This window comes from Vulcanisaeta sp. JCM 16159, from assembly GCF_001316265.1.
Lineage (GTDB): Archaea > Thermoproteota > Thermoprotei > Thermoproteales > Thermocladiaceae > Vulcanisaeta.
This window is the reverse complement of sequence record NZ_BBDN01000002.1, coordinates 110,725-165,828: the sequence shown is the minus strand read 5'-3', so window position 1 is coordinate 165,828 and position 55,104 is coordinate 110,725. Positions and strand designations below refer to the sequence as shown.

71 protein-coding genes, 2 tRNA genes, 11 pseudogenes and 1 CRISPR repeat array (2 of these 85 cut by a window edge) are annotated in these 55,104 nt (G+C 45.2%); of the genes and pseudogenes, 47 read left to right on the top strand and 37 right to left on the bottom strand.

Annotation, left to right across the window (positions count from 1 at the left end; translation table 11 throughout):
- The 8 genes from cas7a to JCM16159_RS02360 form a co-directional block, all read left to right on the top strand.
- Positions 1–34, top strand: the end of a protein-coding gene (cas7a, locus tag JCM16159_RS02390) for a type I-A CRISPR-associated protein Cas7/Csa2 (RefSeq protein ID WP_054856835.1). It extends 1,004 nt beyond the left edge of the window; 34 of the gene's 1,038 nt are visible here — the last part of the coding sequence; its start codon lies off the left edge, out of view; it ends in the stop codon at positions 32–34.
- A gap of 9 nt (positions 35–43) precedes the next feature.
- Positions 44–190, top strand: a complete 147-nt coding sequence (gene cas5 / locus JCM16159_RS18310; protein ID WP_367834215.1) for a CRISPR-associated protein Cas5 — start codon at positions 44–46, stop codon at positions 188–190.
- The gene (gene cas5a / locus JCM16159_RS02385) at positions 144–794 is read left to right on the top strand and encodes a type I-A CRISPR-associated protein Cas5a (protein ID WP_367834231.1); all 651 of its coding nucleotides are present in this window, start codon (positions 144–146) and stop codon (positions 792–794) included. Before cas5 ends, cas5a begins: the two co-directional genes overlap by 47 nt.
- Positions 791–1,090, top strand: a complete 300-nt coding sequence (locus JCM16159_RS02380) for a hypothetical protein (RefSeq protein WP_243665635.1) — start codon at positions 791–793, stop codon at positions 1,088–1,090. The genes cas5a and JCM16159_RS02380 overlap by 4 nt, the downstream gene beginning before the upstream one ends.
- Positions 1,075–1,644 carry a hypothetical protein gene (locus JCM16159_RS02375; RefSeq protein WP_243665634.1) on the top strand — a complete coding sequence of 190 codons (570 nt, stop codon included), beginning with the start codon at positions 1,075–1,077 and terminating at the stop codon, positions 1,642–1,644. Before JCM16159_RS02380 ends, JCM16159_RS02375 begins: the two co-directional genes overlap by 16 nt.
- Positions 1,578–2,534, top strand: coding sequence for a helicase-related protein (locus tag JCM16159_RS02370; protein ID WP_054856831.1), 957 nt, complete (start codon positions 1,578–1,580; stop codon positions 2,532–2,534). Before JCM16159_RS02375 ends, JCM16159_RS02370 begins: the two co-directional genes overlap by 67 nt.
- A 187-nt stretch (positions 2,535–2,721) precedes the next feature.
- The gene (locus tag JCM16159_RS02365; protein ID WP_243665633.1) at positions 2,722–3,540 is read left to right on the top strand and encodes a hypothetical protein; all 819 of its coding nucleotides are present in this window, start codon (positions 2,722–2,724) and stop codon (positions 3,538–3,540) included.
- Positions 3,530–4,648, top strand: a complete 1,119-nt coding sequence (locus JCM16159_RS02360) for a hypothetical protein (RefSeq protein ID WP_054856829.1) — start codon at positions 3,530–3,532, stop codon at positions 4,646–4,648. The genes JCM16159_RS02365 and JCM16159_RS02360 overlap by 11 nt, the downstream gene beginning before the upstream one ends.
- A gap of 660 nt (positions 4,649–5,308) precedes the next feature.
- Here JCM16159_RS02360 and JCM16159_RS02350 read toward each other — a convergent pair.
- Together JCM16159_RS02350 and JCM16159_RS02345 are read right to left on the bottom strand one after the other, a co-directional pair.
- Positions 5,309–5,737, bottom strand: a complete 429-nt coding sequence (locus tag JCM16159_RS02350; RefSeq protein WP_054856827.1) for an ATP-binding protein — start codon at positions 5,735–5,737, stop codon at positions 5,309–5,311.
- A 185-nt stretch (positions 5,738–5,922) separates the two neighbouring features.
- Entirely contained in the window at positions 5,923–6,264 is a 342-nt protein-coding gene (locus JCM16159_RS02345; protein ID WP_054856826.1) for a hypothetical protein, read from the bottom strand.
- Between the two features lie 9 nt (positions 6,265–6,273).
- Here JCM16159_RS02345 and JCM16159_RS13760 point away from each other — a divergent pair, with 9 nt between their 5' ends.
- The 3 genes from JCM16159_RS13760 to JCM16159_RS13750 all read left to right on the top strand — a co-directional run bounded on the left by JCM16159_RS13760 (position 6,274) and on the right by JCM16159_RS13750 (position 7,921).
- Positions 6,274–6,750, top strand: coding sequence for a hypothetical protein (locus JCM16159_RS13760; RefSeq protein WP_243665632.1), 477 nt, complete (start codon positions 6,274–6,276; stop codon positions 6,748–6,750).
- Positions 6,751–6,752: 2 nt separating this feature from the next.
- A complete protein-coding gene (gene cas6, locus JCM16159_RS13755) occupies positions 6,753–7,103 on the top strand; it encodes a CRISPR system precrRNA processing endoribonuclease RAMP protein Cas6 (RefSeq protein ID WP_243665631.1) in 351 nt (116 codons plus the stop codon).
- Between the two features lie 182 nt (positions 7,104–7,285).
- Positions 7,286–7,672: direct repeats of the CRISPR family, unit length 25 nt; unit sequence GATAATCTCTAAAGAGAATAGAAAG.
- A gap of 105 nt (positions 7,673–7,777) precedes the next feature.
- A complete protein-coding gene (locus JCM16159_RS13750) occupies positions 7,778–7,921 on the top strand; it encodes a hypothetical protein (protein WP_243665630.1) in 144 nt (47 codons plus the stop codon).
- 13 nt (positions 7,922–7,934) lie between these two features.
- On the opposite strand, the gene JCM16159_RS02335 is transcribed toward JCM16159_RS13750, so the two are convergent.
- Complete coding sequence (locus JCM16159_RS02335) at positions 7,935–8,417, bottom strand: hypothetical protein (RefSeq protein WP_243665629.1); 483 nt, start codon at positions 8,415–8,417, stop codon at positions 7,935–7,937.
- A gap of 152 nt (positions 8,418–8,569) precedes the next feature.
- Here JCM16159_RS02335 and JCM16159_RS02330 point away from each other — a divergent pair, with 152 nt between their 5' ends.
- From JCM16159_RS02330 to JCM16159_RS02310, 5 genes and pseudogenes are all read left to right on the top strand, one after another.
- Entirely contained in the window at positions 8,570–9,076 is a 507-nt protein-coding gene (locus tag JCM16159_RS02330; protein WP_243665628.1) for a hypothetical protein, read from the top strand.
- 67 nt (positions 9,077–9,143) lie between these two features.
- Positions 9,144–9,560: a hypothetical protein gene (locus tag JCM16159_RS02325; RefSeq protein WP_243665627.1), complete on the top strand. Its 417-nt coding sequence runs from the start codon at positions 9,144–9,146 to the stop codon at positions 9,558–9,560.
- A gap of 234 nt (positions 9,561–9,794) precedes the next feature.
- Positions 9,795–10,507, top strand: a pseudogene (locus JCM16159_RS18305) (ABC transporter ATP-binding protein).
- On the top strand, positions 10,504–11,019 hold the full coding sequence (locus JCM16159_RS02315; protein WP_054856823.1) for a hypothetical protein: 516 nt from the start codon (positions 10,504–10,506) through the stop codon (positions 11,017–11,019). The pseudogene JCM16159_RS18305 and the gene JCM16159_RS02315 overlap by 4 nt, the downstream one beginning before the upstream one ends.
- A 125-nt stretch (positions 11,020–11,144) precedes the next feature.
- On the top strand, positions 11,145–11,945 hold the full coding sequence (locus JCM16159_RS02310) for a hypothetical protein (protein WP_243665625.1): 801 nt from the start codon (positions 11,145–11,147) through the stop codon (positions 11,943–11,945).
- On the opposite strand, the gene JCM16159_RS02305 is transcribed toward JCM16159_RS02310, so the two are convergent.
- A complete protein-coding gene (locus JCM16159_RS02305) occupies positions 11,946–12,743 on the bottom strand; it encodes an SDR family NAD(P)-dependent oxidoreductase (protein ID WP_054856902.1) in 798 nt (265 codons plus the stop codon).
- A 118-nt stretch (positions 12,744–12,861) separates the two neighbouring features.
- On the opposite strand from JCM16159_RS02305, the gene JCM16159_RS18300 reads away from it, so the two are divergent.
- The 3 genes from JCM16159_RS18300 to JCM16159_RS02295 all read left to right on the top strand — a co-directional run bounded on the left by JCM16159_RS18300 (position 12,862) and on the right by JCM16159_RS02295 (position 14,242).
- Complete coding sequence (locus JCM16159_RS18300; RefSeq protein ID WP_367834214.1) at positions 12,862–12,984, top strand: hypothetical protein; 123 nt, start codon at positions 12,862–12,864, stop codon at positions 12,982–12,984.
- A complete protein-coding gene (locus JCM16159_RS02300) occupies positions 12,981–13,844 on the top strand; it encodes an aromatic ring-hydroxylating dioxygenase subunit alpha (protein WP_243665624.1) in 864 nt (287 codons plus the stop codon). The genes JCM16159_RS18300 and JCM16159_RS02300 overlap by 4 nt, the downstream gene beginning before the upstream one ends.
- 143 nt (positions 13,845–13,987) lie before the next feature.
- Positions 13,988–14,242 carry a retropepsin-like domain-containing protein gene (locus JCM16159_RS02295; protein WP_243665623.1) on the top strand — a complete coding sequence of 85 codons (255 nt, stop codon included), beginning with the start codon at positions 13,988–13,990 and terminating at the stop codon, positions 14,240–14,242.
- 127 nt (positions 14,243–14,369) lie between these two features.
- Here JCM16159_RS02295 and JCM16159_RS02290 read toward each other — a convergent pair.
- Positions 14,370–14,493, bottom strand: a tRNA-Pro gene (locus JCM16159_RS02290).
- 174 nt (positions 14,494–14,667) lie between these two features.
- Here JCM16159_RS02290 and JCM16159_RS13735 point away from each other — a divergent pair.
- The 3 genes from JCM16159_RS13735 (at position 14,668) to JCM16159_RS18295 (ending at position 15,466) form a co-directional block, all read left to right on the top strand.
- The gene (locus JCM16159_RS13735; protein ID WP_243665622.1) at positions 14,668–14,823 is read left to right on the top strand and encodes a hypothetical protein; all 156 of its coding nucleotides are present in this window, start codon (positions 14,668–14,670) and stop codon (positions 14,821–14,823) included.
- A gap of 208 nt (positions 14,824–15,031) precedes the next feature.
- Positions 15,032–15,277 (top strand): hypothetical protein, encoded by a 246-nt coding sequence (locus tag JCM16159_RS02285; protein ID WP_054856821.1) that lies wholly within the window; start codon positions 15,032–15,034, stop codon positions 15,275–15,277.
- 60 nt (positions 15,278–15,337) lie between these two features.
- Positions 15,338–15,466 (top strand): hypothetical protein, encoded by a 129-nt coding sequence (locus JCM16159_RS18295; RefSeq protein ID WP_367834213.1) that lies wholly within the window; start codon positions 15,338–15,340, stop codon positions 15,464–15,466.
- 148 nt (positions 15,467–15,614) lie between these two features.
- On the opposite strand, the gene JCM16159_RS02280 is transcribed toward JCM16159_RS18295, so the two are convergent.
- On the bottom strand, positions 15,615–16,460 hold the full coding sequence (locus JCM16159_RS02280) for a dienelactone hydrolase family protein (RefSeq protein ID WP_243665621.1): 846 nt from the start codon (positions 16,458–16,460) through the stop codon (positions 15,615–15,617).
- A gap of 85 nt (positions 16,461–16,545) precedes the next feature.
- On the opposite strand from JCM16159_RS02280, the pseudogene JCM16159_RS02275 reads away from it, so the two are divergent.
- Positions 16,546–18,475 (top strand): annotated as a pseudogene (locus tag JCM16159_RS02275) (beta-CASP ribonuclease aCPSF1).
- On the opposite strand, the gene JCM16159_RS13730 reads toward JCM16159_RS02275, so the two are convergent.
- The 4 genes from JCM16159_RS13730 to JCM16159_RS13715 are packed head-to-tail and all read right to left on the bottom strand — an operon-like array spanning position 18,462 to position 20,347.
- Positions 18,462–18,935, bottom strand: coding sequence for a hypothetical protein (locus JCM16159_RS13730; RefSeq protein ID WP_243665620.1), 474 nt, complete (start codon positions 18,933–18,935; stop codon positions 18,462–18,464). The pseudogene JCM16159_RS02275 and the gene JCM16159_RS13730 sit on opposite strands and share 14 nt — an antisense overlap.
- A 12-nt stretch (positions 18,936–18,947) precedes the next feature.
- Positions 18,948–19,121: a hypothetical protein gene (locus tag JCM16159_RS13725; protein WP_243665619.1), complete on the bottom strand. Its 174-nt coding sequence runs from the start codon at positions 19,119–19,121 to the stop codon at positions 18,948–18,950.
- A gap of 32 nt (positions 19,122–19,153) precedes the next feature.
- Positions 19,154–19,477, bottom strand: a complete 324-nt coding sequence (locus JCM16159_RS13720; RefSeq protein ID WP_243665618.1) for a hypothetical protein — start codon at positions 19,475–19,477, stop codon at positions 19,154–19,156.
- Between the two features lie 54 nt (positions 19,478–19,531).
- Positions 19,532–20,347, bottom strand: a complete 816-nt coding sequence (locus JCM16159_RS13715) for a hypothetical protein (protein ID WP_243665617.1) — start codon at positions 20,345–20,347, stop codon at positions 19,532–19,534.
- Between the two features lie 113 nt (positions 20,348–20,460).
- On the opposite strand from JCM16159_RS13715, the gene JCM16159_RS13710 reads away from it, so the two are divergent.
- A complete protein-coding gene (locus JCM16159_RS13710) occupies positions 20,461–20,976 on the top strand; it encodes an EamA family transporter (protein WP_243665616.1) in 516 nt (171 codons plus the stop codon).
- 23 nt (positions 20,977–20,999) lie between these two features.
- A complete protein-coding gene (locus JCM16159_RS13705; protein WP_243665615.1) occupies positions 21,000–21,287 on the top strand; it encodes an EamA family transporter in 288 nt (95 codons plus the stop codon).
- A gap of 177 nt (positions 21,288–21,464) precedes the next feature.
- Here the strand turns inward: JCM16159_RS13705 and JCM16159_RS02260 are convergent, their stop codons facing one another.
- A complete protein-coding gene (locus JCM16159_RS02260) occupies positions 21,465–21,980 on the bottom strand; it encodes a hypothetical protein (protein ID WP_243665614.1) in 516 nt (171 codons plus the stop codon).
- Positions 21,981–22,110: 130 nt separating this feature from the next.
- Between JCM16159_RS02260 and JCM16159_RS02255 the strand changes: the two genes are divergently transcribed.
- The 6 genes and pseudogenes from JCM16159_RS02255 (at position 22,111) to JCM16159_RS02245 (ending at position 25,264) form a co-directional block, all read left to right on the top strand.
- Positions 22,111–23,532: an acyl-CoA synthetase gene (locus JCM16159_RS02255; RefSeq protein WP_243665613.1), complete on the top strand. Its 1,422-nt coding sequence runs from the start codon at positions 22,111–22,113 to the stop codon at positions 23,530–23,532.
- Positions 23,533–23,557: 25 nt separating this feature from the next.
- A pseudogene (locus JCM16159_RS18290) lies at positions 23,558–23,638 on the top strand (hypothetical protein); the annotation flags it as partial.
- Between the two features lie 74 nt (positions 23,639–23,712).
- Complete coding sequence (locus JCM16159_RS13700) at positions 23,713–23,859, top strand: hypothetical protein (RefSeq protein ID WP_243665612.1); 147 nt, start codon at positions 23,713–23,715, stop codon at positions 23,857–23,859.
- Between the two features lie 76 nt (positions 23,860–23,935).
- Positions 23,936–24,463 (top strand): RAD55 family ATPase, encoded by a 528-nt coding sequence (locus tag JCM16159_RS13695; protein ID WP_243665611.1) that lies wholly within the window; start codon positions 23,936–23,938, stop codon positions 24,461–24,463.
- Complete coding sequence (locus JCM16159_RS13690) at positions 24,433–24,798, top strand: ATPase domain-containing protein (RefSeq protein ID WP_243665610.1); 366 nt, start codon at positions 24,433–24,435, stop codon at positions 24,796–24,798. The genes JCM16159_RS13695 and JCM16159_RS13690 overlap by 31 nt, the downstream gene beginning before the upstream one ends.
- Positions 24,758–25,264 carry a hypothetical protein gene (locus JCM16159_RS02245; RefSeq protein ID WP_243665609.1) on the top strand — a complete coding sequence of 169 codons (507 nt, stop codon included), beginning with the start codon at positions 24,758–24,760 and terminating at the stop codon, positions 25,262–25,264. The genes JCM16159_RS13690 and JCM16159_RS02245 overlap by 41 nt, the downstream gene beginning before the upstream one ends.
- On the opposite strand, the gene JCM16159_RS02240 is transcribed toward JCM16159_RS02245, so the two are convergent.
- Genes JCM16159_RS02240 through JCM16159_RS13685 form a run of 3 tightly spaced genes read right to left on the bottom strand, consistent with a single transcriptional unit; the run spans position 25,251 to position 26,818 of the window.
- Positions 25,251–25,661: a Zn-ribbon domain-containing OB-fold protein gene (locus JCM16159_RS02240; protein WP_054856817.1), complete on the bottom strand. Its 411-nt coding sequence runs from the start codon at positions 25,659–25,661 to the stop codon at positions 25,251–25,253. The two genes, JCM16159_RS02245 and JCM16159_RS02240, sit on opposite strands and share 14 nt — an antisense overlap.
- Position 25,662: 1 nt before the next feature.
- Positions 25,663–26,466 (bottom strand): thiolase family protein, encoded by an 804-nt coding sequence (locus tag JCM16159_RS02235; protein ID WP_243665608.1) that lies wholly within the window; start codon positions 26,464–26,466, stop codon positions 25,663–25,665.
- Positions 26,467–26,494: 28 nt separating this feature from the next.
- Positions 26,495–26,818, bottom strand: a complete 324-nt coding sequence (locus JCM16159_RS13685; protein WP_243665607.1) for a hypothetical protein — start codon at positions 26,816–26,818, stop codon at positions 26,495–26,497.
- Positions 26,819–26,873: 55 nt separating this feature from the next.
- On the opposite strand from JCM16159_RS13685, the pseudogene hmgA reads away from it, so the two are divergent.
- From hmgA to JCM16159_RS02215, 4 genes and pseudogenes are all read left to right on the top strand, one after another.
- Positions 26,874–28,123, top strand: a pseudogene (hmgA, locus tag JCM16159_RS02230) (hydroxymethylglutaryl-CoA reductase (NADPH)).
- Positions 28,124–28,225: 102 nt separating this feature from the next.
- A complete protein-coding gene (locus JCM16159_RS02225; RefSeq protein WP_054856816.1) occupies positions 28,226–28,645 on the top strand; it encodes a hypothetical protein in 420 nt (139 codons plus the stop codon).
- Between the two features lie 69 nt (positions 28,646–28,714).
- Positions 28,715–29,325, top strand: a pseudogene (locus JCM16159_RS02220) (cysteine hydrolase family protein).
- 108 nt (positions 29,326–29,433) lie between these two features.
- Complete coding sequence (locus JCM16159_RS02215) at positions 29,434–30,273, top strand: lysylphosphatidylglycerol synthase domain-containing protein (RefSeq protein WP_054856815.1); 840 nt, start codon at positions 29,434–29,436, stop codon at positions 30,271–30,273.
- 149 nt (positions 30,274–30,422) lie between these two features.
- Here the strand turns inward: JCM16159_RS02215 and JCM16159_RS13680 are convergent, their stop codons facing one another.
- From JCM16159_RS13680 to JCM16159_RS02195, 5 genes are all read right to left on the bottom strand, one after another.
- A complete protein-coding gene (locus JCM16159_RS13680; protein WP_243665606.1) occupies positions 30,423–30,761 on the bottom strand; it encodes a Zn-binding domain-containing protein in 339 nt (112 codons plus the stop codon).
- Positions 30,761–32,539: a DEAD/DEAH box helicase gene (locus JCM16159_RS02205; RefSeq protein WP_243665605.1), complete on the bottom strand. Its 1,779-nt coding sequence runs from the start codon at positions 32,537–32,539 to the stop codon at positions 30,761–30,763. The genes JCM16159_RS13680 and JCM16159_RS02205 overlap by 1 nt, the downstream gene beginning before the upstream one ends.
- 185 nt (positions 32,540–32,724) lie before the next feature.
- Positions 32,725–33,600: a hypothetical protein gene (locus tag JCM16159_RS02200; protein ID WP_243665604.1), complete on the bottom strand. Its 876-nt coding sequence runs from the start codon at positions 33,598–33,600 to the stop codon at positions 32,725–32,727.
- Positions 33,601–33,699: 99 nt separating this feature from the next.
- Entirely contained in the window at positions 33,700–33,906 is a 207-nt protein-coding gene (locus JCM16159_RS13675; protein WP_243665603.1) for a hypothetical protein, read from the bottom strand.
- A 38-nt stretch (positions 33,907–33,944) separates the two neighbouring features.
- Entirely contained in the window at positions 33,945–35,072 is a 1,128-nt protein-coding gene (locus tag JCM16159_RS02195; protein WP_243665602.1) for a phosphoglucomutase/phosphomannomutase family protein, read from the bottom strand.
- Positions 35,073–35,124: 52 nt separating this feature from the next.
- On the opposite strand from JCM16159_RS02195, the gene udp reads away from it, so the two are divergent.
- Complete coding sequence (gene udp / locus JCM16159_RS02190; RefSeq protein WP_054856813.1) at positions 35,125–35,958, top strand: uridine phosphorylase; 834 nt, start codon at positions 35,125–35,127, stop codon at positions 35,956–35,958.
- Between the two features lie 13 nt (positions 35,959–35,971).
- Here udp and JCM16159_RS13670 read toward each other — a convergent pair whose 3' ends face one another.
- The 8 genes and pseudogenes from JCM16159_RS13670 to JCM16159_RS02160 all read right to left on the bottom strand — a co-directional run bounded on the left by JCM16159_RS13670 (position 35,972) and on the right by JCM16159_RS02160 (position 41,592).
- On the bottom strand, positions 35,972–36,346 hold the full coding sequence (locus JCM16159_RS13670) for a hypothetical protein (protein ID WP_243665601.1): 375 nt from the start codon (positions 36,344–36,346) through the stop codon (positions 35,972–35,974).
- Positions 36,346–36,756: an MFS transporter gene (locus tag JCM16159_RS13665; RefSeq protein ID WP_243665600.1), complete on the bottom strand. Its 411-nt coding sequence runs from the start codon at positions 36,754–36,756 to the stop codon at positions 36,346–36,348. The genes JCM16159_RS13670 and JCM16159_RS13665 overlap by 1 nt, the downstream gene beginning before the upstream one ends.
- Entirely contained in the window at positions 36,726–37,376 is a 651-nt protein-coding gene (locus tag JCM16159_RS13660; RefSeq protein ID WP_243665599.1) for an MFS transporter, read from the bottom strand. The genes JCM16159_RS13665 and JCM16159_RS13660 overlap by 31 nt, the downstream gene beginning before the upstream one ends.
- A gap of 33 nt (positions 37,377–37,409) precedes the next feature.
- Positions 37,410–38,057: a protein-L-isoaspartate O-methyltransferase gene (pcm, locus tag JCM16159_RS02180; RefSeq protein WP_054856812.1), complete on the bottom strand. Its 648-nt coding sequence runs from the start codon at positions 38,055–38,057 to the stop codon at positions 37,410–37,412.
- A 62-nt stretch (positions 38,058–38,119) separates the two neighbouring features.
- Positions 38,120–38,500, bottom strand: coding sequence for a DUF779 domain-containing protein (locus JCM16159_RS02175; protein ID WP_054856811.1), 381 nt, complete (start codon positions 38,498–38,500; stop codon positions 38,120–38,122).
- 132 nt (positions 38,501–38,632) lie between these two features.
- A pseudogene (locus JCM16159_RS02170) lies at positions 38,633–40,171 on the bottom strand (aldehyde dehydrogenase).
- Positions 40,172–40,292: 121 nt separating this feature from the next.
- Complete coding sequence (locus JCM16159_RS02165) at positions 40,293–40,628, bottom strand: hypothetical protein (protein WP_054856810.1); 336 nt, start codon at positions 40,626–40,628, stop codon at positions 40,293–40,295.
- Positions 40,629–40,659: 31 nt separating this feature from the next.
- Complete coding sequence (locus JCM16159_RS02160) at positions 40,660–41,592, bottom strand: hypothetical protein (RefSeq protein ID WP_054856809.1); 933 nt, start codon at positions 41,590–41,592, stop codon at positions 40,660–40,662.
- Positions 41,593–41,801: 209 nt separating this feature from the next.
- Here JCM16159_RS02160 and JCM16159_RS13655 point away from each other — a divergent pair, with 209 nt between their 5' ends.
- Complete coding sequence (locus JCM16159_RS13655) at positions 41,802–41,993, top strand: hypothetical protein (RefSeq protein ID WP_243665598.1); 192 nt, start codon at positions 41,802–41,804, stop codon at positions 41,991–41,993.
- Complete coding sequence (locus JCM16159_RS02155; protein ID WP_243665597.1) at positions 41,918–42,619, top strand: ABC transporter substrate-binding protein; 702 nt, start codon at positions 41,918–41,920, stop codon at positions 42,617–42,619. Before JCM16159_RS13655 ends, JCM16159_RS02155 begins: the two co-directional genes overlap by 76 nt.
- Here JCM16159_RS02155 and JCM16159_RS18285 read toward each other — a convergent pair.
- Both JCM16159_RS18285 and JCM16159_RS18280 read right to left on the bottom strand, forming a co-directional pair.
- Positions 42,614–43,008, bottom strand: a pseudogene (locus JCM16159_RS18285) (hypothetical protein). The gene JCM16159_RS02155 and the pseudogene JCM16159_RS18285 overlap by 6 nt on opposite strands.
- Before the next feature lie 46 nt (positions 43,009–43,054).
- Positions 43,055–44,249, bottom strand: a pseudogene (locus tag JCM16159_RS18280) (enolase C-terminal domain-like protein).
- An 81-nt stretch (positions 44,250–44,330) separates the two neighbouring features.
- On the opposite strand from JCM16159_RS18280, the gene JCM16159_RS02140 reads away from it, so the two are divergent.
- The 4 genes from JCM16159_RS02140 to JCM16159_RS02130 all read left to right on the top strand — a co-directional run bounded on the left by JCM16159_RS02140 (position 44,331) and on the right by JCM16159_RS02130 (position 46,456).
- Positions 44,331–45,365, top strand: a complete 1,035-nt coding sequence (locus JCM16159_RS02140) for an MFS transporter (protein ID WP_243665593.1) — start codon at positions 44,331–44,333, stop codon at positions 45,363–45,365.
- A 2-nt stretch (positions 45,366–45,367) separates the two neighbouring features.
- Positions 45,368–45,685, top strand: a complete 318-nt coding sequence (locus tag JCM16159_RS13635; RefSeq protein WP_243665592.1) for a hypothetical protein — start codon at positions 45,368–45,370, stop codon at positions 45,683–45,685.
- A 146-nt stretch (positions 45,686–45,831) separates the two neighbouring features.
- Positions 45,832–46,314, top strand: a complete 483-nt coding sequence (locus JCM16159_RS02135; RefSeq protein WP_054856900.1) for a PaREP1 family protein — start codon at positions 45,832–45,834, stop codon at positions 46,312–46,314.
- A 43-nt stretch (positions 46,315–46,357) separates the two neighbouring features.
- Positions 46,358–46,456: transfer RNA gene (locus JCM16159_RS02130), tRNA-Thr, on the top strand.
- Positions 46,457–46,494: 38 nt separating this feature from the next.
- On the opposite strand, the gene JCM16159_RS13630 is transcribed toward JCM16159_RS02130, so the two are convergent.
- The 3 genes from JCM16159_RS13630 to JCM16159_RS02115 all read right to left on the bottom strand — a co-directional run bounded on the left by JCM16159_RS13630 (position 46,495) and on the right by JCM16159_RS02115 (position 48,476).
- Positions 46,495–46,788, bottom strand: a complete 294-nt coding sequence (locus JCM16159_RS13630; protein ID WP_243665591.1) for a hypothetical protein — start codon at positions 46,786–46,788, stop codon at positions 46,495–46,497.
- Positions 46,779–47,813 carry a hypothetical protein gene (locus JCM16159_RS13625; protein ID WP_243665590.1) on the bottom strand — a complete coding sequence of 345 codons (1,035 nt, stop codon included), beginning with the start codon at positions 47,811–47,813 and terminating at the stop codon, positions 46,779–46,781. The genes JCM16159_RS13630 and JCM16159_RS13625 overlap by 10 nt, the downstream gene beginning before the upstream one ends.
- A gap of 81 nt (positions 47,814–47,894) precedes the next feature.
- Positions 47,895–48,476, bottom strand: coding sequence for an alpha/beta fold hydrolase (locus JCM16159_RS02115; RefSeq protein ID WP_054856808.1), 582 nt, complete (start codon positions 48,474–48,476; stop codon positions 47,895–47,897).
- A 135-nt stretch (positions 48,477–48,611) separates the two neighbouring features.
- Between JCM16159_RS02115 and JCM16159_RS02110 the strand changes: the two genes are divergently transcribed.
- From JCM16159_RS02110 to fbp, 3 genes and pseudogenes are all read left to right on the top strand, one after another.
- Complete coding sequence (locus tag JCM16159_RS02110) at positions 48,612–48,890, top strand: DNA-directed RNA polymerase subunit M (RefSeq protein ID WP_367834212.1); 279 nt, start codon at positions 48,612–48,614, stop codon at positions 48,888–48,890.
- A gap of 46 nt (positions 48,891–48,936) precedes the next feature.
- A pseudogene (locus JCM16159_RS02105) lies at positions 48,937–49,897 on the top strand (DNA cytosine methyltransferase).
- Between the two features lie 128 nt (positions 49,898–50,025).
- A pseudogene (gene fbp, locus JCM16159_RS02100) lies at positions 50,026–51,233 on the top strand (fructose-1,6-bisphosphate aldolase/phosphatase).
- 30 nt (positions 51,234–51,263) lie between these two features.
- Here fbp and JCM16159_RS02095 read toward each other — a convergent pair.
- From JCM16159_RS02095 to JCM16159_RS13615, 4 genes and pseudogenes are all read right to left on the bottom strand, one after another.
- Positions 51,264–52,286, bottom strand: a complete 1,023-nt coding sequence (locus JCM16159_RS02095; protein WP_054856807.1) for a dipeptidase — start codon at positions 52,284–52,286, stop codon at positions 51,264–51,266.
- Positions 52,287–52,321: 35 nt separating this feature from the next.
- Positions 52,322–53,445, bottom strand: a pseudogene (locus JCM16159_RS02090) (tryptophan--tRNA ligase).
- Between the two features lie 54 nt (positions 53,446–53,499).
- Positions 53,500–53,700: a PUA domain-containing protein gene (locus JCM16159_RS13620; RefSeq protein ID WP_243665589.1), complete on the bottom strand. Its 201-nt coding sequence runs from the start codon at positions 53,698–53,700 to the stop codon at positions 53,500–53,502.
- Positions 53,697–53,945, bottom strand: coding sequence for a hypothetical protein (locus JCM16159_RS13615; protein WP_243665588.1), 249 nt, complete (start codon positions 53,943–53,945; stop codon positions 53,697–53,699). Before JCM16159_RS13615 ends, JCM16159_RS13620 begins: the two co-directional genes overlap by 4 nt.
- Before the next feature lie 51 nt (positions 53,946–53,996).
- On the opposite strand from JCM16159_RS13615, the gene JCM16159_RS18275 reads away from it, so the two are divergent.
- Together JCM16159_RS18275 and JCM16159_RS18270 are read left to right on the top strand one after the other, a co-directional pair.
- On the top strand, positions 53,997–54,329 hold the full coding sequence (locus JCM16159_RS18275; protein WP_367834211.1) for a uracil-DNA glycosylase family protein: 333 nt from the start codon (positions 53,997–53,999) through the stop codon (positions 54,327–54,329).
- A complete protein-coding gene (locus tag JCM16159_RS18270) occupies positions 54,320–54,649 on the top strand; it encodes a uracil-DNA glycosylase family protein (RefSeq protein ID WP_367834210.1) in 330 nt (109 codons plus the stop codon). The genes JCM16159_RS18275 and JCM16159_RS18270 overlap by 10 nt, the downstream gene beginning before the upstream one ends.
- Here the strand turns inward: JCM16159_RS18270 and JCM16159_RS18265 are convergent, their stop codons facing one another.
- A protein-coding gene (locus JCM16159_RS18265; protein WP_367834230.1) for an acyl-CoA dehydrogenase family protein crosses the window boundary here: on the bottom strand, positions 54,650–55,104 show its 3' portion. 94 nt of this gene lie beyond the right edge of the window; only the last 455 of its 549 coding nucleotides appear in the window; the start codon falls outside the window, past its right edge; its stop codon occupies positions 54,650–54,652. It lies immediately after the preceding gene.

The window sequence follows — 55,104 nt, the reverse complement described above, 5'->3', positions numbered from 1 at the left end:
GGAGGTTGAGGATATGATTATGAAATATAAGTAGGCGGTTTTGATGAAGGTTTTACTTGTTAAAATAATACCTATATACTCCATAAGGATACCCGAAACCTACCAAGTCGCCATTTCTTACCCATTAATTCCGCCATCAACTAATAGGCTCCATATCCTACGCATTCTCTGTATTAGGCTATTGCGGTAAGTCGGGGCAGGTATGGCGTGACCGTGTTAAGGAGTGCCTCGATTTTACGAGGAACCATGTCCTTAAAGCGCGCGATACATCGATAATAGAGGGTGGGTTGCCCATAATTAAGTGGGGTTTGGTGTTGCGCGTGATTAGGGGTGTGCTCGAGGAGAATAGGATGCCATCAAGTATTGAGGAGTTTAAGGGCTTCTTAGATGCGATGGTTAGGGAATTCGCAATATCGCGCTCAAGAACTGTATTGGTAATACCTAGAGGTGGAGATTCCATCGACTTATTAAAGCGTGCATTATGGCTCATGGGTAGGTTTGGCAATAGTGAGTCTTGGGCGTCCACGATTTCGGTAACCGTTACTGACGCGGAAAGGTGCGATGATAGGAATGTTAATGTGATTGTTAAGTATGACCAAAGCCGTATTAGTGGTGGGTTCACAGTAGTTAAGGCCACCGACGAGGTGGGTAATGAATACATGTTTGCTCTACCTGTCACATCCGGTAGTAGGGGTGATGTCTATTACCCATCAGTAATGAGTTATGGCGGCGATACACTATGTGCTAGGCTTAATGGTGTGAATATAGTGTTTCCTAGCGGTGATGATTGGTGAATGCCAATTTTGAAGAGTTAATTAGGGACTTCATAATTGAGTGGTGTGCAACAAGACGTGATAGAAAGTGTACAGTGAATGAGGAATACCTAAAGAGGCAGGCTAAGGTGGCCGAGGACATATATAGTGAACTAAACAATGCCAATAGGAGCAGGCTAGTGATTCTTAAGGCACCGACGGGTAGCGGTAAGACGGAGATCCTGGCCTCCGTATTCCTAATGCAGTGGCGTACGAAGGACTGGTTTGCAGGTAGCTTTACTGGGTTGAGCCAATGCATGCGTTGCTTAGGCAGATGAGGGATAGGCTGGAAATCTACGCTAAATTAGTCAATAAATCGCTGAGGATTAATGAGGATCACGGGGAGGTAATTAACAAGACGTTCCTGTACACGGCACCCATAACTCTAACTACTGTAGATACACTGGTCTATGGTTATGTAGCCAAAAGGGTTCAAACCTGGAGGGAGCATGGAGTCGAGACAGGTAGGTATACATTACCTGCTGGGTTAATAATGAATTCATTGGCGATATTTGATGAGACGCATTTAATACAGGATGAGGTGTTCCTGGGGCCTAGGGTGCTTGCCAGGGTTATTTGTAGTATTGTTAAGGCTGGTGGGTTAGTTATTTTCGCCATCGCAACATTACCAAAGTCCGTCAAGGAGGAGTTCGCTAAACTATGTGGCGATAATGGCATAAGGGAAGTAACGGTTAACGGACCTATGCGTCAAGTAACCGTCAATATTGTGAATTCATCGTTAATCGAGAATATAGATACGATACCATGCAACGACTTCTCAATAGTGATAGTGAATACCGTGGACAGGCTCGTGATGCATATATTAGGCTAAGGGAGAGGTGTGATAAGGATAATGAGGGTAAAGTTGCCCTCATACACTCATTAATGACGAGAAGCGATAGGGAAGAGGTATATGAGAAGATACGTAATGCTGAGAATCTACGTAATAGCGGAAAAGGCACGGGCTTCATACTGGTTGGAACCCAGGCCGTCGAGGTAGGTATCGACTTCTCCTTCAATAGGCTATATACGGAATTATCGCCAATGGATAGCTTAATCCAGAGAATAGGCAGGGTAGGTAGGAGAGGCGTGAAAGGCGAGGCCACGATTTTTACGGAACTTGAAAGCCCAGCGCCTTACAATGATGAGACAATCAATGTGACTCACAACCAGGTTAATAGGCTAAAAACCGTTGATCTTAGCGACGTTAATGCCATATCGAACCTATTAGACGGAGTATACACAAGTGACCTAGTGGAGAGAATATCTAGTAAAGGTGATGAACTTTTCTATAAATCCATAGACTACTTAGAAAACCTACACCTTTTCGCCTATCCTCCTGATGAGGAAACATCTGAATTTCTGATAAGGCCATCCTACTATGTGGATGTCGTTATACTTGATGTTGATAAATTAAAACATTACGACAATAATATGAATGCAGATGAGGCCTTAACGCAATTAATGAGTGGTAACTGTGTTGAAATGGGAAATAAGGTAAGGATATTATGTAGTGAGGACACTATACGTATGAACATGTTTAAACTGTCAATCTCCGAATTACGTGAGGGGCCACTTAATAAGTACCAGAACCTAGTGAGTAATTTAGGAAATGCTACCTCCCTGGGCATATACTTGTTGTCATTCAACATAAAAGATGGATTAACCGCCGATCTTATTAATAAGGCTAAGGAAATACGCATCAACTTTTTTCGCGTTTGAAAGAGTTAATGAAAATAAAATAAATTACTTATTATGGAACCCACCACCATTAATAGCAATACTTAGTGAAGTTAATAATTTGCCAATATATCAACATTATATAGATTAAATACCGAGTTGATTAAACCAAGCCAACAAGCTACATCTAAGAAAAGGGGCAGAAAGGGCCGTAAGAGGTGATGACTTAATGGGCGCCTGCTATTCATACAATAAAGAAGGGAAGGTGGAGAGGTATGAAGATCATATAAAGGCGGCCGTGGCAGTCTGGAGAATTATTAAGCCTTATTACGGGAAGGTATTGGATAGAGTATTAGGGAAGCTAAAGTTTGACCCAATAGCCGTATCTTTGGCTGTTCATGACCTTGGGAAACTCACAAATGCGTATGAGAAAAGTCCCAGAGACTTTAGGCATGAAATATTTAGCGGCTACGCCATGTATAAAATTCTCGAGAAGACACCTGAGGATGTAAGGATGGCTCTTTCATTGGCCGTAACCCTTCATCATGAAAATATCCTAATAGGAGTATACGTGGGCAAACTAGGTGAGAGGTACCTAACGATAAGTAACATCAAAAGAATTCTTAATATATTTAAGGATGAACTCAAGCCTAATTGTGACGTTAAACAAACATTTAATGAGTTATTAAAGAACTTCCTAGTAAGAGAGGGGTTTGTAAATGATGAACTTACTAATTACGTTATGGGGTTTATAGACCATTGGATGAATGATGGTGTTAAAATCGACGACATTATATACTCTATTAAAGATGTGATTGCATGGGCAAGCGTAGGGCCTTTAGAGGATCTGCTCATACGTAGAGCCAAGGTTGCTTCAGTGATTCATTTAATAACGTTAACTGATTCCATAGCTGCTAATGTGCTTAGGGGTGGAGGTATGGAGGATGAGGGTAATTGGATAGTTGAAAGAGTATCTAGTGGCGCTGAACCAGTAAGTATTGATGAGGTTAAGAATGCAATAAATAAGGTGGTGGGTAATGCCCCTTGAACTTTACACACCAGGGCATAACTTGGTCACGGATTCGTTAATTATGCATGGCATTGTTAGGTACTTGATTTGGGCAGGGGCTAGGCATGGATCAGTGGAGAGGATTGGTGAGAGATTCAAAATAATCATTAATGATGACATAAATGAGGATAAGGCAATAAGCGAACTCGTTAGGTTACAGAGACAGTGCATCAGCACCGTTAATCTAGGTGAGCCTGTTGGTCTATTTCTCAGGAAGGTTTGGGCATCAAATGTTAATGAACAAAAACAAATATTTTCTGCATGGGTTAACTCATTAAGTCAATCAATAACTACCTTCAAATCAATAAAAATAAATATTTATAAAGATGTAAACCATATAGTAAAGAATAATGAGGGTAGAAAACCATCTAAAGCGAAATCACGTAGAAAATCATCTAGAGTAGATTCAGTAGATTTACCGGTATATCTACCGTTAGGCCCTATTTACGGTAAATACCTAAGTAAGGATTATGTAGCTAAGGAAAATATACAGTACAGAGTATGCCCCGCATGCTTCCTGATGGCTAACATGGGTCTCGTCTATGGTACATTCATATTGAGAGTCAACAAAGTTAACAAAGTCAGTTCAATAATGGTTACCTTAATTCCGTCAAGCAAGGCTGATTTAATTGATATTATGTTAATTCAAAGAGCATTTGAATATAATTATAGGGAATTTAACATAGATATTCCGATTCTTGCAGCGCCATTAATAGCATTATCCTTTGGAGAAACCCTCTACGCATTTGAAAATATGGACGCATTAATATGGATCTATGAAAGAAGCGGAATCTTCATGAGAATACCAAATTATATCCAAGTTAATATAGAGGAATTATTAAAGGCAATTTCAGGTATTAAGTATTATATACCACAGTGGCCAAAAATTCTAAATGATTGCTTACTTGAGAATGAAGACGGGTCAATCATTCTCGCCGAGTTAAGTGAAATCATAATTAATAACATGGTAAAGGATAATATATACAGTATTACTAGAGAAATTACAAAGTTCTTAAAGGATAAGAAGACATGTGTAATGTATTTAAATGTCATAAAAAGCTTAGTCAATGCTCTGGCAGAATTATGATTTAATTAATACTATAGTCTAATTGTCATTATTATGCATACCTGATCGCTTTTTGAAATAAATCTATAACATTATTAATGACATTATTATTGCATAAATTTCTTAAAATTAATTCCCCGCAAAATCTTGCATCTAATATTATTACTTTTTAAGCATTTTATTATTTTTCGAATGGCAGTAGCATATGTATCAAAGATTATAAAGACTTTAGCTTTATCATTACTAGTACAGTGTTTCTTCCACAGTTCATAGCATTGCACATTAAGTCCATTGGTGAATTCAAACGTTACTATATCATTATTATACTTCATAACACAATCGACGGCATGATCATGTTCAGGATAACATAGTTTACTATTTAATAATTCGGATGCTAATGATATATCATAGAAAAAGTATTATTATCATTAATTGCCTTATAAACATCATCAATGATTCTTTTAAAATGATAGTATTCATTCTTATCATACAGATATAAGCATGGTATCCTTAAGTAAAGTGTTTTATATTTTTCTTCCCCAGCCCTTACACCAATACGCGTTAGACATGAGATACATCCATAATTCATATCATTAATCGTCATGCCGTTTCTTCGTATAAACTATAAACATCATAAGTTTCAACATCACTGGTTAAAGGTGATTGTATACTGCAACCCTGTCAAGGCTTAGGTACTATTATCGTCATTTTACTCCAATCTATATTTACATTAGCATTATAATCCTTAACCTTTATATGCCTGAGTGTGTCCAGGAATATTAAATCATGTGTTGATAACATCACTATTATGCCATTATTAACCATGGCCCAGAGTATGAGCGCTAACTTGTCTTGACCCATTGCTGGGTGTAAGTATGAGTCAATATTGTCAATCAATACTAAGGAGTTCTCACGTATGTATTCATTTAACATAAGTGCCTCTAGCATTAATAGTGTGTTTACGTAGCTCGAGGAGTACGTAATATCTATCTCTGCACCAGCTATTTTCTCGATAATCGTTAATCTTGATCTATCTACTCCTAATTGATCCACTACTTCACTGAAGAATGGCAGCTGCTTAAGTATTTTTTTCATTACGTTGTATACCATGTAAAATTAAGTCGTTTAAGTATCTTCCTAATTCTATATAAGGCTCCGACCTAATCGGTATAAGCCTATACTTTATTACGGCCTCTACATCAGTCGGTATTAGAATTACGTTGCTAAATGGGTTAAGCCCCCGTTCAACGCTACACCCAAGCTCCTCAATAGCCGAGCATTCGAGGAATATTCCTCTATCCTTCCACGTGTCTTTCCACTCCTTCCAAGTATCTATTTTTTTCTTCATTCAACTCCTCCTTAAACTTATTTAATTCATCCTCATCTGCATTAATTATGGCTAGCTTAATCCAACCGTCCCTTAACCTGCCAGATAGGTAATTGCTGGCCATTGCTATTAAGTCGTTTGTTGCCGGTAATCCGTTTAATGATGCATAAACCGTGTTAAATACTAACCTTAACAATGTAGATTTACCGCTTCTGGGCGGCCCCATGATTACAGTGAGTGGCTTTAATTCGAAGTCGCAGTTTAGGAATGTTCCTTCTCTGCCTGAAATGTTTATTACCAGGTATAGCATAGTTGTGTAGTGATTGGTTTGCTTATTAAGGTTGCTTTTACCGTTGATTGGGAGGTTACGTTTAATACGTGGTGTGGTCGTTTTGCTAATCGCTTGGTTAGTGAGGTATTAGGCGGTGCGGGTTTCAATGTGCCCCACACCGCTAGGGAGAAGCCGTTCACGGTATCTCCAATATTTGATTTTAGGGGTAGGGTGGTCAATAGGCTTATACCTGGTGAGCCCTATAATGTCAGGGTTTCCCTAATATGTTCTGAAATTGATTGTTCAACTATACCTAGCTTATTTGCTAAGGATGAGCTTAAGTTAGGTAATGGCGAGGTTATTAAGGTAATTGGCGTTGAGGTTAATGAGGTTAAGCCGGAAGTGCGTGATGATTATAGGGCTGTTTTTCGTTGGCGTGTTAGGTTTTGGCCTACTTCGTTCATTTTTAGGAGTAGTTACATTACTTGGCCTAGCCTGCCAGGTTTTTCTCGTCGGCTGGCTTGACCTTGGCTAGGGTTTTGAGGGGTAGTGATTTGTTGATTAGTAGGGGTGGTGAGGCCTTGTTGGGTGCTGTTGGTGATGTTGATTTTAAGGGCTTTGTTAAGGACCTTGTCTTTAATACGGAGGTTCTTAGCATGAGGTTTAGGAGGGTGGTTCTTAACCTCGGTAGGGGTAGGAGGGCGCCTGCCTTTGAGGGCTTTGCTGAGTACGTCACGTACACGGACAGGCCCGGCTTGTTTAGGCTCCTTCTTGATGTTGCTAATGCCTATGGTGTTGGTAAGAGTAGGGCTTTGGGGCTTGGCTATGTTATTGCCGATGTTGTGGAGGAGAGTAGGTTGTCGATAAATCGGCAGTGATTGTCGTGGGAACACCCACGGTGTTGGGTAATTGAATGTTGAGGAGAGAACAATTATTGGGCATTGAATTCATACCGCTGGAACAGGCACGTACCGTGAACGGTCATGGGGATAATTGTTCCAATGATTAATGAGTATTTATGGAGAAGGGCTTATAAGTAAGTTTATATAGTAACGCCTTGGATAATCTCTAAAGAGAATAGAAAGGGTATTAGCCAGATATGCCAGGCAATACAGCAATTAGAGCAGTCAGTAAGATAATCTCTAAAGAGAATAGAAAGATTATTGTCCTTCTGCTAATTACAAATGAGTACACATGGCCAATGCATGATAATCTCTAAAGAGAATAGAAAGCAATTACACGTTGATTGGCTGGTCAATTCAAGCAGTACACGTGATAATCTCTAAAGAGAATAGAAAGCTTAAACTTTCATCATCTGGCACATCTATCATTACCAGGGGCTCTTTGATAATCTCTAAAGAGAATAGAAAGTTGTTAATCGTCTACGGCCTGCTCTACCTCAATAATTACTGGCGCGAGGACGATAATCTCTAAAGAGAATAGAAAGAATGTTAAGTTAAGGCTCGAGTTTGATAGAGCCTTTATTAATGAGTATTTAAGTCATCTACAGAATATTCTTAATCGTGATTCTCGAATTGAGGTCTCTGACGCTATGATATTATCTATGGCGCTGGTAGATGCAGGTGCTGACGGGTTTATAACCGTTGAGGGAAAGATTGTGAATTCTGAAGGAATAAGGCAGTACCTGGTTGAGTTAAGGAGGTATGGCCGTAAATTTAGGATTGAGAGTATTTAGATCGTGCTGGAGCTTAGTTCTTAAGTAGGCCCAGTGTTTTTAGTAATTTGAGTGCTTCATTTATGTAGTCCCCATCTTCTATCCAGGGTTTTAGCCAGGCTGCGTGCTCTATTGCGTCTTTTATTGTGTACTTTGGTTTGTTGTAGTCGTAGATGTCGTATATTGTTGTTGCTGTTTCGAGTACCTTAAGTCCGTGCTCGATATTGTTGTAATTGCCTATGTATTCCATGATTAATTGTACGATGCTCTCCTCATCCTCTCTGGGTTTATATTGGCTTGCTAATCTTTTAATTACTTCGTCTCCCTCCCTGGCTAGTTCCATGTATATGTCTGCCAATTCTGATGAGTATGGTCCGTGTATGTGTAGGTTGAATTCCATGTCCAGTAGTTCCTTGGTTTTCATTATGTAGGCAACTTTCTGTATTAATAATCTTGCACTGAAGTCGCTTAGTATATCGCCTGCCGTAAGCCTAAGTCTCCATATAATCCATGCCACACGTCTTCTGAGGAGTAATGTATTCATACTATTTTTATTAGTTAAAATAGATATCATCTCGTAAATTTAGCCCTTTTCGCTTAAAGTTCTGTATGTTCTTGCTTATTCGTTTTAGTTAGTTGAGTGAATTTAATTTTTATACTTGGTTGTGTTTGGTTTTTTTGATGGGTAGGTCTAGGTTTGTTGTTGCCCTTGGTGATTTCATTATTGATGCTCCGATTGGTAGGAGGCAGGCTGGGGCTTTGTTGAGTTTGTTGAGGGTTTTGTATGTTGATTACTTGGGTGCTTACCGTAATTATCGTGGTGTTGTTCTTAACGTTGGTAGGTTTGTTCGTAGGTTGGCCCTTGGGATTGTTAGGGAGTTTGGTATTGAGTGTGGGGAGGGTTCACTTCTTCATGATCCTTGCCTTATTATTTATGATGTTGGCCTTGACATACCGCCCATGGTCTTTAGGGTAGGCAGTGATGCTTCCTTTGAGGATATACTGCGTGAGGTTCTTAGGAGGGGTTTTATTGATGTTGTTGGTGATTTGCACGTGGAGGTCACATATGTGTATAGGGATGGTGGTAGGTTGAGGGTTGGTGATGATTACTTAAAGGTCGTTGTCAATGGTCCTAACGACATATACATTGAGTATAGGGACTTTGACGATGAATGAGCTGTGCACGTAAATACTCCTTGTGCGCCTGCCCTGGGTTTATGGTGTATTTTATGTGTAATTGAGCGTGAAAAGGCAACATTTATATAACCGGACTATAGCCAGTATCAATGAGTATCAGTACTGGATTGAGGCTGGCGGTGAATTCCCTGGTAAGGAACCGTTCTACTTCAAGTCCTTTGATAGGGTCATTAGCGTGGCTCACAACGTCAATGAGTTGAGGAGTGAGTTTGGGAGACTTCTTAATGTTGATCCAAAGGCCCTTGAGTATCATCTTAGGGAGGGCCATATTGTTCAGTGGCTTGAGTACATCGGTGAGGTTGAATTGGCTAGGAGACTTATTGGTATTAGTGATCCAGGTAGAGCCTATGAAATAATAAATAACTACCTCACAGGTAGTAGGGATACCACGACTGAGGAGGAGCCCTCCACAAGACAGGGCAGAAAACCCAGTAGAAGGTCTAGGAATTCGAGGAAGACCTAATCATAATCAACCACTACCCTTAAAATAACTAGGGCCTTGATAAGGTACTTGGCATTCCCACGCCTTGTTTAGGCGCTCCTGGATTCCCATGGCTATTAATGCCAATTCCACTCTTGCTGTTTCCCTTGATAGTTACGATTTACATATGCGTTATTTGCCGTGAATTATGTTTAAAACGTTACCGGTGTCTCACGTGCGTAAAGTTTATTAGTGTTGCCGTGGCGATGAAAATACATGTGCATTACCGTAAATGGGCTTGTTAAGAGGTTTGGCAGCATCGCTGCTTTGAATGGTGTTAGTTTTGAGGTGAAGTGCGGTGAATCCGTAGCCCTGCTTGGCCCTAACGGTGCTGGTAAGTCAACAACCCTCAGGATACTGGCTGGGTTGCTTAGGCCCGGACTCGGGAAGTGCCTATGTCTGTGGTTTTGATGTTCAGAGGCAGCCTAGGGAGGCTAAGGCGTGTCTTGGTTACTTGCCCGAGGATGCAGTGCCCTTCCTAAACCTCACGGTTAGGGAGAACCTGGAATACATGGCTGTGCTTAGGGGGTTGAGTGACTCCGTGGTTGACGAAACCATTAAAACTGCTTGGCCTTGAGGACTTGGCCGATAAGTTAGCTGGATCTCTATCCAGGGGTAATAGGCAGAGACTTGCGATTGCCCTCACAATCATGCATAGGCCCAGGGTGTTACTACTTGATGAACCGCTTAATTACCTGGACATACCGACCCAGGAGGCTGTGATTAAGCTATTCAGGGAATTAAATGCTTCTGGTTCCACATTGCTTGTGTCGACACATATAATGTCAATTGCCGAGAGACTGACGAGTAGGGTCATCGTGATTAATAAGGGCGTCATTGTTTGGCAGGGCACAATGAGCGAGCTTAAGGAAATCGCGGCAAGCGCCGGTGAGCGTATTGAGGAGGTTGTGGCGAGGTTGATGAGATGAGGGTGTTGAAAATAGCGTATTTTGAGATTAAGCAGATGTATAGGAGATGGTACTCTATCTTACCCTCATTGTTTATTGCCATTATCGGTTCATTCTCGATCGTCATTACTGGTAATCCTAAGATAATACTGGACTACTTAAGCTTCTTAATCATAGTAATGATCCTAACTTCCTATGTGCCATTAAGGTACTACTCAATTACGAAATCGGTGATTGACTTCGTCTTCACAACGCAGATAGACCCCGTGGAGTACTACATAGCTAATGCCATTGCCGCCGGCCTATTGTATCCTATCTTCCTCATCGCATTCACGGTATTTACGGTAAGGCTTAACCCTACCATCATTTACTGCTTGCTGAATGCATTGATACTTTCTGGGTTCTTTGTGTTATTTACGAGTAATGTTCGAATGGGCTCATGGAGAAGTAAGTTGTTGTTGTCAGCCCCAATACTCACAGTCATATGCCTAGGCTTCCTCAAACCTGAGATATCGCCATTGTACGGCTCATAGAGCCCAAGCCCATTTACATAGCTTACTCCCTGGCTCTCTTAGTCCTTGCCATACTCACTATACCGAAGAATAACATTAGGGGATTGGCCGTAAATGCCTACGAAATATTGAGCGTGCGAACGCCAATGCCGCGCTCAATGGGCGGTGCCGGTGTTGCTGGCTCTATTGAGTTTCCGAGGACTGTCTGGGGCGTTATTTGGGCAACGTCGACGCATAATAGAAATTTACGTAGTGGCGCTAGATACAACGTCTTTAGAGGATTGGCGATAGCATCAACTTCATTAGCCATTGTTTACACGGTGTTGGCCCTACTTATTCGAGGCACTATCTCCCAGGTTTTTCTTTCAGCCTTCTCCTTCTACATGGTATATTTCTATCTCTACATATTTGCGTCGTCGACGATTAGTAATGAAAGGCTTTGGTTGAACCTATCCATAGAGCCAACCCGTTACTTCAGGTATAGGATGTTGGCACGAACATTGATAATGACAGTAGCCCTACTGCCCTGGATCGCCGCCTATTCAATACAGGGCATCTACTTTAGGCCGGCTATATACCTAGCGATAGCGTTAATACCCATAATAATGTCAGCACCCTCACTCAGTTGGTTAGCAGCAGCGTACGTAGGCGTACCGCAGAGGAGGGAACTCCAGCTGGTGCAGAGGCCAGTAACGCACTCACTAAGAATCTACCTAATATTTTTGGTGCTATTTATTACGTTGGCAATATACATGACGCCCTACTCCTTAGCCTTGGTGACTATTTACTACCCAAGATTATCCATATTAGGTTTAATAGGTGATGCATTTACGGCATTAATACTCGCGGCATCAACAGTCTTCTTCTACTACGCAGTGGTTTCTGAGAGGGGTCGAGGAATGTGGGCTTGGCTTGTAAATAGATTGTCGGAGTTTGGTTATGTTTAGTTACGCAGAGAGGAAGCCGCCGTCTACCGGTATTGCCGCTCCATGTACATAACTTGCCATGTCTGAGGCAAGGAATAGCGCTACCCTGGCAACCTCGTCTGGGTCACCAAGCCTCTTTAGTGGTATTCTCATGAAGTACTCAATACCGGTCCTTATTACGTCAATCCTCAACTTCAGTATGGCCTCCTGCCTCAGTCTCTGGACCCCTGGTGTGTTTATTCCACCGGCGATTATTACATTTATCCTGAAGCCCATTGGCCCGTATTCCTTGGCGAGGGCCCTGGTTAGGGCTATGATACCCATCTTACTCATGTCGTAGTGCACCAGGTTCCTTGCGAAGGGTAGTATTGACTCTATGGACCCAATGTTTATTATTACGCCGCCCCTATTACCCCTGCCCCTAATCATGTGCTGGCACATGTAGAAGACCGACTTTAGGTTCACGGCAAGCGTCCTCTCCAGGGTCTCCTCATCAACCTCCAGGAAATCCATGAACTCGTAAATACCCGCGTTATTAACAAGTATGTCGGGCTCCTTACCCTTAATGGAGTCCCACAGGGCATCTATCTCCCTCTTCCTGGATAGGTCGACGCGGTAAGCACTAACGTCAACGCTGAATCTACTCCTAACTTCATTAGTCGTCTCATTAAGCCCAGCCTCATTGATGTCAACGAGGTATAGGGACGCCCCTGCCTCGGCAAACCTGAGGGCCATTGCCCTGCCTATCCCAGAGGCGGCGCCGGTGATAAGGGCCCTCCTTCCCCTGAGGGATATTAACTCGTTAATTGGTCTACTCATAACACTGGCGCCACTACCACGCTCCCTATTAAGCCTTAGTCTGGATAAGGCAATACTACTTATACGCACGTATATCTCGCACCACATCATTAAACTTATTAACTGAATCCCAAAATAGATGTTTGCATACATTATGTGGATTGCAGTACTTTCATCAAGTGAGGTGAAAAGGGATGAGGCCCTTGGCGTTAAGAGACTGAACATGAACCTGGTATTCTGGCGGGACAAGTCGGAAGAGTGAATACATTGCTCGATGACTGCCCACACAGGCATGCCAAACTCTCGCTGGGTAAGGTAGTTAATGGCAATATTCGATGCCCGTACCACGGCTTCGAATTCGACGGCTTGGGAAAGGCTGTTAAGGTACCTGCCCTAGGCAGGGCATCTGAAGCACCGAAGTACCTAAGGGCTATTTCCATCCCGGTATACGAGGCCCACGACATTGTCTGGCTCTGGTACGGCAGTGGCGATCCGAGTAAACCACCGAGGTTCTTCGATGACCTGGATGGGTTAAGCGCGTACTCAGAGTACAGTGAGGTGTGGGGTGTGTCCCTGCCGAGGGCCGTTGAGAATCAATTGGATGTGTTCCACCTGCCCTTTGTTCATTATAACACCATTGGTAGGGGTGGTAAGACCCTGGTTCATGGTCCACTGGTCAAGGTTCTCGACGACTACTCCTTCATCATATACCCATTTAATGAAGTAGACAGAGGTCAAAGGCCACTGAGAAGCAATGAAATAGACGCTGGTAGGTTGAGGAATTACCTCTGGTTCATTTACCCAAACGTTTGGGAGAACTACATATCCAGGAACATGAGGATTATAGCCTTCTTCGCACCCATTGACTCGGGTAGCACAAGGATTTACATAAGGCTTTACATGAGGGTGACCGGCATTAAGGCAATAGATAGGGCAATAACCAAGCTACTAATGCCCTTCAACACCTACGTACTCCATCAAGACCGCAGGGTAGTACTCACGCAACCCAATGATATTACCCACGACAAGTTAATCCACGCAGACTACCCAATAGCACTATACAGGAGGATGTACCTAAGGGACAAGGAACTAAACAAACTACTGAGTAATACATCGCAATAACTTAAGGCCTTGTCATGAACCAAGTAATGAAATACTCTTATAAACTTCCGGGGGCGGAAGTAACTTCTGGGAGTAGAAGTGCTCTTTGGCTTGAGACCCAAGGATAGCAAGTCCTATTAACTTCCCTAGCAACATAATCATTAATGGGCGACATAACGGCCAGGGTCAGGCTCTGCAACCCAAGGGACTCGAGCAGGTGCCTAGAGCTTGATTTACTCGTCGACACGGGCAGCACATACACATGGATTAAGGCCTCGAGACTCAGGGAGTTGGGAATAGAGCCGATGAGAAGGTGGAGGTTCAGGACGATCGAGGGCAGGATAATCGAGAGGGACCTTGGCGAGGCAATCATCGAGTGCATGGGCAAGAGGGCAACAACAATCGTAGTCTTCGCCTAGGAAAACGACGCAGAGGTACTAGGCGCATACTCACTAGAAGGCCTAAGACTAGAGGTAGACCCAACAACAAAACAACTAAAGAAAACCGAGGCACTACTCGCCATATAACCAAAGAACAAGGACTCCGTGGTGGGGCCGCCGGGATTTGAACCCGGGATCACTCGGGCATACCCCGCCACCACCGGTTCTAAACAATGTCCCGGTGGTGGACATCCAAGCCGAGCATCCTAGCCAGGCTAGACTACGGCCCCGCTCTTCATAAACTTAATGTAGTTTTTTTAAGCTTTTACTGATGGTTCGCCTTATGGATAAGTAATGCTTTATTCCTTAAGCAATAACATATTTTCTTAATGCTTAATGCTTACTAATATCAGGGGTATTCACGCATATCGCCAAGGCTGTTTGACAATAATGTATTAAGAGCCATGCAATATGGGTTGTTGACGGATGGTAATGTTGATAGGGATGGATATCCTGAAATAGGCACGACTCACCTTTGGCAGGGTATTATTTGGCCATTGGTATTTCTAGGCAAGAATAATATGTACGTGAAGAGCATTAATATAAATAAAAGGATATAACCATTACATGGTTTTTAACATCCATTGATTGTAAATTTAAAGGTGGAAGTGCGGTTGATGTTGAGCGTGGTTTTGTTGTTTGCTGTGTTTGGTGATGGTGATATTCAGGATGAGTATGATGTGAGGGGGATTAGGTTGTTCATGGGTGGTAAGTATGGGCCGTGAGTGCCGATATTGAGAGGTTGGGTTTTAGGGGTGGTGGGTATGGGTGGAGTGGGGTGTTAGGGTTAGGTCTTCGAGGGCCGCTAAGCTGGCTGGGGAGTGGTTGGGTGATCCTGTGTTTGGGGTTGTCATTGGGGATTTGGCTCGATTGAGTGATGCGGTTAAGCTTAGGCTGTTGATTGATTTGGCCGGCATGGGCTATAGGCCGAAGGGTAGGTCTTCCGTGTTTATTGATGGTGTGAAGATGATGGTGAGGGCTTGCGATGGTTATGTGAAGTTGGTCGCTGATTAAGTGCCGTACGTGTATGGCAGGGTGAAGTGATGAGACATGACTGGGTTAGGGCAGTAGTACGTGAGACTTTCCGAGATATTAAAGGAGGCTATGGGTAGTGGTAATGATGGGAGATCGCAAAGTATTGATGACGCCATGGCTAGGCTTGGCTGTCAAACCGCTGCACAGGACCTAGTGGGAATTCGGTAAGTGAGTGGGGGTTACAATTAATTATCATCGCCTTTATTCTCGGTCCGGCCCTCCCTTTCCCTTCGCTCCAGTATTTCCACCCATGTTAAGAAGCAGTCAGTGATGGTGTTCCCAGTCCACCTTTGTTCCTTTTCATCACCCATGCCCATCAACCCAGGTACTTCCTGAAGAAGTTAACCGTCCTCTCCCAGGCGTCCTTCGCGGCTGTCTCATTATATACAGGCCCACCCTCGGTGGCGAAGGCATGATACGTGCCTGGGTAGAAGGCCATCTCAAACCTCGGTTTGTAGGTTAGTACAGCCCTTATTAGGTCTGGTATTCCCTGGTTTATGGCTGGGTCCTCGCTGGCGTAAATAGCCAGTATTGCCCCCTTGATCTTGGCTATGTCGTTTATATTCTTCGGGTTCCTACCGTAGTAAATCACCGACGCGTCAAAGGGCACCCTAGTGGATGCCTCAAAGGCCAGGCCGCCGCCCATGCAAAAGCCTATTATGCCCACCCTCTCTGCACTGTACGTACTCTTTACGTAGTTGTACGTGTCCACTATGTCTCTGACCATCCTCTCCTCAGTGGCCTCCCTATTAATGACCAGCTCCTGCACTATCTCCCTCTCCGTCGGCGATAATGAGCTCATTAACTCACTGATCGCCTTTGGATCAGCCCTCCTCTCCTGCGGTAGAGACCAAAACCTCCTCATTACGCCTGCTATGTTCTGCTCAGTAAATACGTCAGCCCTCCTAGAGTATAGGTTTGGCGCAATGGCTAGGTAACCAAGGCCTGCCAACCTCCTGGTTACATTCCTTATGAATTCCGTGATGCCAAATATTTCGTGTATCACAATCACGGCTGACCTATACGTCGTGTCCGGCGTTACCTGGAAGGCTGTTAATTCGCTACCGTCGCTTGCCCTATACCTTGTGTATTCCTCCCTCGGCATGTCCTTAGGCTTTGCCTGCTGTCTTATTAGGTTTTCGTTATCGGATTTCCGAAACACATTGCTTGTTATTTCCCATGCTTCTTTAGAGATAATTTTTTTAAGTGCCTGCGGTACTCGTTCCCCAGTTCTTGAGGTTTTGAGTATGGCATCCTTAAAGGAGGAGATGGAGAAGAAGATTATGGAGATTCTACCGCCCGAAGCCAAGTTTTCTAAGGTGGATTTTGAGGGGCCCAACGTAATTATTTACGTGATGAACCCAAGGTACGTGATGGAACACAGCGAGTACATAAAGACCCTGGCTAAGGAGTTGAAGAAGTACATAATCATTAGGGGTGATCCGAAGGTTAGGATTAGGGAGGTTGATAAGTTGAAGAGGACCATCACCGACATGGTAACTAAGAGCGTGGGCTCGAACATAATCGATGATATTGTGGTTGATGAACCGACCGGTGAGGTCTACGTCTACCTGAAGAAGCCCGTTAGGGAGAGGAGTAAGTTGGAGAAGGAGATACTGGCTGAGACTGGTTGGAAGCCCTGGATAATACCCACGGCCCTAGAAATGGGCGCTGGGCTACCCAGGTCGGACATAGATGCCGTTAAGCAAATACAATTGGCCACGGCAAAGGATAGGCTCGAGTTCCTTAGGAGGCTCGGCATGAGGATTCATAGGGAGCCCATTTACAGGGATGCCAGGATAACCGTTACCGGCCTAGGCGCTCAGATGGAGGTTGGTAGGAGCGCCATACTCGTCAGGACGAAGGAAAGCTCAATACTCCTGGACTGCGGCGTTAAGCCATCAAGCTCGGGAGATGAGGCGCCATTACTTGATGAGCTCGACCTGGACACGCTAGACGCCGTTGTCATAACCCACGCACACATGGACCACATCGGCTATGTACCATACCTATTCAAGTATGGCTATAAGGGCCCGGTCTACATGACGGAACCCACTAAGTACCTAATGGAGGTGCTACTCACTGACTATATCGAGCAGGCGGAGTCAGAGGGTAGGGTTCCACCGTATAGTAGGCAGGACCTCGCCCAAGCCTCTATCACACGATAACCCTTAACTACGCTGATCATCCGACGGACATATCTCCAGACACGAAGTTAATGCTCTTTGACGCGGGTCATGAGGTTGGCTCAGCGTGGTGCACCTACACATTGGTAATGGCCTTTACAACATCATCTACACGGGCGACATGAAATACGGACCAACGAGACTCCTGAACCCAGCCCATAACAAGTTCAAGAGGGCTGAGTTGCTGATTATGGAGAGTACCTACGGTGGTAAGGATGATGTTCAACCGCCAAGGCAGGAAAGTGAGCAGAGGCTTGTTGAGTTGGTTAAGCACACCGTTGAGCATGAGGGTAAGGTTTTGATACCTGTGTTCAGTACGGGTAGGGCCCAGGAAATACTCCTGGTGCTTAATGAAGCCATTAACAATAAGCAGTTGCCAAAGATCCCGATCTATGTCGATGGGATGGTGCTGGAGACACTAAACGTACACCTAATGTTCCCCGATTACTTGAATAGGACCCTCAGGGAGATGATATACGACGGCATAAACCCATTCCTGAGTGAGTACGTTAAGCCAATCGAGAGGGCCAGGGACCCTGAGAAGCGTAAGGAGCAGGTCATGGAGATACTCCAGGGACCACCAGCAGTCATACTGGCCCCGCACGGCATGCTCAATGGAGGGCCGATAATGGACTACTTCGTGCACGCTGCCGAGGATGAGAAGAACATGTTATTGTTTGTCTCGTATCAGGCGGAGAACACGATTGGCAGGAGGATCCAACAGGGCGAGAGGAAATTAACCGTTAGGTACTACTCAGACAGAGTGACGCTTGATATTAAGATGAAGGTTGAGTCAATACCAGGCTTCTCGGGGCATAGTGATAGGAGGCAATTGATTAATTACGCTAGGAACATGGAGCCGAAGCCTCATAAGATAATGCTTGTCCACGGCGAGCCAAGCAAGATAATGAACCTAGCCCTAACCCTGGAGCTCCAGCTGAAGATACCAACAATATTCATGAATAATGGGGAAACCATTAGGCTCGTTTAGACCCTCTTCTTCCATAAACTATGGACATAACCATTGCCAATAAAATGATGATGATCATAGTAAGTATTAGTATTATAACCACGGGTTTTTGTGACGGGATATAATTAACTGCCGTAATTACATACATAGCGGCCGACCAGGTTAATGGAGACGTCGTCTGTAATGGATATCCAAGCCTTGGGTCAATGGCCTCGGGCAATAGGCCATGCTGCGAATGCTCAACACACCATGCTAATATATTGTGCACGCCCGTGTAGTTTCCAATGTCCTCGTAGTACATTGCCAGGAATAACGTGGTTATTAACCAGGGTGGGTCTGGCGCCGTGCTGTCGTAAAGGCTTGAATCGTAGTGGTAATCATCGCCGGGGAACCTCGCTAACCCTCCATTAACCGTTAATACATGTGTTATGGTTTCGACAGTGCTTAATGCCTCAGCGCTACGTGGGTTCACCAGCCCCATGGCTATGTAGAATTACTGACGAGTCAGGTATTCTATTGGTACATACGTGACTTGAGAGCCATTGCTCGTGTAAACAACGGTGCTCGTAATGGACTGCGAGTAGAACTTGCCGGTGTAGAAGTATCTCTGTATCGTGGCGTTTAGTTCATCGGCGGCCCTGAGTATCTCCGTGTTGTTGAGGCCCAATGCCCTGTATATCTGTGCTGAGGCGTATAGGCCTAGGTCATCAATTGCCTGGTCCAGAAGTTATAGGCGTAGTTGCTCTCCCAAATGCTTAAGTCCTTGGGTATCAAGCCATTATCCTCACTAATACTCTTCAACTCCCAGTTAAGGGACTTGTTAATGCAGGGTAGCACCGCCAGTAGGAATGATTTATTGTGGGTGTACTCATAGAATTGCCAAACACCTATTTGGAATAGACCAACACTATCATACTCAGGTATGCCAAATGAGGTATCCGGCTCCCCACTCCAGAAGTCATAGCGTGTATACCAGGTGCCGCTTGAGTTTTGTACACTACACATCCACAGCCAGTACTTCATTGCTGGTCCATAATAACCGGCGGTCTGAAGGCCATTGCCGCGAATGATGAGTCCCTAACCAGGTGTAGAAGTATAAGGCTCCGGTGATGCGACGAATCCCCCAGTGACTGGATTCTGATCATCCATCAACAGGAGGAGACTCAAGTAATACTCAGTAAGCAATGCACCGCTCAACCTAGGTTTTCTAGCTAATCCAAGCCAATTGCTAACCTCATTATTATTGATACTAGCTAATTCATTAATTGAAATAATCGATCCACTGCCGAGATTGAGCACTATGTATGTGTAATTACCATGGATACTAAGTACCGTCCAATAGCCCACACTCCTTACTGTGATCCCGCAATTCGAGTAAATGCTGAGGGGAAATGGTGACTTAACCATAACATAAGTATTATTAATTATCTCATAAACGTATGACCCAGGTATGAAAACCTCAATCGTCAATGACTCATTGGACTCGCCTATCATGGCTATCGCTGTGTAATTTGGCGGTGTGAATATTGATACTTCGCCATTGCTACCTTTTATAATGACCGTGTTATTAAGCGCAAGATATGCCTCGCTGATATTTCCTAAGCCCATAATCGTGACGTTGACGTTAAGTAACCCATACTTTCCATAAAATACCTGAAGGATTGATGGTGGCCTTGAGTATTCACCATTTAGTATTGGTTTTGGTATTGGATAGCCTGTGGATATGTATATGCTCAGGTTTTTCCAATTACTTAGTAATAGGTATGCCGGTGATGATACGTTTACCGGCATCCGTATGGTGACTTGATGCTGAGTTAGTGATAACGTGATTATTAATATACCGATTATTAATAATACAAGCCCAATAACTAGAAAAATAACTCTTTTATTCATTAATCATTGATTTCATAGGGTCCTTTAATGCTTTATCCCGAACTAACATTCAATTAAGCAACCTAAGATATTACTTTAATGCCGAAGATCTAAGACTACATTGTGGAGGTACCATGTTGATGTACGTACTCGGTATTATACTTGCCATAGCCGCGTCATTTACCTGGGCAGTGTCACCAATACTCTACAGGGTAGGCGCAACGGACAGCGTGCTCGATGACTTAATATCAAACTCGCTGGGCGCCTTCACGTTAGCAGTACCATTCGTACTACTTAAACCATCACTAAATGGCGGCGCCTGGCTTTACGGTACCCTCTTCGCAGTGCTCGGGCCTGTCTTCGGCACCTACGTATTCCTGATCTCGTTAAGGTATGCCGATGTTGGTATTGCAAACGTGATTTCCTACGCCTACGTAGTCCTACTCCCAATAATACTACTCGTGATTAGCCCATCATACCTGACATACGCGTGGCCCGCCGCACTAATAATGATCGGCCTCTACCTAATAATGGGTTCCGGCAAAGGCACCCTTTACGGGTACTTCATGGCGCTTCTCTCGGCAATACTCTACGCCTTCTCCTTCCTAGCCTATATAAAGCCTATGAGTACACAAGTCCCTGGGGCATAATATTCATTAGGGGCATCGCCCTAATGATAGGTGCATTAATACTAAAGATTGCAGTTGAGGGCTTCAAGGTTAAAATCAGTGGTAAGGTCTTCCTTGCCGGATTAATCAGCTACGGCATTGGGGGTCCCCTCTACGTATTGTCCGTGGATTATGCAGGAATCGCCGTACCAACGCTAATAACAGCATTATCGCCTGTGATTACCGAGGTACTGGCAATAGTTAAGCTTAAAGAGAAGCTGAACCTAAAATCAACGCTTGGATTTATAGCCGTAATAACGGGCATAATAATAGCATCAATAATCGGTATTTAGATTTAAAATCTAGGCGCAATAATTTACTCCGGTGATGATGGGTCGATGATATGGATGATAAGGTGATTTAGGAAGAGACGAGCTGAAATATCTACATAATATTCCCATGGATTAGATAATACATAGATAAAAGATAGAACGGTAATGTTTTTAACAAGAACGAAGCCGGACAATAAATCAGGGTAGTACTATGCCGGCTGCACCTGCAAAGGCTAGTACGAAGAAGGCGAAGCCATCAATTATAGAAATTACGCCGGCTACCTTGCCTATTGATGGCTTATTAAGGTAGTGGACTATGGATAGTAATATCGTTATTATTGGAAGCAGACCTATGGCGAATGAGAGCATGACGGTACCCATCCTAATGAGTTCCACTGTTATCAATGCAAAGAATAATCCCGTGAACCACAATGCGTGATTCATAGCCATCAAGTTCTTACCCATGATTAGGCCTATACCCAACATCCATAACAGCAATACAAAGGCTGCAGCAACGGTAGCGCCAAAAATGTCACCCTCCACAATCACAAAAGCCATGGCTATAGTCTCCATTAAAGCACCTGAGAGAAGCACAATACCGAAGTCCCGAGGTTCGTTCTTACCCACACCCATATTAACAAAGCCTATTACAAGGAGCATTACGGCGGCTTCCCAAAACAACGTATTAAGTGCTGTTTGTGCTATAGAGACCATACTACATTAGTCGTATTTGGCTTATTTTTAAATATTACCTTATTTTTATGTAAGTAAAATGATAATTAATAAAATATATCATTAAGGAAAAACTTATAAAACTATATGATTACTGTATAATAGTGAGCATATGAGTGGCTCAACTTTTGACGAGTTCTTAAGGCAAAGAAGTATGCTCCTAAATGCGGGTAGCTATGAGGATGCTAAGGCGAACTTTCGGTGGCCGCCACCTGGTGAGTTTAATTGGGCTGTGGATTATTTTGATAAGTATCTTGCCGAGACCGCCACCAATCCCGCCCTCGTATACATAAATGATGAGCTATACAGGGCCGGTGATTCTAGGGTCTTCAGTTATCCAGAGCTTAGGGCCAGGTCTAATAGGCTAGCCCATGCACTCAGTGATTTGGGTATTGGACGTGGGGACGTCGTCATGGTAATGCTCAATAACAGGCCTGAGCTCTTTGAGACATTCCTGGCGCTAATGAAGATGGGCGCGGTGATAGCGCCGGCCACTACATTGCTGTTACCGGCGGACATTGAGGATAGGGCCGCGAGGGCTCACTTCAAGGCCATAATCGCCGATCCAGAGATCGTCAGCAGAATCAATCAAATTAGGGATAGGCTTGAGAAGCTTGGTGTTAAGTACTTTATAACCCTCGGTAAGCCAAGCCCCAGCTGGCTCGACTATTATGAATTAATAAGTGGTAAGTCAGAGAACTTCCAGGGAGTTAGGACTAGGACTGACGAGTTACTATTGATATACTTCACGTCTGGAACAACGGCAAAGCCAAAGATGGTCATGCACACCCACTCAAGCTACCCAATTGGCCACTTAACAACCATGTACTGGGTGGGCGCCAAACCTGGCTATAGGCACATGAACATCTCAAGCCCCGGCTGGGCAAAGTGGGCTTGGTCAACATTCTTCGCCGCATTTAATGCAGGCGCGACCACGGTCGTATACGACTACAGCGGCAGGTTCAGCGCGGCGAACCACTTAAAGGTCCTCGAGAATTACGGCGTTGATACGCTGTGTGCACCGCCAACTGTTTGGCGTATGATAATACTCGAGGACTTAACAAAGTATAACCTAGAGAAGATTAAGAGCTTCGTAAGTGCCGGCGAGCCCCTAAATCCAGAGGTAATTGAGCGTGTTTATAAAGCCACGGGTAAGTACATACGTGATGGTTATGGACAGACAGAGACCACGCTCATGGTTGGAAACTTCCCAGGTATGAGGATTAAGCCTGGCTCAATGGGTAAGCCAGCCCCTGGCTATGACGTAGTCCTTGTCGATGAGGATGGGAACCCCGTGGGCACTAATAAGGATGGTCACATAACTGTTAGGACAAGCCCGAGGCCCATTGGCTTAATGGTTGGTTATGATGATGAGAATAAGAATAAGGAGGTGTTTAGGCTCGGTCTTTACTTCACGGGTGATGTTGCCTTCATGGATGAGGAGGCTACCTATACTTCGTTGGTCGTGCAGATGACGTCTTCAAGTCAAGTGACTATAGGATTAGCCCGTTTGAACTGGAAAGTGACTTGTTGAAGCACCCGGCCGTTGCTGAGGCTGCGTGGTCCCAAGCCCAGACCCAATAAGGGGCTTCATACCGAAGGCATACATAGTGTTAAAGCCCGGCTACACACCGAGTAGGGACTTGGCTTATGACATCTTTAAGTTCATTAGGCTTAACATAGCGCCGTATAAGAGGCTAGGGCCATTGAGTTCGTGCCTGAGTTACCCAAGACCATTAGTGGCAAGATTAGGCGTGTTGAGCTTAGGGGCCTTGAGCGTGAGAAGAGGAATAAGGGCATTAGGGGTGAGCATGAGTACTTTGAGGATGACTTCCCAGACATAAGGCAGTTGAAGGTATAATACACATAAAGTTCCCTTAAAATGGCTTTTAAATAAATTCATACTTTATTTTCCTTGAAGCAAAATGTCCAGCGGAGTGAGGAGGATTAGCCTTGGTATTGACTGGCTTGATTACGCAATGCTTGGTGGGGTGCCGAGGGGTAATTGGCTACTCATTACTGGCGAGCCCGGCGTTGGTAAGTCAATACTCACGATACAGGCGGCTGGGGCTAATGTGGATGCCATGCCAGTGGTCTACGTGAGCACGGAGACCAGGTTCTTCGATGTTGTTAGGCAAGCTAAGCAATTCCATATTGACCTAAGCGATGCGGTCAGCCTTGCCGATGTATTGGCTGGTAAGGTCAAGGATGTTAAGACGAACCTGGTGGTTATCGACCTCTTTGGGTTGGCTAGGGAGTACAGGGAGTTGCTTAGGGCAGGTGAGGAAGAGGAGGGTAAATCCAAGGCTAGGTCACCATTGAGTATGGAGGTTGTGATGGCTAGTATCGAGAGGGCTTACGAGGTACTCGGCGTAGGTGAGGAGGGTAAGGTGACGAAGGATGTCCTAGTCATCATCGACTCCCTGGCACCAATGTGGCCCATGCGCCAGCGATGGCCAGGTTAATCACGTATAGGCTCAGGCAGAGGCTATATAGGAGTAATGTGACTGTGATTATGACTAACCAATTCGCACCAACCACAGGCATGACCTTCGGCTTTGGCGCCGAGCACATCGCCGACGCCATAATACACATGTGGATTGAACAGCCCGAGAAGAAGAAGGAGATTGAGAGGTGGCTCATCATTAAGAAGGCTAGGCTCACTAATCATTATAGGAAGGCCATAAAGTACGAGATAGAGCCCGGCAGGGGATTAACACTTATAGAACCCTCGATTGATGAGTTAAAGAAGTGGTTTGATGAGTATGCAAAGGAACGGGAGCCAAACGGAGATGAATGATTGTAGCTCTCGAATAATTAGGGCCATGGAGGAATTTCTATGGATCCTGGCGGTTGGTGGCAATAAGGAGGATGTAATAAACGAACTTATGAAGTGCGGTGATACCGCTAGGCCGTACTTAAATGTTGTCAATGGCGGCGAACCAAGTAATACCATATCAGCCGCAGTATCGTATTATCAATACGTTAAGTTAGCCAGAGGTGAATTACGTATCGATGGGGATTATCTAGTGGGCATTGATGGAGATCTTACGAAGCCGGACATTACGTACTCACTCATTGTTGATAATATGACCCGCGCATTGAAGGCTCAGGACTACGTAACAGCGGGTTTTCTAGCTGATCTGGCGTTCATTGCTAGGTCGTACATACTATGCGTAAGTAATAATGGTAAAGGTAATTGTGATTGGATTAAGAGGGCATTTAATGCGAGGGTTTTAATACTTAGGAGATTTAGCAATTATTGACTGGTCTGAATTTATAGCCGTAGTTTATCAGGCCGTATGTGCCATCCATCTTAACCATCCTAAACACAACCTCAACATCAATGCCGGGGCTTAGTTTCTCAGGGTTCATGCAATCCACTATCTGACCAACAACTTTAACACCGTCAAGATCCACTATGCCTATTATCAGAGGCTTCATCTTCTCAAACTCGACAGGCACCGAGTAGAGCACCGTGAAGTTTACAAGCTTGCCAGTGCTCGGCAATGGGTATGGCTTAAACTCCCTGGAACCGCACTCACACACAGCCCTTGGCGGGAAGTAAACCCTGCCACACTTAACGCATTGAACACCCTCAAGCCTATAGTACTGAGGCATCCTTCTCCAGTACCTTGGTATGGATAGTCTCTGGTCCACCATGTCAGCTCACCCTCCTGAGGACTATCGATGTTGATACTAAGTCGAAGCCAGCCATGTCTTGAACAATACCCAACTCAGCCCTGCCCAGCGATTCAAAGGGCTTCACATTCATTAGCTCCATAACCATTAACGCCAATTCATACATACCCGAGGCACCACCTGGAAATCCCATTGACTTAAGCCCACCACCTGCATTAACGACTAACTTATTACCCGCGTCTAAGGCGCCCGTGGAGAGAAGCCTCGGCGTTTCGCCAGGTCTCACGAGACCCATGGACTCCAGCGCTAGCATGCCGAGTATGCTGTATGTATCATGAACCTCCACAAGCTTTACATCATTAGTCGTTGCATGGGCCATCCTGAGCGCCATGTTCGTGGCATCCCTAACCGAGTATAGCTCAGTCAATGAATCCCTCTGTCCCATGTATGTTCCATATGCCCCAACACCAATACCGTCAACCCTTATTACTGCATCGTTCTTTAACGGCTTGTTACATAACACGACAGCGGCCGACCCATCCACAGCCGGTGCAACGTCGTAAAGTCTCAATGGGTCGGCAACGACCTCCGACTCAAGTACATCCTTAAGCGATGCCTGCTTCTTCATATACGCAAGTGGGTTCTTGCTACCCCTCTCATGCATCTTTATCGGCCATATTGCCAAGTCCTCATAGTCGTAACCATACTTAATCATGTATTCCTTCATGGCCATGGCTGCCTGAGCCGCCGGCGTCACACCGAAGAAGCCTTCATACTCGTAATCGGTTATCGTGGCCAATGCCTTGTTTAGCTTTACATTTATCACTCGTGCATTTTCTCAACGCCGACAACAGCTACGCAGTCGTAAATACCAGCCTAACCATGTTATAGGCCTCTAAGAACGCTATACCACTTGATCCATCACCACTCTCAATCCTAATGGCTGGTATCCTCCTAAGCCCAATATAATCCGTCAGGTAAGCCCCAAGGACACTCTGGTCCTGAAGCACCTCGGAGAAGGCATTGGCAACGTATATTGCACCCAGGTTGGCATTACCGACCTGGTCAAGGACCTTTAGGAATGCGTCGGCGAATAACTCCTTCAATCCTTTCTCATAATGCCTACCGCCGGGTACTAGGGAGTGGGCCACGACATATACTTCTGTCGTATTAAACACCAGCAGTTGCCATAAATGTGAAGTTTTTAAATATTCCCTGAATATAGCCATTATAATGGTTGAGGAGGTAAGCCTTGAGGACGTATTCGCAAGGATTGATGATGGTAAATTGAAACTTCACGAACTAGACAAGGTCCTCGGGGACTCAAATAAGGCAACAGAAATTAGGAGAAAATACATAGAAAGTAAGGTCGGCGCGAGGCTTGAGAACGTCGGTAAGACCGTAATAGACTTCAACACCGTCGTTGGTAGAAACATTGAAAATACAATAGGCGCCGCCCAAATACCCATAGGTGTTGCCGGGCCGTTACGCATAATCGGCGATTATGCTAATGGCCTTTACTACATACCATTAGCAACAACGGAGGGGGCACTCGTTGCTCAGTAAATAGGGGTGCCAAGGTAATTACTGAAGCCGGTGGCGCAAGGAGTAAGGTCATTAATGATGGCATGACCAGAGCCCCCGTAATAGCCGTACCAAGCGTCATTGACGCCGTCGAGCTCGTTAACTGGGTTAATGAACACTTCAATGAGGTGAAGAACGTGGCCGAGTCAACCAGTAGGCACGCGAAGTTGGTAAGCATTCAACCATTTATTGTTGGCAATAATGTTTGGCTTAGGTTTAAGTTCACGACCGGGGATGCAATGGGCATGAACATGGTAACAATAGCCACTGATAAGGCCGTTAAGTACATACTTAGCAACTTCCCAAGGGCGCGGTTGGTCGCCCTCAGCGGCAATATGTGCGTAGATAAAAAGGCCAATGCCGTAAACTTCCTGCTTGGTAGGGGTAAGACCGTGATTAGCGAGGCCGTAATACCAAGGAGTACCCTTGAGAAGTGGGGCGTCACTGCGGAGGACGTGGCCGAGGTCAATAATAGGAAGAACCTGCTTGGTTCCGCGCTGGCTCACTCATACGGCTTTAATGCGCACTTCGCTAATATAATCGCGGCCATATTTATAGCCACCGGTCAAGATGCTGCCCAAGCCGTTGAGTCTAGCATGGGTATTACCTGGATGGAACCCCTCGACAATGGTGACCTCTACGTATCAGTCACACTGCCTAGTCTCGAGGTTGGCACCGTCGGTGGCGGCACCGGATTACCAACACAGAGAGAAATGCTTCAAATGCTCGGTGTTTATGGCTCAGGGAACCCACCCGGTACCAATGCCCTGAAGTTCGCAGAGATAGTAGCGGCAGCGGTACTCGCCGGCGAGGTTAACCTAGTCCTTGCCCTGGCTAGAGATGAGTTGGCGAGAGCGCATGAGATGTTGGGCAGGGCTGGCAAGAGAGATAGTACGTGATTTTCTTAAATTATAAATATGTTTATCTACATATTCATACGTACTCTCTATAGCACATAAATTGAAGTGATAAGGCTTATAAAGAGTTGCGCTAACATTTTTGTGGGGATTAGTTTGGTAATTTATGTTTCTCCCGATAAGAAGGTCGTCGAGAAGACGCTTCAAACAGAGCTTAAGCGGATAATGCTTAGCGAGTTAATAGATGGCGAGGTAATAATTGGCGCCGCAATCATTGACTCAAACGGTATCCCACTTATTTATCACATCCCAAACACCCTCACCGTTAAATCCCTCAAAAACCTCCTCTCCCTCATAGAGTTCGTCGATCATACCGCTAAAATCAATGATGACCTCCTCGGTCCCTATCAATACCTCATAATCCGCTACTCAAACTTCAAAATCGCCTTCTTCGAAATGGGCTCCAAGGGCTGGTTGATGGTTTTCGTAAACCCTGTTTGGCATGTTGAGAACGTGATGTCAAAGATCAAGCAGTTCATGCTTAAGGTTCAAAGAATGATTTAAAATCGATAGGCAATTTGGTAAAAATTGCCGCTTTAAATATATTAGGTTATTCATTCATTCCTAGATTTGATGTCGAAGGTAACAGGTACTGTAAAAATTCCTGAAATGGAGATTAAAGAGAGTGTCGAGTTACCATTGTCCGGCACGGCTATAATAGTTGTCGATATGCAGAACGACTTCGTAAAACCAAATGGTAAACTATACGTACCGACAGCGCAAGCCACAATACCTGCAATAAGGAAGCTGCTTATGAAGCTAGGGATGCCAATGTACCCATAATATACACCCAGGACTGGCACTTCAAAAATGACCCAGAGTTTAGGATTTGGGGTGAGCACTGTGTAATGGATACGTGGGGTGCCGAGATAGTTGATGAGCTTAAGCCCATGCCTAGTGACATAGTAATAAGGAAGCGTAGGTATGATGCGTTCTTCGGCACGGATCTTGACTACGTGCTTAGGCATGTTGTTCATGCGACCAACCTCGTGATAGTGGGTACCGTAGCCAACATATGCGTACTACACACTGCGGGTAGCGCCGCACTTAATTGGTACAACGTCGTCGTACCAATTGACGGAATCTCCGCACTAAATGAATTTGATTACTACGCGGCCCTTAGACAAATATCATTCTTGTACAAAGGTACGCTTACTAAGGTTGATGGGGTAAAATTCACGTAGTAAATCTTCTTATGGTATATTTATGTAGAAATAACGTTGAGTATAGTATCCCAGTGCTTCACTGCCTTGTGGTGGGACATTTAAAAATACCGCTTTTAAGTGTGTACAGTGAGTAATCATAGTCGTATTGGTAATATAGATTGGCGTAGGGATGCCCTATTTATTGTATTATCCATTGTTACAATAATAATTACAATAGTGATACTATTGGAATCAGGCCTTGCTAAGGCTAGGTATGAGCCGCCTAAGTATCCATTTTATCTCATTATTTCTGAGTTTGTTTTCCTTGCGCAGATATCACTCATTGGCGTAAGACTTAGTATAATATTTAATAGGGGCATGAGATTTAAAATAAATACGGCCGATTTAATTAAGGTAGTGGCGGCTCAGGTATATATGTCGCTATTGATACCTGGCTTCTACATCGGTGGTGAGGTTATCACGATTACGTACTTAACGTATAAGGGCCTTCCAACTGCCAGGGTTACTGAGGGTATCGTACTTAGGTATACAGTAGATACAATAACGCTTACGCTAATGATACTCATATTCTACCTATTTAGCCTGACTACGGTTCCCTTCATTGCATTTGTAATGGCGGTGATACTCTTTATGGTGTATATGATATTGTTCATATCGATAGTAAGCGCCAGGTTAGGTAGGTATATTGAGCGTATGTTTAGGTTCATTAGTTCCAGAGTTAATATCGCTAGAAACTTTATTGTAGTAAATGAGAATGAGACTTACGGTGTTAGCTTCACAGTAATTGATTACCTTGTGCTTTTTATTCTATCCGCCACCCAGTGGTTGTTGTCCGGCCTAAATGTCACGTTGATTTTTTTATGCCTTGGGCGCCAGTACGAATTTCATCATTGGCGTGTTAATTATGCTATCGTACACTGTCCTCACATACATATCACTATTACCTGGGTCAGCAGGCATTGGTGAACTTGCGAATCTATACATACTCAACAATCTCGGTTTAGGTAATTATTACCTGGCTTATGATGTCTGGTTTAGGATTATAACTTACATAATACCATTAATAATTCTCATGCCATTATTCCTAGGTATAACCAGGAGATTAACTATAAACATTAGTCATAGGAACCTCCAGTAGGTAGCTCTGAAACACTTGATGATACCCCCTTCAGTATTGCATCAATAACCTTAATCGCATTTTTCCTGGATAGGTAGTGGTTATCATTACCACAGTAGGGTGAGTACACGCATTTGGGGCAACCATCAGTACATGTACAATGCGTAAGTACACTAAGCGAGATTTTAAGGACTTCATCAATCCTCTTAATAATCATCCTGGCAGTGCCTGAACCGCCTGGGTATGAGTCGTAGATTATTATGTGCCCAGTTGGGTATGAGATACCGCCTAGGTCCGTGGGCCCCGCCCCAATCACGTTCTCACCAACCATAATCATTACATGCTCAGCCGCATGATAGGCCCTACCCCTCTCAACGACATCAACATTCTCAAACGGCTGAAGGTTATGAACGGCGCATAAATAACAACACCTTTTGTCCTAAATTCATACGTAAACGGCTCACCGAACTCCCTCCTCTCAACAACCTCGCCACTGCCGAATCTCTTAACTACGTAACCATGAACAACCTCCTTAATTGTTAACTTAACGTATTGATAGGGCACGGATTTTATGAAACCCTCCTCAAGGATCTCGTCAATCCTAGGTTCAGAGCTATATAGCGCTATTGTGTAAAAGTCGTAATCACCTTGTAGTTTCCTAACGTATGCTGTCCTACTACTTAGGTCAAGTTTATAGACCTCGTAAACCCTACCGCCATGTAGGTAAATGGCGCCATCATGAAGCTCCCTCAATGCCATAGGCAGCTCCCTATGGCCGATGACCCTCTTACCCTCAACAATCTTAATAACCTCGCCAACACCCCTAATACCATGCATTGCCCTAACAACCTCACGGCCTTTACTACTCACGACGTAGTAATTACCCCTAACCTCGACTAAGCCATCATTAATTAATGACTTAAGTATTTCCTCGCAGTACATATCCACGGAACCACTCCTCACGGGCCTCTCGTAAGCCATCAACAAGCAGTGCCTCTTGGCTATCTCGTCATTCCTCCACTCAACGTATAAATCCTCGGGCCTCCTCATGTAAAATTCACGTGGATTTGAACTATAGTAGGTGCTCATTGGATCATCCCCAAGGACTTGAATCACATAGGCCCTTTGACCCCTCCTACCAACCCTACCACTCCTCTGCAGATACTTCGAGTAGCTGGGCGGTATCGTGGCCATGACTGCGACGTCAGTATCACCAACGTCAATACCCATCTCAAGCGTCGGCGTGGTTAGAAGCACTAGGTACCTGCCCTCCCTAAACCCATCCTCAACCTCATGCCTCTCCTCAATCGTGAGACCAGCCCTATGAACCCTAACCCTATCACCAAACCCAGCCCTATCAACAAACCTCTTAATCAACTCAACAAACCTATGACTATCAGCAAAGACCAGGCACTTCATACCCCTCCTAACACACACCCGAGCCAACTCAGCCGCCTCGGCAAGCCTACCCCTACTTATCGGGCTAACTAGGACATGCCTAACCAAGCCCCTCCTACCCTCGGGACCCCTGATCAGCCTAACATCATCGACACCAAGCAACTCCCTGGCAAAATCAACTGGGTTACCGACTGTGGCCGTGGAAACAACGAATTGGTAATCCCTCATGAACCTTCTTATCCTCTTAAGAACATAATGCACGTGAGCGCCAAAGACCCCATTATAGACGTGGAAGTCGTCCAACACGATTACCCTGTAATTACGGAGTAAATCCCTGAACTTACTAACGTGGGTTAATGCCTCACTAACCATGTCAGGGTTTGTGATGAGTATGTCAGGCGGTGAGGAGTATATCCGAGACCTAATATCGCTGGGTGTGTCGCCGTCATACGGCATTACGGACACGTTGATGGCCGTGAAGTACCTCTGCATCCTGAGTAGTTGGTCCCTGGCGAGGGCCTTTGTTGGGTACATAATTATTGCCTTAACACCCTCCCTATTGATCATCGTTATTAACGGCAGTAGGAACGCCTCGGTCTTACCAACGCCAGTACCAGCCATTATGATTGTGTTATCGCCATTGATAATCGATTGATAAGATTCCCATTGAAAGTCGTAAAGCCTATCAACTCCGAGACTCCTCAACCTATCTATCAACTCCCTCGGTAGGTCCAGGGAATCGACTGATGGTCCATAATTAGGCTCTAAGGTTTATCCTCATGAACGTAGAGGATCATCCTGGCCCTATCACTACCCAATTCACCAATGAATTCATCCTCAAGCATGTACTTAGCACTGTGAGCCTATCGCCCCTAATCATTGCACTAATGCCATAAGTTACCTCAGTAATTAATAACTTTGGGTGTACCTAACCGCATATACCTAATCTCATCAACCGCCTTAAGCCTCAGTACCTTTGGTTCGATCACCGTAAACTTATCCCAACGCCTAATAATGGGCCTTAACCTATTACTACACCTAGGGCACTTCCTCATCTCACCCTCAGTCTCAAAATCGATATAGCAATTAATACATCTAAACACATTTATCGCCCCGTAATTATCGAAATCCAGCGATACGAGGCTTGGCACCTCCGTAATTACAACACCATCAACCACATCCTGCAACTCCTCAATAACTTCCCTCCTAAACAATGAATTATCAAGCATAACCAGGAATTCCCTACTACCATAAATAATCCTAAACCTATCCCTGACACGTAATAACCAATCTCTATCAATAACTCCGTCCTTAACAATAACGCCATAAGCCCTAACGGACTGTTGATACGGCCTGTCAGGACTCACAATCACGTAATTCACGGAGTCATCTCCAACCCTCTGATTAACATGAACAACATCAATTAAGTCACTATTAATACTTATGAAATCATCAACTAATATGCCATCAGCACCGCCAGCCAACGAAGCCCTAATGAAATCACTGACTGGGTCAGGCACTGCCGAACCATAAATAAAGACCCTAAGGCCAACCCTCTTGGCCCACGCAACCGCGCTAGCCAACGATATTAACTGCCTAAGCCTACTCAATAACTGCCTAAGCACATCACCATTAACATTACTCAACTCAACTATGGGCTCAGGCGGTGCTACCGGCGTGGCATCCCTAACATACTTAACGACGTTCAAGCCCTCAAATAACCAGGAACCCGCGAACATGCACCAGGGCAGTCCGCACCACTTAATGAGTATCCTCACATGACGAAGTTAGCACCACACCATTATTAACCTTGCTATTAACATTACGGCACTAACCCAGGGACTTAATCAATGAAACCGTGTAATCAATCACCTGCCTCAACCTACCTCCGAGAATGCCTCCGCGTAAATCCTAATAATAGGCTCGGTGCCGCTACCCCTGATTAGGACCCAGGAACCATCATTAAAAACAACCTTAACTCCATCAATGGTTATTACCTGCCTAACACTACCCAGCTCATGAAGTCTATCAATGATTACCTCCCTATTCCTGCTCACGAACTCCTTACCATTATTAAACGGCACATCAACCCTCCTATAGAATGACCTGCCGTACCCCCTAATTATCCCGTCAAACGCATCAACCAGGTTACCATGCTCAGAGCTATCGCCGTTAATAGCGCCGCCGTGTATGTGCCATCCTTGTCAGGCACATGCCACGAGTAAGCCAAACCACTACTCTCCTCATCAGCAGCCTCGGCATCACCATTAATTAAGTACTTAACTGAGTGCTTGAAGCCAACGGGAACCTCGTAAACCCTAACCCCATACTTACTAGCTATAAGGTCAACAATGTGTGTCGTAGACACAGACCTAACAACGCCCCTCTTAACAAACCCTCCCCTCACTAAGTGCTCAAGTACAATTGTTATCACGTTATTTGGGCTTAAGTAACCATGCGAAGGGTCAATCGCGGCAATCCTGTCCGCATCGCAGTCATGCGCAATACCAATATCATAACCCTTACTCATGACTTCCTGAACCGTGTCACGAATATTCTCGGGCTCTGGATTAGGATTTCTACCACCAAAGCCTGGGTCGTAGTCATTATGAAACTCAACAACATCCATACCCAACTCCCTAAGCACCTTAGACGTATAGTTAATGGCCGTACCAAATAAGGGATCAACAATAACCCTCAATCTGCTCCTCGGCTTAAACATCCCAAGCACATCACCAATCACGTGGTCCATGTAATGAGAACTCGGATCAATTAATTGAGGCTTCGTAACCCTAATACTCGACACAGACCTATCAATATCCCGCCGCTCCTGGTCATATAGTCTCTCCATTTCACTCGTATCTTCATCAGGAACCGGCGAACCTTTACTCGTTATTACCTTGAAGCCATTGTACATTGGTGGGTTGTGGCTCGCGGTGATCTGAATTGCGAGATCAAAACCAAAGCGAGAACTAAACCAGGCGATCACGGGGGGGGGGGTTGGCGTGGGTCTCTCGGTAACTACCGCGTCAATCCCATGCTCAACAGCAACGCTGGCAACCACATTCGCGTAATCCCTGGACTTCCTCCTAACGTCATAACCAATTAACAACTTCCTTAATCCATACCTGCGTGACCAATAACGAAAGGTGGACTCAGCAAGTATGGCTACAAGTCTCTCGTTAAAATCCCTATCAACTACGCCACGCACTCCATCAGTACCAAAGCGAAACAATACTTCTTTACCCACCTAAGTAGTTGGGATAGTTAATTCTTTAAAGATTAGCGTCATCTATTGATTAATGTCTGCGTCAAGACCGATGGTGGGTACAAAGGTATACCACCTAATGGCTGGTCCTGGTGACGTTGCGCCATACGTTTTGACACCAGGTGACCCTGACAGGGTACCCAGGATTGCCAAGTACTGGGACTCTGCCCGTGCCGTGGCGGCGCACAGGGAGTACGTAACATACACGGGAACTTATAAGGGCGCCCCAATATCGGCTGTATCCACCGGTATCGGCGGACCAGCGGCGGCAATAGCCATTGAGGAATTACTCACCCTTGGTGCAAATACCTTCATTAGGGTTGGCACGACTGGGGCACTACACGAGTGGATTAGGGTTGGTGATGCCATTATTAACACAGGCGCCGTTAGATTTGACGGGACAAGTAACGCCTATGCAATGCCCGAGTACCCAGCAGTGGCCAGTTACGACGTGATCCTAGCCCTCATAACAGCCGCAGAAATGCTCGGCGTTAGATATCACGTTGGATTAACGGCATCGACAGCGGACTTCTACGTAGGCCAGGGCAGACCAGGATTTAGAGATTACCAACCGCCCTGGTCAAAGGACATCATTAATACGTTATCCTCGATGAACGTGCTCAACTTCGAGATGGAGGCCGCAACCATTTACACAATAGCCAATGTACATGGGGCAAGGGCCGGTGGCATTATGGCAGTCATAGCCAATAGGAAGACTAATGAATTTGCGCCAGACGCCGGAGTCGAGGATGTAATCAAGGTAGCCAATGAAGCCGTTAAAATACTCTATGAGTGGGACACGATAAGGGTCAACATGGGGCTTAGGTACTTAACAATGAATGTAATTAAGGATTGGTTGAAGAGGTGATTAGACCGTGGTTTTACTTCTCACGTAATAACGATGTGTAAACACCGATGAAACTTAGCACGGCTGATATTACCAGTACTACCCTTAATCCCGTAATGATTGATTGATACACCGTAATATTACCCATCATTATGCCCGTGAATAAGTAAAGACTTGCGTACTTACCCAGGTAGCTAACCAGTATCGCACTGGCCACGGTAATACTCAGTAATTGGCCCATAAAACGCATTGTGCCTAAAACGCCGGAGGCAACTCCGTACTTATCAGGAGTGACGGAACCCATGACGGAGTTCGTGTTTGGCGCTGAGAAGAAGCCGAAGCCTATTCCAAGGATCATTAGCGAGATGGCTATGTAAATGGCGTATTTAATGTTCAGTAGTAGGAGCATTACGAAGCTAGGCCTATCAAGCCCATGCCTAATGCCGCTATCTCCCTAGAGCCGTACTTATCAGAGAGTTTACCGCTGACAGGCGATAATGCAGCCATGAATACAGGCTCTGAGACTAGGATCAGCCCAGCGACGAATGGGTTATAGCCAAGGACGACCTGTAGGTATAGCGAGAACAGGAATGGTACTGAGTACGTACTAATGTAATTAAGTAGCGCGGTTACGTTTCCGGCCATAAACGAAACATTTCTAGTAAATAGATTGAGGTCTAGCATTGGGTTTACGACCTTTCTCTCAATCACTATGAATGCCGCAAGGGATACAACACCGATAACCAATAGGTATATGTAGTATAGCCACCCATTCACGGCCGACAATATTAGGTACATAACAACGGATAAAATAGCCAAGGTGAAGGTAAGGGCGCCCAGGTAATCAACCTCACAATACGCCTGGGTAGTTCAATACCTTCCATCGAGAACCAGGATATTACCAGACCAATCGCCGTTAATATTGTCGTTATTACCAGGACAAACCTCCAGCCAAGGAACTGCGTTATTAATCCGCCAAAGAATGGAGCCGAGGTTAGGCCGAGGTATACCGCCATCGCGTTTATGCCAAGGGCGAATCCACGCTCGCCCTCGGGAAATACTTGGCTTACAATGGCTGCGGAGCCTGGCGATAGTATTGATGAACCGAAACCCATTATTAATGATGCGATTATTAATACGTAAATGTTGGGCGCTATTGAACCAAGTATTGAGCCTATTAGGAATAGTATGAAACCCGTCCTGAACATCCTGACCCTACCGTAAATGTCGCTTAACCTACCGAGGGTTATCATTAACGTTGGTAATGGTATTAGGTATATTATTGGTACGTAAATTAAAACATTCAATGGCGCATGGAAGTACTTACCCAATACAGGCGTTATGAAGGAAAGCACCGTTGAGTTGTAGGGCGTTTGAAAGGCGGCCAGGGATGTCGTAAATAGTATCAACCTTTTCCTACCACTGCTTAATTTTATCACGTTAATTCATTTTTCAATATCGGATTAAAAGCATTATTCCTCACTGTACCTCATCTTAACGAAGGATACGTAGGTCACAGGCCTCATGTGAGGCACACCACCCTCCTTAGTAACCACGTAGAGCACCTGGGTGAACCTCTCCTCAATTGGTATAACCATTATACCATCACTAGACAACTGCTCAAACAACTTGGGCGGTACTCTAGGGGCAGCGGCGGTAACCAATATCCTATCAAACGGCGCATATTTAGGAAGACCCTTTGACCCATCGCCAACGAACACATGAACAACGCCCAGGTAACTCAGCCTAGCCAAGTTCTGAGTAGCGTAAAGGGCAAGCCCTGGGTAATACTCGATCGTATGTATCATGCCTCTCCTCTCCATAGCCTCAGCACACACTGCCGCATGATAGCCGGTACCGGTGCCAACCTCAAGAACCCTAAGCCCAGGCTTGAGGTCAAGTAATTCGCACATCATGGCGACCATGTGCGGTGCCGATATTGTTTGGCCATACATGACCTCAAGTGGTGTATCCTCATACGCATAAAGCCTTAGGTAATTTGGTAGGAATTCCTCACGGGGCACACTAAGCATAGCCCTCTCAACTCTATCACTCTTAATTATCCCCTCGTCCCTGAGTATGTTAACCAGTCTTCTTCTTGCTGACGCAAAATCAATCATTACAATACCTACTTTGTATTAAAATCCTAATAACTCTTAACTCTTCTCAATAACTTAGTCCATTATTGAGGAAACTCCATACTTAGGTTCTTCGATAATGAAACTTTCATAGCCTTAAAGCCAAGCCTTAACCTCACACCCTCAAGTACATCAAGTGAGAATGAATCATCAACAGTCCCATTAAGCGGCTCAACCCTAAGCGTGAGTATCCAGCCATTGTAGGACTCGGCTAAGTTACGCTCTATGTAAAACGGCACACCATCAACCCTACCAACCTCAACATAATCACTACCAACAATGAAATCACTAGCCCTATATATCTGTGGTTCCGTTGGTGAGCAACAACCGTGCCCAAGGATTATGATAATATCACCATACTTCTCCTTCATATTCCTAATCAACTCCTTAACATCATCTCCATACTCAACACCTATATTCAACACGTTTAGCAAATTATTATGACTATTTAAAAACATTACTGGATGAGTTAATGAAATAATGTGTATTATTATTTCATTAAACATTGAGAAAATATGGAATATTTTTATTTTGAATTAGGCATAAATTAATTAGCATTATAGTTTGTCAATCTTCATCACAGTCCTCCAGTGCGGCCTATCAAGACTGCCCGTGGTATCAACATAGACCTGCTTAATCTCTAGGAACTCCTCAAGGCCGTAGAGACCCAATTCACGTCCAATACCGGACTGCTTGTATCCGCCCCAGATACCTTCTGTTGGTTGTGTATAGGCGTCATTAATCCACACAGTACCTGCCTGGAGCCTCCTAGCGACTCTAAAGGCCTTCGCTGGATCCTTCGTGAATACCGACGCCGTAAGCCCATAAATCACGCTATTCGCAACCTCAATAGCCTCCTGCTCTGTCCTAAAGGGTATAACGGTGATGACGGGGCCGAATATCTCCTCCTGAGCAAGCCTACTCTTTGGATCAACATCATCGAAGATCACGGGATTTACGAAGTAACCCTTGTCATAAGTATCACCGCTTAACTTGCCACCGTCAAGAACCACCTTAAAGCCAGCCTTCTTACCGAAGTCTATGTAACCGAGTACCTTCTCCTCCTGGGCCTTGGACACCAGTGGTCCCATGTCCGTGTTATCGTCAAGTGGATAACCAATTACGAGCCTCTGGCGACCTCGGCCAACCTATTGACAAGCTTCTCATGAACACTCTCATGAACAAGAACCCTACTAATCGCACCACAGGCCTGCCCAGTATTCCTAAGGCCGCCAAACACAATCGCCCTAACGGCCTCCTCAATATTAGCATCATCAAACACAATACCTGGGTTCTTACCACCGAGCTCAAGCCCAATCCTCTTAATGCCAGCCGCCGCCTGCTGCATTATTAATTTACCTGTCGTAGTCTCGCCCGTGAAGCTGACATAATCAATCTTTGGGTGCCTAACTAATTCATTTCCGACCGTGGCTCCAGGCCCGTAGATCACATTGACAACACCCTTGGGAAGACCAGCCTTAGCCAATGCCCTGTAGATCTCCATGGCACTCATTGGGGTATAACTGGCTGGCTTCCAAACCACGGTACAACCCGCAGCCAGAGCCGGCGCTATCTTCCTAGCTGCCTGGGTCATTGGGAAGTTCCACGGCGATACGGCGGCAACAACTCCAACGGGCTCCTTAAATATTAGCGATACATTACCATTACTGAGAACAATGGAGTCACCATAGACCTTATCTGCAAGGCCTGCGTAGAATTCGAAGATTTCGGCTGAGGCAAGCACATGAGCTTGCCTGCCTAATTGGCATTCCATTCTCAAGGGCTACCGTGACCGCAATCCTATCGGCCTCCTCCCTAATTATCTCGGCGGTCTTGTATAGGACCCTGACCCTCTGTCTATAATTCATGACCCAACCATACTTATCCTTATCAAATACCTCCCTAGCCAGGTCAACAGCTCTGTTGAGGTCGTCCGTGGAGGCCTCCTCGATTATAGCAATTGTTTGGTCAAACCTGGCAGGGTTTTCCCTGGTGAATGTCCTGCCCTTGCTTGAGGGCACTTCCTCACCGTCTATAAATAACTTAACCTTTACTGGTATTTCAATGGTAAACTTCCCATAGGATACCGTAGACATCAGGATAATTAATAAGGCTTAAATTAATAAATATTGCCCTTTTATGCCTATTATTTAATGATATAATGATTTTATATATAATATTCATCAAAATTAAAGCCTAAATTAAATAATTAATTCATTATTTTACGTATTTGCATTCAATAATATTCTCTGAAGATACTAGTGTATAGTAATTGAACAATGTATCAGCTGGGTTTTTCGATACTAAAATCATGACTTCTTCAGAACCATTCGCTAGATTTATGAGAAAGTGCGCCAAATATTCATCATTACCCCTATAGATTCTTGCAGTTACGTTTCTGTAATTACCTGTGGAAAGCACGTTATTAATTACGTAATTAATTAATTGACCCACGCCATCGCATCCATTACTTATCATAAGCATTACCTGATTAGGGTCCAGGTCTGATGCCCTCTTATACTCATTACCGTGATAAACCCACACTAGGGACATCGGCTAGCCATATAATGTTAAGAATAAATGTTTAACGGGCATTGATCATGAAAGTAAGGGCGCTGTTGATCAATGAGTGCTTACTCACTACGCTCTGTGATTTTCTCATCAATGAATTTGCCCTGGGCCACTTAAGGAATATCATATAATCAAAATCATTAGGAACCAGAACAAAGCCGGAATCCATTATGTATGGCCTATTTATTATTTTGTTAAATGTTTCCACGTGAGCCTCGTAATGCGTATACTTATGAACAAGCACTGCATAATCAACACCATCCATTAAATAACCCTCTAATGCCGATAAGCCCCTATGAACCGTCTTATTTGGGTCAAGCACCCTATGGGCAATTGAATAATGAGTGTCCGTTACCACGAGGATATCTATCGGGTGTCTAAATACTATGGTACTCATTACACCAATGGACTTAACATTAATACCGACATGAATAATCTTTCCGCTTAAGTAATAATTAAATTTCCTAATTATTGAGGCTACAGACCGCGTTAAATCATCATAAGGTTCCTCAACAACCTCCTTAGCATGCGGCACCTTCATAATTAATGGACTTGGATAAATAACTTCACCGTCATTAATTAATGAATAATCATCGCCATCACAGACCAAGCTTAAATCAAGTTGGTCGGCCGCCGTCATCATAAATGGTATTTCCACATATCCATTACCCACCTGAGTTGCTATTTCATTATCCAGAAGCTCGTGAATCATTGAATCTACCTCGGATGACCAATCAGTGAGTATCACAGTACCTATTGGCAAGACCTCTGCCTGTACACCCTCTATGAAGCCATACCTAAGCCATCGGCAAAACACTGCCTTAGTGCTTGCATTTAATTTCGGTATTTTGACGAGTAATTTTCTTAAATAATTGGTACTTTCATGATATGGAGTAATTAATTGATTGGGTTCCTTTATCGATTTGCTTACTTTGTCAAACGACATTACCAAGCCACGGAAAGCCAAAAGAGCTAATAAACCTTTCCCTTAAGCAGTTACTTAATGATGATGGCTAAGTCAATGACTTGGTGATTAATTATGAGCCAGCTGATGATCAGGGCGAGAAGACCCAATCACAGTTCATATAAGTCCTGGTTCATCATCAGTAGAGACCCAAACATTAAACTAAAATTTTTAATGCATTATTAAGGCCTGTGTTACTAACAAGGGCGTTAGATGGCGTTCCACGCAGGATAGTAAGCCTTAACCCATCAATAACCGAGTTCCTATTCATAATAGGCGCAGGTAATAGGGTAGTTGGCACTGACGTTTGGAGTTACAGACCCAGGGAGGCTATGAAGACTGCAAGATTGGGTCATTCGTATCGGCCAATATCGAGACAATAAAGAAATTAAATCCCGACCTAGTAATACTCTCATACCCAGTCCAAAGGCAGATGGTTGAGCCACTAAGTAGTATTGCCCCCGTACTTGCAGTTCCAATGCCCGTGAATTTAAACGCCGTTATGAGCTCCTTTGAAATGGTGGGTAAATTACTTGACCTGGATGACGAAGCGCAGAGAGCAATGGGCGTATACGTGGACCTACTGAGGTACTCCATCGATGTGGAGAACGTAATGGTTGTTCTATCCCTAGGTGATTACGTAATACCCTGTGAGGCATCATACATAGCATCAGCGCTCAACAGGGTTGGTATTAAGTATGTTAATGGCCTTAAGTGTGTTGAGCTTATCACGAATAGGGATGGCGTTTTAAGTATGATCAATAGGGTTAACCCACAACTGGTGATTTATGAGGGAAAAACCAAGGATTATAGACCACAGGAAACGAATTGGATAAATAAACCAACGATACATACGCCAAACGACGTCCTCGCACACTTTGGACCGAGTCTTCCACTTGACATACAACTGCTAATCAATACCATCAAAAACGGAGAGAAATTCGTAAAGAACACCTCAAGCATCACAAGGCCGAGCCTCAGTGATCCCTGGTATAAGCCCTACCTATGACTCGTTGCCACGTATCTTCTTAATACTTGGCCTAACATAGTTTTTCCAAACCTCACCAGCCACCTTCTTGCCCATCTTCGTTAAGTCATAGTAAATTCCCCTACCACGCCTCTCAGGATTACGCTGCTTAACCTTTAGCCAGGGCTTAACTGATGATGTTACCTTACCCTTAAGCGAACCCCTAAACTCCTGAAGTAGGCCTAATTGAACCAGGTGTTGAACGGCCCTCTCAACTTCATCCTCAGGCACTATCGGTCTCCAACCAGCCGCCCCAAGAAGCCTCCTGCTAGTAGCCAGGGTGTGTCTGGGCCGTAGTGATATATATGGGCCAATATCTTCTTCTCTAGATCCGTGAGTTGGTTTACTATGGCGTCTACATCGTCTGGCATTATAGGTATTAAGACTTAATGCCTAGTTTAAATCAATAACTCGGGATTACCTATACCTCCTCCATGTACCCTTTATGACCCAGACAGGTTCCTCCTCATGGAATGGCTCCATACCCTCAAGCCTCATCTCGGTGAGAACCTTCTCATTAACGTCAACGCCAAGGCCAGGCCTGTTGGGCACCCTGTAATAACCATCCTCAAGCTTAATGGAATTATTAACGATATCCCTCTTCCACTGGGGCCAAAATTCGTAGAAGCTCTCCTGAATCAGCAGGTTATATGTACTCGCATCAAACTGAAGAGTCGCTGCATGCTGCACAGGGCCAAAGGCATTGTGTGGCGCTAGCTCGACTCCGTACGCCTCCGTTAAGGCCCTGATTCTACCCATACCCGTGAAGCCCAGGGCATTGGTTATGTCAGGTTGAAGAACATCCACTAAACCCCTCTCCAGAAGCTGTAGCGCCTCCTCAACGCTGATTATCCTCTCACCAACCGCGATTCGTACACTAGGCGCTGCGGCCTTTATCTTTGCTAGACCCTCAAAGTTCAGGTCAGGGTGTATCGGCTCCTCGATGAACAACGGGTCGAACTGCTCCATGGCCTTAACCATCCTAATGGCCGTATTGATGTTAAAGCGGCATGAGTCTCTATCAATATGTCCACGTACTTACCCACAGCCTCCCTAACGGCCCTAACCCTCTCCACAGCCTCCTCAAATCCCTCCTCATCCATCTGATCAAAGTATGGACCGAATGGTCGAACTTCATCGCCTTAAAGCCCATGGAAACAACCTCCTTAGCCCTCCTCGCGAAGTCGTCAGGCGTTACGCAGTCGCTATACCAACCATTTGCATAGGCCTTAATCTTCTCATTAACAAGGCCGCCAAGAAATTGATATACGGACGCACCGAGGTACTTACCCAGTAGGTCGTGTAGTGCTATGTCGATGGCGCTATACGCCGTAGCCGCCTCAAATGAACGACTAATATAGAACTCATGCTTATACCACTCCCTGAAAAGGTACTCAATCCTGAACGGGTCCTTACCAATCATAAACCTCCTAACCTCCTCAATGGCCTTAACAACCTGGTTAACCCTGAGAGTGGGCACAGCCTCCCCATAACCAACCTGCCCATCACTCGTGATGACCTTAACTATTATCGAGACCGAGGCCCATGGCGATGCCTTAGCCGTGGCAAGGTCACTGACTGGGTATATCTCTACGTCCTTAATAGTTGTCATACAATCCCGATAATGCGCTCATTTTTAAGTTTGGACTTTGCAATATAAAGTTTAAAGGGGCTTGAAGTAACGATGTAATTAATGGATAGGACACAATTCATAGTATTAGTGTTACTGACCTTGGCAACGTTCATGACCGCGTTGGATAGCACAATCGTTGTCCTGGCATTACCCGTAATGCTAACCGCGCTACATAGCGACTTATCCACGCTAGTTTGGGTAATACTAATCTACATACTCGCCGTCACGATATTCTCAACACAGTTGGGAAAGTTCGGCGACCTAAAGGGCAGGGCTAAAATATTTAATCTCGGCATGATACTCTTCGGCATAGGCAGCGCGTTATGCGGCTTATCGACAAGCGCCATGGAGCTTATTGGATTTAGGACCATACAAGCGCTTGGTGGGTCATTAATGACCAGCAACACCATGGCCATAGCCAGCGATTACTTTAGGCCGGAGGAGAGAGGGTTCGTGTTTGGAACGACATCAATGGGCTGGAACCTGGGGGCCGTGGCCGGTATACTGGCTGGCGGTGTTATAACCACATTCATTGGTTGGAGGTGGATATTCTATGTAAATGTGCCAATAGCCATATTTAGCTTCATAATTGGTTTAATGTACCTAAGGGATAAGGGTGTCAGGGTTAGGCAGGACTTTGACATATACGGTGCAGTAACCCTCGGGTTATCCCTCGGCCTCCTATCAATGGCTGGGATAACCTACGCCGGCGTTGGTTATAACAATGCCGTAGGCTTAATGATATTATCAGGACTAGCTCTATTTGCCATATTCATATACATAGAGACCAGGGCGAAGTCACCATTAATAAGCCTAAGGCTCTTCAGGATTAAAATGTTCACGCTATCAAGCTTCTCCTACTTCTTCCAGTACATGGCCAACAACGCAATACTATTCCTGCTAATAATGTATTTACAGGGAGTCAGGGGGTTAAACCCATTCTATGCGTCCATATGGCTAGTTCCTGGTTACCTACTAGGCTCAATAGCGGCGACCCTCGGTGGTAGGTTAGCGGATAAGTCTGACGCCAGGGTAATAGCGTCGATAGGCCTCACGCTTCAGGCCGTGGCTACATACTGTATGACACGTTACTAACGTTGACAACGCCGTTCTACTACATAACAATAATCGCATCAATAAGTGGTATTGGGGCTGGCATGTTCTTCGCGGCCAATGGTAAGATGGTGATGCTGGACGTCCCAAGGGACATGTATGGGATAGCCTCCGGCACCAATAGGACAATTGGTAATATAGGCATACTGCTCAGTTTCATAATAGCCATTGTGGTCTCCTCAATGGCAATACCGAGGAGTGTCGCCTTCCAAATATTCGTGGGATCATCAACACTAACACCAAGCCTAATGCTGCCCTTCGTAAATAGCTTACACATGGCCTTCAGGGCATCCCTAGCCTGATCGTCGTGGCAATAGCAACGTCTTGGAGTAGGACAAGGGTACCAATGACGCAGCAAAGAAGGATAGTTGATAAGTCGTAATACCATGAATATTCCATAATCATCGATGATTAAGCATTTTTAAGTGAGGACAAGCACCACCTTATGGTGGAGCAATTACCCAAGCCCTGGTTCGACCTCAATAAGTATAGAGAGGTCAGGTTAAGGGAGGCTATGTACGAAGCCGAACTAGCCGAGTCCTTCCTAAATCAGGGACTCATAAGGAATGCCGCCGGCAAGGCATTCCAGGCCTGGAAGGCCCTAGTGGCTGCATATGCCGTGGATAAAATAAGTGAGCTAAGGAAGTTATTCCCAGGCACAAAGAAATTGAGGGGGCTCAGGGCAAGGGTCGAAAAGGCCTATTGGATCGTAGCCGTCATGCCGACAACGGTACTGAAACCCGTGGCTCAGGTAATAGGCGGTGACGTTGACGTATACACAAACATGGCGCTATGGCTACATGAGTACCAATACAATGGGCCGGATAAACAGGGCATACTAAGTCCATATCCAGATGATGAGTCTGCAGCCAAGGATATAAGGGCATTGATAAGTAAGACTAGGGAACTTACGAAGAAGACCATTCAATAATCATCACAAAAAGCTTAAAATTCCTCAGGGGGATCACATTCCTGCCCCGGTAGCTCAGCCCGGTCGGAGCGCCCTGGGGCGAAAGCCCCGTGCAAGCCTTGTAAGCGGGAGGTCCCGGGTTCGAATCCCGGCCGGGGCTCCAACAGAGTTATCAATCACGTTTTATAATACCTGGAAATATCATTCTATTGATATTTCTCCTGCCGTGTCTATTCCGCACTTTATTATGTCCATCTTCGTGTTCATTAGGCATATGAGTTGTCTCATGGTTAATGGGCCTAACGCCTCGATCTTTCCCATCTCGGTCTCGCTCAATCCATATTCCTGGATAACCTCCTTTAGGTCCTCCCTTGTTACGTAGTCGGGCAGCGTTATTGCTCCTAACCTCAGTATGTCGAATAGCGGTGTGTCGACCTTCGATATTAGGTTAACTACGTCAGGGAGTAGCGTTATTACTATCCTGGTTAATGGCAATGCTGCATGTTATTCCTAAGCGCGTGTATTGCATTTATGAAGTCCATGGCCCTTGAATCATCCTGGCTGAGTAGGCCCTCGTCAATCCCAATCACCAGTGGCGACATGCCCAGCAACCCCACTGCATCATTTAGTAGCTTCAGGGTTTCCATGGGCCTTAATTTGGCGCTTTCAAGGACTTCGTCAATGCCTGCCTTGGCGAATGCCCTGAGCAAACCCTTAACACCTATCCTTCTCAGCCTTTCCTGAATTTCCTGTATCTTGCGTACGTTGTCTGTAAATACCGTGTATACAATGGCCGATAGGTCCCTGTCCCTAGTCTCGGTCATGTCTGCGTACATGAAGACTCCGTCAACCACGCCCTCGAGACTAAGCAGTAGCGTCGTCTTCCCAGCGCCTGCCCTGCCTATTATCGTGATTAATTGGTAATCCTCATGAACCATACTCAGTATTTTATCCCTGGCAGCCCTCCACGAAGGCCCAAGAAGCCTCACACCGGAGCTCCTACTGGTACCAGGAGTCTCTGCATCGCCCACCACCTTTATCAAGCCATAGTATGAGGAACCAATTTTCAACCTGCGGGAACCACCATGCGCGAACACGAACCTGCCCCTATGAAACCTTATGGCCTTGATCAATAGTTCCTCGGCCTCATTAGTCGTCGCGTTTAACCTACCCTCTATGTACTTAATAACATCACCAATATCCGCATAGCCAGACAGTGGATTTGCCAACTTCCTAATGCCTTCAATGACCAGCGTTAGTGGGTCGACATCCTCCCTGGGCGTTAATAGGTTATTCACCCTACTCATCATTTCCCTATCTGTCAATATCACGCTCCTACCCTGGCCACTCCTGACTACCCTGGCCTTACCAATATTCACCAGGTACTGAACAACACCCTCTGGGTCCCTAACCCACTTGCCCAGGGTGCTCGTGTAAGTAGTATACGCAACCCTAATGCCATCAACGTCCTCCTTACCAAGTACAACACCAACTACGTAAGCCAGGTCAACCCTATCCACGTTATCTTTAATGGTTACGGAAATAAATTACGCTATGCCTTATAATAAGTATTATTACGTAGGTAATACATGAATATAATATTAAACGGCGTTGATGGACCTTAGGAAATCGAGTACAAGCCTCACGAACTCCCTGGGCCTATCCAAATAGGCTGGGTGACCGGCGTCATTGATGACCTCAACCCTAAAGCCAGCCCTCCTCATGGCCTCCATGTTCTCCCTACCCGAGACCCTATCATTACTACCCCAAATGCCCATTACAGGTACCTTAATCCTGGACAGGTTAATGCTTGGCACCCTGACAGGCCCAACCACAATACCTGCGGTTGCCGGGTAATTAAGTGCCAAGTACCTAAGGACCGTCTCACCACCTAAACTGGCCCCGATAAGTATGGGGTTCTCAATGTTTAAGGCCTTAACTATTGCGTACAGGTGGTTTGCATAGTCGTCATCATCCCTCGGCATGAAGTGGTCGCTCCTCGATTTAGGGCCATACGGCATATCAATTGCATATATTTTAAGGCCTTCAAAGTTATTGCCGCAGCAATTAATCCAATCATCGGCGCTGAAGCTGAATCCGTGGACCATGACCATGGGTTTACCCTCACCATGCACTAAGTACCTCACTGACCGACCATTTACTGTTACCCAGTTCTCACTCACGACCTAGACCTAAATCAACCCTTTTATTTTACTTTTTGGGCTTCATTAATTACGCCTTATTTGCATTGTTGTGTAATCCCTGGTTAAGGTGGTCATAAGGTTTTTAAGTAAGTTCTTTGTCTACGTTAATTCGCAATGAGATTTTGTCCCAGATGTGGGGGTTTGATGGTTCCCGTGAAGAGGGAGGGGAAGGTTTACCTTAGGTGCCAGAGGTGTGGTTATGAGGAGGAGCTGAAGAGTAGTGATGCCAAGTCCTACGTTGATAAGAAGAGCGTTGAGAAGAGGGGCGCCGTCATTGTCGAGAGTTATGAGGAGAAGGAGCCTGGCGAGGAGGAGAAGGAGCTTAAGGAGGACTACGTTAAGCAACTCCTTGATAATCTTTACGAGACTGAGAGTGAGCAAGAGGAGGATTAGGGTTAAAATAATTATTATAATGTAGTGCTATAGCTGCAATTCAGTGATGAGGTATACCGTAGTTGACCTATTCGCGGGTGCTGGAGGATTTAGTAGGGGATTTAGAGATGCAGGCTTTGACGTAGCACTTGGTGCTGAGATCGATGTTAATGCTGCACGAACGTATAGTTTTAACTTCCCAGAGGCTGTGATGCTTGTTAATGATGTTAGGAATGTTAGGGGTGAGGATATTATTAAGTACATTGGTGGTAGGCCTGACGTAGTGATTGGCGGCAGTCCCTGTGAGGCATTTACTGAGACTAATCCAAGGAGGGCTGAGGACCCACTCAATAGGCTTTATGTTGATGAACTGGGTAGGTTGACCCTCGAGTTTATTAGGCTCGTTGGTGAGTTGAGGCCTAGGGTCTTTGTTCTTGAGAATGTGGTTCACATAATGGATGGCCCATTAAGGGATGCCTTAATCAATGAGTTCGCCAGGGTTGGCTATGAGGAGATTTACTTCAATGTGCTTCATGCTGAGGATTATGGAACGCCGAGTGTTAGGCGTAGGGTCTTCATTAGTAATATACCATAAGGCCTGAGAGGTTGGGTAGGGTATTGACCGTGTGGGATGCCATTGGTGATTTACCCGAACCCGGTGACCCTAGGATACCTAATCATGAGTATGTGACCGTTAGTGATAGGAAGATTAAAGGCATAGCAAGGCTTAGTTGGGATGATGCCCTTTACAGGTTCAGGGGTGCCACAGGGTCGTTTAGGAACTTCGTGAGGCTTAATCCATGGAAGCCTGCGCCAACGGTTATGGGTAGTGTGCGTTTTGTGCATCCATTCGAGGATAGGGTATTGACAGTTAGGGAACAGGCTAGACTTATGGGCTTTCCCGACGATCACGTGTTCTTTGGGCCAAAAGACTCTCAATTTAATCAAATTGGCGAGGCCGTACACCGCCATTGGCCCGTGCAATAGCAGGGGTTGTCTTTAAATACCTAAAGAAGAGTGGTTCTTAGATTAGTGATTTATTTTTGTCAATAAGTCAGTATTTCTTATACCTGCTTTTATTTTATTTAAGTAATTATTAGAAATATAAACGTTATAAGGGTAAAGTATTAATACATTGATGAAGCAATACTTACCAATGAAGGTTACGGTCTCAATAATAAAGGCCGACATAGGTGGCTTACCAGGACATGCGTGGGTACATCCCAAGATACTTGAATTTGCCGCTGAAAGACTGAGGGAGGAGCAGAGGAGCGGCTTGCTTATTGATTACTTTGTTTATAATGTCGGTGATGACATGTCACTACTTATGACACACACTAAGGGTGAGAATAACCCGGATATCCATGGCCTTGCTTGGTCAATATTCAAGGAGGCCACGGAGAACATTGCAAAGAAGGTTAAGCTTTATGGCGCCGGTCAGGACCTTCTTAAGGATACCTTCAGCGGGAACATTAGGGATTAGGCCCACAGGTTGCTGAGATGGAGTTTGAGGAGAGACCCAGTGAACCGCTTGTGGTGTTTGCCGCGGATAAGACAGAGCCCGGAGCCTTCAACTTACCATTCTATAGGATATTCGCCGACCCGTTTAACACGGCCGGCCTAGTCATAGACCCAGCAATGCACCAGGGGTTTAGGTTTGAGATACTGGATGTATATGAGGGTAAGGTCTACCTGCTTGACGCTCCTGAGAATAGTTACGACATACTCGGCCTAATAGGCACGCCGGGCAGGTACATAATAAGGAGAATATATAGGAAGTCTGACTTGGTGCAGGCCTCAGTGACGAGCGTTGAGAGACTGAACTTAATCGCCGGCCGCTATGTTGGTAAGGACGACCCAGTGGCCATAGTCAGGGCTCAACATGGATTACCAGCGGTTGGTGAGGTACTCGAGGCCTTCGCTTACCCACACCTGGTTGAGGGTTGGATGAGGGGTAGCCATGTTGGTCCATTAATGCCCGCAAAGATGATGAGTATTGACCAGGAGAGGAAGATAGCCCTTGGTCCAAAGATGACTAGGTTCGATGGACCGCCAAAGGTCATAGCCCTTGGCTTCCAGTTACATGATGGTTATCTGGAGGGCCCCGTGGACTTATTCGATGACCCAGCCTTTGACTATAGTAGGCAGTTGGCTGCTCAAATAACGGATTACATAAGGAGGATGGGGCCTGTAATGCCGCATAGACTACCGCCTGAGGAGATGGAGTACACGACATTACCGCAAATACTCTCGAAGCTTAAGCCAATACCGGTTGATGAGTATGAGAAGAATAGACTTCAGTACATTCAATTCGTAACATCACAGACAAGCGGTCAAGAGACCACGGGCCCAAGCCATGATTAAAGTACTTAGTTATTAAAGGCGATTTAAAATTCACGAGAGATTATTCCTAAGGACCCTAAGGGCATTTTCAAAGGCTATCTTCCTAATGTCACTATCGCTCATTCCATACTCAGCCAATTTATTTAGGAATTTCGCGATCTCGCCAATGTTAGTTAAGTCCTCGGGGGTTTTCTCGATTCCCAGGAGGTCCGTCCCAATGGCTATTATGTCAGGCCCAAACCTCTCGCGTATATACAATACATGCCTAACCAGCGAATCCATGTTTGGCCTTGGCCCTATCGTTGATGGTATCATCGTTACACCAATCACGCCATGATTCCTAACGAGGAGTTCTAACACTTCATCATCAACATTCCTCAGGTGCTTATGAACACCCTGGACATTCGCGTGGCTAATCATGACGGGCTTCTTAGAAGTATTTAGTACATCGATCATGGTATTCCTACTCGCGTGAGCTAGGTCAATTATTACGCCGAGCTCGTTGGCCAATTTGACTAATTCCTCGCCGTCTGCCGTTAATCCGTAGTCCTTCCTCGTGAAGCATGACGCGCCGTACCTATTGTCGAAGTTCCAGGTAATGCTCAAGGCCCTAACGCCAAGCCTGTGAAGTAGTAATAAGTCGTAGATGTCGTCAAGCACGTCAGCGCCCTCAACAGATATCAGCAACCCTATTAGGTCGCTATTCATCACCTGCTCAATGTCGGAATAATTCTCAATGATCCTAAGCCTATTACCGAATCTCTTTGCCAGTATTAGGTAGATCTTTATCATTTCAAGGCCTATTAACTTAGACACCGCTGGTGTGTAGGACTTTATTGAACGTGTTCCGTAGCCTGAGGATATCCTCTCACCAATCATTGGGTTATACGTATCATGTATTGGGAACACGGCACTGAAGACCACCTTAACATTCCCTCTAATGAGCTTAGGTATGTCCGATTGTCTGCCGGGCGCATCGACGTCGAAGTCCTGAAATTCCTCCTCAAGCCTCCCTGAGTTCATTAGATAATAGGCAATGTCCTCATGTAGGTCAATAACTGGATAATTAGTCATGACTTTATATTAATGCGATAGGTGTTAATTAAGCATTATCTAAACTTCATGGAGATCCTGTATTGCTCAATCACGTCCTTAGCCCTCTCCCTCCTCTCATTATGCTCCTTCATGAACTCCCTAATCCTCTCGAAGAGCATTGCCTTGCACTCACCACATAGTAACTTCCCAGCCTTGCAGTCCTCATAGATCCTCTTAACCTTCTCATCGCTGTCCTGGAACAATAGGTGGTACTTATAGACAACGCAGTTGTCTGGGTCACCACCATACTTACGCTGAAGCTCTGCCGTCGGTTGTCCGCCGGTTAGTGCATTCATTATCTTTCTCCTAACGTCCTTCTCGCTATCGGTTACGTAAATTGCCGAGTCAGGGTTTGAGGCGCTCATCTTATCCTCACCAGTTAATCCAGGTATGAACTTGCTATATATCGTGGATGGCTTGGGGTATCCCAACTCATCGGCTATATCCCTGGCGAGCCTGAAGTACGGGTCTTGGTCGATGGCCGTTGGTATCAGTACAGGCACCTGCTCACCATATAGCTCGGTCGGTAGGAAGGCTACTGATATCTCAAGAGTTGGGAAGAAGGCCGCGCCTACGTTGGTTGAGTCCGTAAACCCGAAGGTGTGCTTCACGGTTGATAAGGTTAATTTCTTACCAACCCTAACGGCTATCCTGTATAGGTACTTAATGTCCTCACTATCAATTATTATGTGCAGCTTATCTGGCGTGAAGCCTAGGGCTATTAGGTCCAGGGCATTTTCGTAGGCATACTTATTCGTTTGCTCCAGGGTATACCCCTCCTTAACCAGGAACTTCTCGTCATCCGTTAACTCAAAGAAGTAATCAACATTGAACTTATCCACAAACCACTTACTGAGCATCCAGGGAACCAGGTGGCCAATGTGCAGATCAGCGCTGGGCCCCCTGCCGTTATACAACGCCCACCTTAAGCCACTCCTCTGCCGACTCAGTATTGACTGTAGGTCCTATGTGCATAGAAGAATCCCCTCCTTATTAGGTAGTGAACCTCACCCGTTAATTCATGCAGCGTGTCGATCTCGTTTTCAGTTATTAATTGAACACCGAACTCACGGGCAAGCCTCATGTAGTCTACCTTACCCTTCACCTCCCAGGGAGTTACTGTGAACTCATTCGCCAGATAATAACCACCGTACCCATAAAGAATTTAGTAAATATAAGCATTATTGGTTACTTAACCCTCAGAAGTCCCTACGTGATGACGCAACTTAACCGCAACACCCCTGCCAACACTTAACACCTCATCCTTAGAGAGCAACAACCTACCAACACCGAGGAACTCACCATCCTCTGAGTAAATGGCCACCTCATCGCCGGGAACGGCATTCCTAACGTCAATGACGAACCTAGCCATGACACTCCTACCCTGCTTCACGAAGGACGCGGCTCCCTACTCACAATAACCACCTTATCAATCAACCGTGCACCCTCTAATGTCGGTAATGGATGACCATCGCTAGCCCTAATCGTGAAAATAAGCTTATCGCCTAGGTAAATTCTCCTTAAACCACCCGTCCTGCTAACCTCAATCCTAAATTCACCATCTAATTTCTTTAGTATACTAGGTCCATAAATGTACGATAATACTCCCCTGATTATGTCCTTAGTGAATTGATCCATCCCTCCACACTTAATGTAATGGCTTAATTTTAAGGCTTAAGCATTGGCGCTGTGAGTTGGTATAACGATTTCGTAAGTAAATTGATACAGTGCAGGGCATGTCCAAGACTAGTGAGTTATAGGGAGAGTGTTAAGCCGCTGCCGAGGTTTATGAACGATAATTACTGGAGGAGACCGGTACTGCCATGGGGTGACTTGGGTAATGCTAGGATAATGATCGTTGGGTTAGCGCCGGCAGCGCATGGTGGTAACAGGACTGGGCGTATGTTCACGGGGGATAGCAGTGCTCAATTCCTGTTTAGGGCCTTATACGAGGCTGGCTTGTCCAATAAGCCTATAGTATTTCCAGGGATGATGGTGTTACGGTTAGGTGCGTGTACATAACGTCAGTCGTTAAGTGCGCACCTCCAGACAACAGGCCAAATAATGAGGAGATTCGCACCTGCGTGAACAATTGGTTTAGGTATGAACTTATTCGTGTCATGCCGAGGGCGATAATTGCCCTTGGGCACATAGCGTTTCTCGGCATTAAACTGGTCCTTGGTATTAGGGCTGAGTTTAGGCATGGTGGTTACATTGATTTTAATGGAGTTAGGATATTCATGAGTTATCACCCAAGCCCAAGGAATACTAATACTGGTAGGTTGAGGATTGAGGATTTAGTGAGTATTTTGAGGATGGCCATGGAACACGCAGGCTGTTGATTAGCCCAGGTATTTACTTAACCACTTGTAAATAACCATCCTCTGGACCTCATTCGTACCCTCGCCAATCTCCATAAGCTTAGCATCCCTGTAAATCCTGTTCAACTTACTATTGCTCCAAACGCCATAGGCCCCGGTTAATTGTACGGCCCTCCTAATCACATCCATACCCAATAGTACGGCCGTTAACTTAGCCATTGATGCATGTGCGTAATAGTCCTCATACTTACGGTCAAGGCGCAGTGCTGCATCGTATACGGTGGACCTAATGGTCTCTATATAAGCCATCATATCAGCCAATTGAAACTGAATCCACTCAAATTCACTTAGCGGCTGATCAAACGCCCTCCTATTCCTAATCCACTCAAGGGCCTCTATAAGGGCGGCTTCTGCGAGGCCTAGGGTCACGGAGGCCACGGCAATTCTGCCCAAGTTCAACGCCTCCATGGCTATTT

What these genes read in the sequence shown, in the direction of transcription:
- JCM16159_RS13715 (WP_243665617.1), bottom strand. Translation starts at nt 20,347, where the DNA reads ATGAATAAAAGAGTTATTTTTCTAGTTATTGGGCTTGTATTATTAATA.
- JCM16159_RS02370 (WP_054856831.1), top strand. Translation starts at nt 1,578, where the DNA reads ATGCAACGACTTCTCAATAGTGATAGTGAATACCGTGGACAGGCTCGT.
- JCM16159_RS02110 (WP_367834212.1), top strand. Translation starts at nt 48,612, where the DNA reads ATGAGATTTTGTCCCAGATGTGGGGGTTTGATGGTTCCCGTGAAGAGG.
- udp (WP_054856813.1), top strand. Translation starts at nt 35,125, where the DNA reads ATGTCTGCGTCAAGACCGATGGTGGGTACAAAGGTATACCACCTAATG.
- JCM16159_RS02305 (WP_054856902.1), bottom strand. Translation starts at nt 12,743, where the DNA reads ATGAGTAGACCAATTAACGAGTTAATATCCCTCAGGGGAAGGAGGGCC.
- JCM16159_RS02315 (WP_054856823.1), top strand. Translation starts at nt 10,504, where the DNA reads ATGAGGGTGTTGAAAATAGCGTATTTTGAGATTAAGCAGATGTATAGG.
- JCM16159_RS13735 (WP_243665622.1), top strand. Translation starts at nt 14,668, where the DNA reads ATGCAATATGGGTTGTTGACGGATGGTAATGTTGATAGGGATGGATAT.
- JCM16159_RS02160 (WP_054856809.1), bottom strand. Translation starts at nt 41,592, where the DNA reads ATGTCGTTTGACAAAGTAAGCAAATCGATAAAGGAACCCAATCAATTA.
- JCM16159_RS13705 (WP_243665615.1), top strand. Translation starts at nt 21,000, where the DNA reads ATGATAGGTGCATTAATACTAAAGATTGCAGTTGAGGGCTTCAAGGTT.
- JCM16159_RS02165 (WP_054856810.1), bottom strand. Translation starts at nt 40,628, where the DNA reads ATGTCCCTAGTGTGGGTTTATCACGGTAATGAGTATAAGAGGGCATCA.
- JCM16159_RS02140 (WP_243665593.1), top strand. Translation starts at nt 44,331, where the DNA reads ATGGATAGGACACAATTCATAGTATTAGTGTTACTGACCTTGGCAACG.
- JCM16159_RS02345 (WP_054856826.1), bottom strand. Translation starts at nt 6,264, where the DNA reads ATGCTATACCTGGTAATAAACATTTCAGGCAGAGAAGGAACATTCCTA.
- JCM16159_RS02095 (WP_054856807.1), bottom strand. Translation starts at nt 52,286, where the DNA reads ATGACTAATTATCCAGTTATTGACCTACATGAGGACATTGCCTATTAT.
- JCM16159_RS02240 (WP_054856817.1), bottom strand. Translation starts at nt 25,661, where the DNA reads ATGGTGGACCAGAGACTATCCATACCAAGGTACTGGAGAAGGATGCCT.
- JCM16159_RS02260 (WP_243665614.1), bottom strand. Translation starts at nt 21,980, where the DNA reads ATGGTCTCTATAGCACAAACAGCACTTAATACGTTGTTTTGGGAAGCC.
- cas5 (WP_367834215.1), top strand. Translation starts at nt 44, where the DNA reads ATGAAGGTTTTACTTGTTAAAATAATACCTATATACTCCATAAGGATA.
- JCM16159_RS13720 (WP_243665618.1), bottom strand. Translation starts at nt 19,477, where the DNA reads ATGAAGTACTGGCTGTGGATGTGTAGTGTACAAAACTCAAGCGGCACC.
- JCM16159_RS13750 (WP_243665630.1), top strand. Translation starts at nt 7,778, where the DNA reads ATGATATTATCTATGGCGCTGGTAGATGCAGGTGCTGACGGGTTTATA.
- pcm (WP_054856812.1), bottom strand. Translation starts at nt 38,057, where the DNA reads ATGATTGATTTTGCGTCAGCAAGAAGAAGACTGGTTAACATACTCAGG.
- JCM16159_RS13710 (WP_243665616.1), top strand. Translation starts at nt 20,461, where the DNA reads ATGTTGATGTACGTACTCGGTATTATACTTGCCATAGCCGCGTCATTT.
- JCM16159_RS02310 (WP_243665625.1), top strand. Translation starts at nt 11,145, where the DNA reads ATGCCGCGCTCAATGGGCGGTGCCGGTGTTGCTGGCTCTATTGAGTTT.
- JCM16159_RS02255 (WP_243665613.1), top strand. Translation starts at nt 22,111, where the DNA reads ATGAGTGGCTCAACTTTTGACGAGTTCTTAAGGCAAAGAAGTATGCTC.
- JCM16159_RS18300 (WP_367834214.1), top strand. Translation starts at nt 12,862, where the DNA reads ATGTTTGCATACATTATGTGGATTGCAGTACTTTCATCAAGTGAGGTG.
- JCM16159_RS02360 (WP_054856829.1), top strand. Translation starts at nt 3,530, where the DNA reads ATGCCCCTTGAACTTTACACACCAGGGCATAACTTGGTCACGGATTCG.
- JCM16159_RS02245 (WP_243665609.1), top strand. Translation starts at nt 24,758, where the DNA reads ATGAGTATGCAAAGGAACGGGAGCCAAACGGAGATGAATGATTGTAGC.
- JCM16159_RS13615 (WP_243665588.1), bottom strand. Translation starts at nt 53,945, where the DNA reads ATGGATCAATTCACTAAGGACATAATCAGGGGAGTATTATCGTACATT.
- JCM16159_RS13670 (WP_243665601.1), bottom strand. Translation starts at nt 36,346, where the DNA reads ATGCTCCTACTACTGAACATTAAATACGCCATTTACATAGCCATCTCG.
- JCM16159_RS13730 (WP_243665620.1), bottom strand. Translation starts at nt 18,935, where the DNA reads ATGGGGCTGGTGAACCCACGTAGCGCTGAGGCATTAAGCACTGTCGAA.
- JCM16159_RS02350 (WP_054856827.1), bottom strand. Translation starts at nt 5,737, where the DNA reads ATGGTATACAACGTAATGAAAAAAATACTTAAGCAGCTGCCATTCTTC.
- JCM16159_RS13680 (WP_243665606.1), bottom strand. Translation starts at nt 30,761, where the DNA reads ATGATTATGGTTGGTGAGAACGTGATTGGGGCGGGGCCCACGGACCTA.
- JCM16159_RS02295 (WP_243665623.1), top strand. Translation starts at nt 13,988, where the DNA reads ATGGGCGACATAACGGCCAGGGTCAGGCTCTGCAACCCAAGGGACTCG.
- JCM16159_RS02365 (WP_243665633.1), top strand. Translation starts at nt 2,722, where the DNA reads ATGGGCGCCTGCTATTCATACAATAAAGAAGGGAAGGTGGAGAGGTAT.